Source organism: Flavobacterium sp. GNP002 (genome assembly GCF_054343795.1).
Window position 1 is genome coordinate 288358 of the sequence record NZ_JBTGUW010000001.1, and the last position, 57671, is coordinate 346028.

The 57671-nt window shown below is 33.9% G+C and carries 44 protein-coding genes (2 of these 44 only partly in view); 23 read left to right on the top strand and 21 right to left on the bottom strand.

The window, feature by feature from the left end; translation table 11 throughout:
• The 13 genes from ACXX80_RS01350 to ACXX80_RS01410 form a co-directional block, all read left to right on the top strand.
• A protein-coding gene (locus tag ACXX80_RS01350; RefSeq protein ID WP_458551690.1) for a GNAT family N-acetyltransferase crosses the window boundary here: on the top strand, window positions 1-99 show its end. It extends 423 nt beyond the left edge of the window; only the last 99 of its 522 coding nucleotides appear in the window; its start codon lies beyond the left edge, outside the window; its stop codon occupies window positions 97-99.
• 315 nt (window positions 100-414) lie between these two features.
• Window positions 415-843, top strand: a complete 429-nt coding sequence (locus ACXX80_RS01355; RefSeq protein ID WP_458551691.1) for a hypothetical protein — start codon at window positions 415-417, stop codon at window positions 841-843.
• Window positions 844-1083: 240 nt separating this feature from the next.
• The gene (locus ACXX80_RS01360) at window positions 1084-1668 is read left to right on the top strand and encodes a fasciclin domain-containing protein (protein ID WP_417950303.1); all 585 of its coding nucleotides are present in this window, start codon (window positions 1084-1086) and stop codon (window positions 1666-1668) included.
• 234 nt (window positions 1669-1902) lie between these two features.
• Window positions 1903-2553 (top strand): DUF1801 domain-containing protein, encoded by a 651-nt coding sequence (locus ACXX80_RS01365; RefSeq protein WP_458551692.1) that lies wholly within the window; start codon window positions 1903-1905, stop codon window positions 2551-2553.
• 243 nt (window positions 2554-2796) lie between these two features.
• Entirely contained in the window at window positions 2797-5088 is a 2292-nt protein-coding gene (locus ACXX80_RS01370) for a DNA topoisomerase 3 (RefSeq protein ID WP_458551693.1), read from the top strand.
• Window positions 5089-5338: 250 nt separating this feature from the next.
• The gene (locus ACXX80_RS01375) at window positions 5339-5818 is read left to right on the top strand and encodes a DUF6265 family protein (RefSeq protein ID WP_458551694.1); all 480 of its coding nucleotides are present in this window, start codon (window positions 5339-5341) and stop codon (window positions 5816-5818) included.
• 537 nt (window positions 5819-6355) lie between these two features.
• A complete protein-coding gene (locus ACXX80_RS01380) occupies window positions 6356-7852 on the top strand; it encodes an ankyrin repeat domain-containing protein (protein WP_458551695.1) in 1497 nt (498 codons plus the stop codon).
• An 87-nt stretch (window positions 7853-7939) separates the two neighbouring features.
• Complete coding sequence (locus ACXX80_RS01385; protein WP_458551696.1) at window positions 7940-8422, top strand: DUF2271 domain-containing protein; 483 nt, start codon at window positions 7940-7942, stop codon at window positions 8420-8422.
• A 244-nt stretch (window positions 8423-8666) separates the two neighbouring features.
• Window positions 8667-10865 carry a PepSY domain-containing protein gene (locus ACXX80_RS01390; RefSeq protein ID WP_458551697.1) on the top strand — a complete coding sequence of 733 codons (2199 nt, stop codon included), beginning with the start codon at window positions 8667-8669 and terminating at the stop codon, window positions 10863-10865.
• A 186-nt stretch (window positions 10866-11051) separates the two neighbouring features.
• A complete protein-coding gene (locus ACXX80_RS01395) occupies window positions 11052-12038 on the top strand; it encodes an FAD:protein FMN transferase (RefSeq protein ID WP_458551698.1) in 987 nt (328 codons plus the stop codon).
• A gap of 562 nt (window positions 12039-12600) precedes the next feature.
• Entirely contained in the window at window positions 12601-14817 is a 2217-nt protein-coding gene (locus tag ACXX80_RS01400) for a TonB-dependent siderophore receptor (protein ID WP_458551699.1), read from the top strand.
• Between the two features lie 122 nt (window positions 14818-14939).
• A complete protein-coding gene (locus ACXX80_RS01405) occupies window positions 14940-15488 on the top strand; it encodes a PepSY-associated TM helix domain-containing protein (RefSeq protein WP_458551700.1) in 549 nt (182 codons plus the stop codon).
• A 174-nt stretch (window positions 15489-15662) separates the two neighbouring features.
• Complete coding sequence (locus tag ACXX80_RS01410) at window positions 15663-17528, top strand: S9 family peptidase (protein ID WP_458551701.1); 1866 nt, start codon at window positions 15663-15665, stop codon at window positions 17526-17528.
• A gap of 167 nt (window positions 17529-17695) precedes the next feature.
• Here ACXX80_RS01410 and ACXX80_RS01415 read toward each other — a convergent pair whose 3' ends face one another.
• Window positions 17696-18073 (bottom strand): hypothetical protein, encoded by a 378-nt coding sequence (locus ACXX80_RS01415; protein WP_315207064.1) that lies wholly within the window; start codon window positions 18071-18073, stop codon window positions 17696-17698.
• Window positions 18074-18332: 259 nt separating this feature from the next.
• Window positions 18333-20966 carry a valine--tRNA ligase gene (locus ACXX80_RS01420; protein WP_458551702.1) on the bottom strand — a complete coding sequence of 878 codons (2634 nt, stop codon included), beginning with the start codon at window positions 20964-20966 and terminating at the stop codon, window positions 18333-18335.
• 160 nt (window positions 20967-21126) lie between these two features.
• Between ACXX80_RS01420 and ACXX80_RS01425 the strand changes: the two genes are divergently transcribed.
• Window positions 21127-21513: a DUF1573 domain-containing protein gene (locus ACXX80_RS01425; RefSeq protein WP_099714653.1), complete on the top strand. Its 387-nt coding sequence runs from the start codon at window positions 21127-21129 to the stop codon at window positions 21511-21513.
• A 61-nt stretch (window positions 21514-21574) separates the two neighbouring features.
• Here the strand turns inward: ACXX80_RS01425 and ACXX80_RS01430 are convergent, their stop codons facing one another.
• A complete protein-coding gene (locus ACXX80_RS01430; protein WP_458551703.1) occupies window positions 21575-22906 on the bottom strand; it encodes a PDZ domain-containing protein in 1332 nt (443 codons plus the stop codon).
• A 127-nt stretch (window positions 22907-23033) separates the two neighbouring features.
• On the opposite strand from ACXX80_RS01430, the gene ACXX80_RS01435 reads away from it, so the two are divergent.
• The 5 genes from ACXX80_RS01435 to lgt all read left to right on the top strand — a co-directional run bounded on the left by ACXX80_RS01435 (window position 23034) and on the right by lgt (window position 28066).
• Entirely contained in the window at window positions 23034-24239 is a 1206-nt protein-coding gene (locus ACXX80_RS01435) for a pyridoxal phosphate-dependent aminotransferase (protein ID WP_458551704.1), read from the top strand.
• Between the two features lie 226 nt (window positions 24240-24465).
• The gene (gene folE, locus ACXX80_RS01440) at window positions 24466-25137 is read left to right on the top strand and encodes a GTP cyclohydrolase I FolE (RefSeq protein ID WP_121364652.1); all 672 of its coding nucleotides are present in this window, start codon (window positions 24466-24468) and stop codon (window positions 25135-25137) included.
• 124 nt (window positions 25138-25261) lie between these two features.
• Window positions 25262-26740, top strand: coding sequence for a cysteine--tRNA ligase (gene cysS, locus ACXX80_RS01445; protein ID WP_458551705.1), 1479 nt, complete (start codon window positions 25262-25264; stop codon window positions 26738-26740).
• Window positions 26741-26822: 82 nt separating this feature from the next.
• Window positions 26823-27071 carry a membrane protein insertion efficiency factor YidD gene (gene yidD / locus ACXX80_RS01450; RefSeq protein ID WP_417950320.1) on the top strand — a complete coding sequence of 83 codons (249 nt, stop codon included), beginning with the start codon at window positions 26823-26825 and terminating at the stop codon, window positions 27069-27071.
• A gap of 68 nt (window positions 27072-27139) precedes the next feature.
• The gene (gene lgt / locus ACXX80_RS01455; protein ID WP_458551706.1) at window positions 27140-28066 is read left to right on the top strand and encodes a prolipoprotein diacylglyceryl transferase; all 927 of its coding nucleotides are present in this window, start codon (window positions 27140-27142) and stop codon (window positions 28064-28066) included.
• 795 nt (window positions 28067-28861) lie between these two features.
• Here the strand turns inward: lgt and secDF are convergent.
• From secDF to ACXX80_RS01505, 10 genes are all read right to left on the bottom strand, one after another.
• The gene (gene secDF / locus ACXX80_RS01460; RefSeq protein ID WP_458551707.1) at window positions 28862-31834 is read right to left on the bottom strand and encodes a protein translocase subunit SecDF; all 2973 of its coding nucleotides are present in this window, start codon (window positions 31832-31834) and stop codon (window positions 28862-28864) included.
• Between the two features lie 226 nt (window positions 31835-32060).
• Entirely contained in the window at window positions 32061-32996 is a 936-nt protein-coding gene (mdh, locus tag ACXX80_RS01465) for a malate dehydrogenase (protein ID WP_315207099.1), read from the bottom strand.
• 56 nt (window positions 32997-33052) lie between these two features.
• Window positions 33053-34996 (bottom strand): DNA topoisomerase (ATP-hydrolyzing) subunit B, encoded by a 1944-nt coding sequence (gene gyrB / locus ACXX80_RS01470; protein WP_417950325.1) that lies wholly within the window; start codon window positions 34994-34996, stop codon window positions 33053-33055.
• 182 nt (window positions 34997-35178) lie between these two features.
• Window positions 35179-36795, bottom strand: coding sequence for an asparagine synthase B (asnB, locus tag ACXX80_RS01475; RefSeq protein WP_458551708.1), 1617 nt, complete (start codon window positions 36793-36795; stop codon window positions 35179-35181).
• Window positions 36796-36990: 195 nt separating this feature from the next.
• Window positions 36991-38616, bottom strand: a complete 1626-nt coding sequence (locus tag ACXX80_RS01480) for an amidohydrolase (protein WP_458551709.1) — start codon at window positions 38614-38616, stop codon at window positions 36991-36993.
• 171 nt (window positions 38617-38787) lie between these two features.
• Window positions 38788-40464, bottom strand: a complete 1677-nt coding sequence (asnB, locus tag ACXX80_RS01485) for an asparagine synthase B (RefSeq protein WP_113633546.1) — start codon at window positions 40462-40464, stop codon at window positions 38788-38790.
• 232 nt (window positions 40465-40696) lie between these two features.
• On the bottom strand, window positions 40697-41146 hold the full coding sequence (locus ACXX80_RS01490) for a hypothetical protein (protein ID WP_458551710.1): 450 nt from the start codon (window positions 41144-41146) through the stop codon (window positions 40697-40699).
• 123 nt (window positions 41147-41269) lie between these two features.
• Window positions 41270-43078: a porin family protein gene (locus ACXX80_RS01495; protein ID WP_458551711.1), complete on the bottom strand. Its 1809-nt coding sequence runs from the start codon at window positions 43076-43078 to the stop codon at window positions 41270-41272.
• A gap of 44 nt (window positions 43079-43122) precedes the next feature.
• Entirely contained in the window at window positions 43123-43986 is an 864-nt protein-coding gene (locus tag ACXX80_RS01500; RefSeq protein WP_458551712.1) for a PhzF family phenazine biosynthesis protein, read from the bottom strand.
• A gap of 81 nt (window positions 43987-44067) precedes the next feature.
• Window positions 44068-47082 (bottom strand): tetratricopeptide repeat protein, encoded by a 3015-nt coding sequence (locus tag ACXX80_RS01505; RefSeq protein WP_458551713.1) that lies wholly within the window; start codon window positions 47080-47082, stop codon window positions 44068-44070.
• 248 nt (window positions 47083-47330) lie between these two features.
• Here ACXX80_RS01505 and ACXX80_RS01510 point away from each other — a divergent pair, with 248 nt between their 5' ends.
• Complete coding sequence (locus ACXX80_RS01510) at window positions 47331-48014, top strand: cell division ATP-binding protein FtsE (RefSeq protein ID WP_315207127.1); 684 nt, start codon at window positions 47331-47333, stop codon at window positions 48012-48014.
• On the top strand, window positions 48014-48904 hold the full coding sequence (locus ACXX80_RS01515) for a glycosyltransferase family 2 protein (protein ID WP_458551714.1): 891 nt from the start codon (window positions 48014-48016) through the stop codon (window positions 48902-48904). The genes ACXX80_RS01510 and ACXX80_RS01515 overlap by 1 nt, the downstream gene beginning before the upstream one ends.
• Here the strand turns inward: ACXX80_RS01515 and ACXX80_RS01520 are convergent.
• The 3 genes from ACXX80_RS01520 to ACXX80_RS01530 are packed head-to-tail and all read right to left on the bottom strand — an operon-like array spanning window position 48901 to window position 51507.
• A complete protein-coding gene (locus ACXX80_RS01520; protein WP_458551715.1) occupies window positions 48901-50001 on the bottom strand; it encodes a glycosyltransferase family 4 protein in 1101 nt (366 codons plus the stop codon). The genes ACXX80_RS01515 and ACXX80_RS01520 overlap by 4 nt on opposite strands.
• On the bottom strand, window positions 49998-50402 hold the full coding sequence (locus ACXX80_RS01525) for a sugar 3,4-ketoisomerase (RefSeq protein ID WP_458551716.1): 405 nt from the start codon (window positions 50400-50402) through the stop codon (window positions 49998-50000). Before ACXX80_RS01525 ends, ACXX80_RS01520 begins: the two co-directional genes overlap by 4 nt.
• Window positions 50403-50409: 7 nt before the next feature.
• Window positions 50410-51507: a glycosyltransferase gene (locus tag ACXX80_RS01530; protein ID WP_458551717.1), complete on the bottom strand. Its 1098-nt coding sequence runs from the start codon at window positions 51505-51507 to the stop codon at window positions 50410-50412.
• Window positions 51508-51559: 52 nt separating this feature from the next.
• On the opposite strand from ACXX80_RS01530, the gene ACXX80_RS01535 reads away from it, so the two are divergent.
• Window positions 51560-52450, top strand: coding sequence for a glycosyltransferase (locus ACXX80_RS01535; protein WP_458551718.1), 891 nt, complete (start codon window positions 51560-51562; stop codon window positions 52448-52450).
• 9 nt (window positions 52451-52459) lie between these two features.
• Here ACXX80_RS01535 and ACXX80_RS01540 read toward each other — a convergent pair whose 3' ends face one another.
• Genes ACXX80_RS01540 through ACXX80_RS01560 form a run of 5 tightly spaced genes read right to left on the bottom strand, consistent with a single transcriptional unit; the run spans window position 52460 to window position 57423 of the window.
• Window positions 52460-53215, bottom strand: coding sequence for an acyltransferase (locus ACXX80_RS01540; protein ID WP_458551719.1), 756 nt, complete (start codon window positions 53213-53215; stop codon window positions 52460-52462).
• On the bottom strand, window positions 53208-54695 hold the full coding sequence (locus ACXX80_RS01545) for an oligosaccharide flippase family protein (RefSeq protein WP_458551720.1): 1488 nt from the start codon (window positions 54693-54695) through the stop codon (window positions 53208-53210). The genes ACXX80_RS01540 and ACXX80_RS01545 overlap by 8 nt, the downstream gene beginning before the upstream one ends.
• 3 nt (window positions 54696-54698) lie before the next feature.
• Complete coding sequence (locus ACXX80_RS01550) at window positions 54699-55838, bottom strand: DegT/DnrJ/EryC1/StrS family aminotransferase (protein ID WP_458551721.1); 1140 nt, start codon at window positions 55836-55838, stop codon at window positions 54699-54701.
• The gene (locus ACXX80_RS01555) at window positions 55835-56785 is read right to left on the bottom strand and encodes a GNAT family N-acetyltransferase (RefSeq protein WP_458551722.1); all 951 of its coding nucleotides are present in this window, start codon (window positions 56783-56785) and stop codon (window positions 55835-55837) included. The genes ACXX80_RS01550 and ACXX80_RS01555 overlap by 4 nt, the downstream gene beginning before the upstream one ends.
• A gap of 35 nt (window positions 56786-56820) precedes the next feature.
• A complete protein-coding gene (locus tag ACXX80_RS01560; RefSeq protein ID WP_417950342.1) occupies window positions 56821-57423 on the bottom strand; it encodes a trimeric intracellular cation channel family protein in 603 nt (200 codons plus the stop codon).
• 209 nt (window positions 57424-57632) lie between these two features.
• Between ACXX80_RS01560 and ACXX80_RS01565 the strand changes: the two genes are divergently transcribed.
• Window positions 57633-57671 carry the 5' portion of a TrmH family RNA methyltransferase gene (locus ACXX80_RS01565; protein ID WP_458551723.1) on the top strand. Its footprint extends 747 nt past the window's final position, so 39 of the gene's 786 nt are visible here — the first part of the coding sequence; it begins with the start codon at window positions 57633-57635; its stop codon lies off the right edge, out of view.

Here is a 57671-nt window from a genome sequence, read left to right on the forward strand (position 1 = left end):
TTTTTAGGTTTATTAAAACTTAAAAATACTGAAGGACTTCCTGCACACTATGACAACGCAACAGTAAGTTTATTTCAAATTGACCTAAACTCAAAATGAGAAAATAACTTCTCAGTTTTTTGTTTATAGTTGTTTATAGTTGTACTCAAGCCTTCTTGACAATTGAAAATATTAAAACACTTTTTAAACACATTGACAATTACGAAAAGACGACGAGACCAAAATAAAAACTGCCCAATCGCTTGAATATCCACAATCGTTAGCGCAGAATTGCAAACTGTGCACACAACAATGGGCAAGTAAAATTGACAAACTGGATGAGATTGCTTCGTTCCTCGCAATGACGTAAGCCTATCGCTAACAAATAAACCAAAAGCAGCAAATAAGTACGACCCCATTAAACAAACCAAACCAATGAAATTACTACTGACCACGTTACTTGTATTGTTCAGCTTTACAACATTCGGGCAATGGAATGGATTTTCAGGTGATTACAATCGTACTTTGGGCAAGGAAGGTGATCATTTAATTGAATACAAATTGACCTTACATCAAGATGGGACATTCGTATTTCATTCGTATTCTAAAATCAAAAACGGATTTCCTCCTGAAGTAAATAAATACGAAAAAGGGAGATGGACTGCGAAAGACAATGTGATTACTTTCTCTTCGAACAAACAAGAAGACTTTGATGAAAAATACACGTTGGATTTTAATAATTCCAAGGCGAGATTTGTAACTAAAAATCCCAGAGATAGAAGTGACCGCATCATTAAGACCAAACTTACTTTCGTTGAATCAGAAATTTTCTGGATGCAACGACTGGATGTCTTTAAAATATAGGTACATATTACCAATCCCCTACTAGCGTTCATTTGCAAAGACTTCCAATTATATTTTTTTTGATCTTTAAATAATTTGCAAAATTTGGTTGCAGCGCTCCATATTTATAAAACTAGAACCCATCTCTATTAATAATACTATTATTTTATTTTTTGTTTAATTATTTGTTAAAAAGATTAAACAACAGTTTTTAATCTGTATATTTGAAATATAAATAATTTTAAACTTAAAACATTGACTATGAAATTAGTAAAAACAATTAGCGCATTTGTATTATTAGGAGTAATAACTACTTCTTGTGGAGAAAAAAAGCAAGCAGAATCTACTGAAATGACTGATTCTACTGCAGTTGCTATGGATACTACAGTTGTAGTGGCGCCATCAACAATTGTTGATGTAGCGGCAGGAAATGCAGATTTCTCAACATTAGTTACTGCAGTAAAAGCAGCAGGATTAGTAGAAACGTTAAGTAGCGAAGGTCCTTTTACGGTTTTTGCACCAAATAACGCAGCATTTGCAAAACTTCCGGCAGGAACTGTTGATGGTTTGTTGAAACCAGAAAGTTTAGACAAATTGAAAGCAGTATTGACGTATCATGTTGTTTCAGGAAAATTTGATGCCGCTACAGTAATTGATGCAATAAATAAAAATAACGGAAAATATACCGTTACAACTGTTCAAGGTGGGACTATTGTTTTGAGCTTGAAAGATGGAAAAGTGATGTTGACTGACGCAAATGGAGGAACTGCAACCGTTGTTCTTGCTGATGTGGCCGCTTCTAACGGAGTGATTCATGCAATTGATACTGTTGTTATGCCTAAATAAGGTTTTACTTTATTAATTCAGGAACCGTTACAATTTTGTATTTGCAACGGTTTTTTTTTATGGATTAAAACCAACAGATAGCAACTGCATTTTTGCAACACTGCCTTTAGCTAATTCCTCAGATTTCATTTGCATCGATTGCCAATTTTAATTTACAGCATCATAGTGTTTACTACGGATTTATTTTAATACTTTTATAAAACCAAACTTCGTTTATTTTTAAAATCCACTAAAATGAATCCCAAAGTTGATGAGTTTATCAGTAGTGCAACAAAATGGCAGCCAGAAATAAAGCAATTACGATTATTGTTACTCGATTGCGGGCTAACCGAAGAATTCAAGTGGCGTATGCCTTGTTACTGTTTTCAGGGAAATAATGTTGTACTTATTGGCAGTTTTAAGGAATTTTGTACACTTAGTTTTTTTAAAGGAATTTTACTCCAAGACAGTAATGGAATTCTTAGTAAACCAGGAGAAAACAGTCAGTCCATGCGTTTTTTTAAATTTACTAATCCGGAAGAAATCACCGAAAATCAATCAATAATCAAAGCTTACATTTATGAAGCCATTGAAATTGAAAAAGCGGGGCTAAAAGTTATTTTTAAAAGTACTACGGAACTTGAACTGGTGGAAGAATTGCAAATTGCTTTTGACAAAAATCCGGATTTAAAAACCGCTTTCAATGCCTTAACACCCGGCCGACAACGCGCGTACAATCTCCATTTTTCCGAGGCTAAACAATCCAAAACCCGCGGAACCCGAATAGAAAAATACACGCAACGTATTCTGAACGGAAAAGGAATCAACGATTGCATTTGTGGAATGTCTAAAAAAATGCCCAGCTGTGACGGTTCACACAAATACATTCGAGAAGAAAACAAATAGCAAGCTACAAAAAGTTTTTGCTTTTGTAATTATGAAAATAAAACGAAATCAATAGCCCTGATGGAAGCGGCATCCCACGCTTTTTCGCGTGGATACAGCGGACAGCAGGACGGTTCGTTATTGAAAATCCGTTCGTTCTGCTCCTAAAAAATAGCACAGCAAAGCCGTTCATAACTCCTACCGATTTCTTTTTAATACCAATTTCTAAATTCCTAATTTGCGCCCTCAAAATAAGTAGTAAAAATGAAGGTCTGTATTGCCGAGAAACCAAGTGTAGCCCGTGAAATCGCATCCGTTTTGGGAGCCAATACCAAGCACGATGGCTATTTTGAAGGCAATGGTTATCAGGTAACGTACACTTTTGGGCATTTATGTACCTTGAAAGAACCGAACGATTACAAACCGCACTGGAAAAGTTGGGACCTCAACAATTTACCGATGCTACCTGAAAAATTTGAGACTAAAGTGGTGGAGAATTCAGGAATCCAAAAGCAATTCAGAATCATAAAAAGCTTGTTTGACAAAGCCGATTTGGTCATCAACTGCGGGGATGCCGGGCAAGAAGGAGAACTCATTCAGCGCTGGGTCATGAACGAAGCACAGTACAAAGGCGAGGTAAAACGCTTGTGGATTTCGTCCCTGACCACCGAAGCCATCAAAGAAGGTTTTGAGAACTTAAAACCATCTGCCAACTACGATAATTTATACTACGCCGGATTTTCCAGAGCCATTGGCGACTGGTTACTCGGTATGAATGCCACGCGATTGTACACTGTAAAACATGGCGGATACAAACAAGTTTTGTCTATTGGAAGGGTGCAAACCCCAACATTGGCGATGGTCGTGGACCGATTCAAAGAAATTGAGAATTTCAAACCGCAACCGTATTGGGAATTACAAACCTTGTATCGAGAGACACTTTTCAGCTATGAAGAAGGACGTTTTTTGAAAAAGGAAGATGGAGAACTTCTCGCCAATAAAGTCAAGGAAAGCGAATTCGAAATTGTTTCTGTCGAAAAAAAGAACGGTAATGAGTTTGCACCAAAACTATTCGATTTAACAGGTCTTCAGGTGTACTGCAATACCAAATTTGGTTTTACGGCAGACGAAACGCTTAAAATTGTACAGACTTTGTACGAACAAAAAGTAGTCACGTACCCCAGAGTCGATACCACATTTTTACCCAATGATATTTATCCAAAAGTTCCAGGGATTCTGAAAAACTTGACGAATTATGCTGCGTTGACGCAACCACTTTTGGAAAAAAAGATAAAAAAATCACCCAAGGTTTTCAACGATAAAAAAGTAACGGATCACCACGCGATTATTCCAACGGGGATTCAAAGTAATTTGCAATACAACCAACAGCAAGTATATGATATTATTACAAAGCGATTTATTGCAGTGTTTTATGACGATTGTTTGGTTGCCAATACTACCGTAGTCGGTAAAGCTGCCGATGTTTTATTCAAAACTACGGGAAAAGAAATCTTGAAAAAGGGATTTCGTGTAGTGTTTGAAGACCCAAACGCCAAAGAAAAAGAAGCCGATATTTTGCCGAGTTTTGTTGTAGGCGAAAAAGGGCCGCATCAACCTTCGTTTTTGGAAAAGGAAACTAAACCACCAAATCAATTTACGGAAGCGACTTTATTGCGTGCCATGGAAACCGCCGGCAAACAAGTCGATGATGAAGATTTACGCGAATTGATGAAAGAAAACGGTATTGGTCGTCCATCCACGCGAGCCAATATTATTGAAACGCTCTTTAGACGCCAATACATTGTAAGAAACAAAAAACAGGTTTTGCCAACACCAACAGGAATTCAACTGATTGATACGATTCAAAATGATTTGGTGAAGTCGGCAGAATTGACCGGCTCTTGGGAAAAACAATTGAAAGATATTGAAAAAGGAACATTTACCGCGGGTTCGTTTATCAAGAACATGAAACACATGGTCGAAACTTTGGTGTACGAAGTACGCAGCGAAACGAGACGCGCCAATATTTCGCATGCAGGAAGTGTTCAACAAGAAGTGGCGAAAGTCGAGAAAAAGAAAGCAGCCGGAATTTTGGCTGAAGCCTGTCCGAAATGTAAAAAAGGAACACTTATCAAAGGGAAATCTTCGTTTGGGTGTTCTGATTATAAAACGGGTTGCACGTTTCTATTGCCTTACACTTTTGCAGAGAAAAAAATATCCGAGAATCAATACTTACGTTTGCTTCAAAAAGGATCTACGGTAAACTTGAAAGACTTTAAAACTAATGCCGGCACTGTGGAAGGTTTACTCCGCTTTGACGAAAATTTCCAACTCATTTTAGAACCTAAGAAAACTTTGGCGAAAGTCATTCCAGACGAATTAACCTGTCCGAAATGCCAGAAAGGAACCGTGCTAAAAGGAAAAACAGCTTATGGTTGCAGCGATTATAAATTGGGTTGTGATTTTAAAGTGACTTTTGATGTAGTTAGAGCGAATTTAAAAGATCAAAAACCCACTAAGGAATTGGTTTATACTATTTTAAAACAAAGTATTTAAGACTGTAGACTAAATTTAATTTTCCGCCATATAAGTCATACAAGAGCTTTAAAGTTAGCTGCTAAACAATCGCTTAAATTTCCTTACAGGACTTATATAGTTAAATTTTTTATAGCGGTTTCATTTTAATTATTTGTTTGAAAAGTATTCAAAATTCTAGTCTTTTTTGAAAATTTAAAACTATAAAAAGAACACTATTTTATTTTTTCATACTTTAGCTTAATCAAAATAAAACTTAATATTTAGACCAATGCTTCAAAAAACAACTCTTATACTGCTTTTGCTTGCCATAGTTTCCTGTAAAGATTCTGATGCAAATGAAAAAGATAAAATTAAAGCTGCCAATTGGCTTTTGGGAAATTGGGAAAACAAAGCCGTTGATGGTACTCTAACCGAATATTGGGAAAAAGTAAACGACAGCACCTTTCAAGCGCAATCCTATTTCATAAAAGAGAAAGATACAGTGCATTTTGAATCTATCGTATTACAACAAAAAGGAGAAAATTTGACCTATACAGCAACCGTAAAGGGACAAAATAATGACAAACCTGTTGCTTTCAAATTGACAACCGCAACCGATAAACAAGTATCGTTTGAGAATTTGAAACATGATTACCCTCAAAAAATCAGTTATACCCAAATTACTTCAGACAGTTTAGTGGCTAAAATTTCGGGAATCCAACAAGGAAAACCAAGTTCCGAACAGTTTTCGATGAAAAAAATAAAATAAAATTTAACATTGCTCTTATAATCAAAACCTTGCTCTAAATAAGCAAGGTTTTTTTATAAATTTTTATGACGACCACCACTCAAAAAAAAAGAGCAAGAAAAAGATGCTGTTAAAACCAACAAATACAAGTATAAAAAGAGAAAAAAGCACTACAGTTTATAAAATGCTTTAGAACATTATTGGAAACTCTCAAGTATACAATACCGTTACCATTAAATTATTGAAAGAGCAAGTGGTGACTAAAAATAATACTCAATATTTAGTGAGGATGAAATAAAAAAAATAAAAACACAACAACGTTTTCTGCATAAATGAATACAAGGAAGGAAATTGAATAATTTAAGGCAATTACATTAAACCTTTCAATTCTTTTTATATCTAAATAATACAAACAAGCAAAAAAAAATTATTTAAAAGCATGAATAATAATTGGTTTTATGCAATTTATTTTTACATTTGCGTTATTTTTATTTATTCTAAATAAGTAAATTAAACAAACACACATCCTCTATTAATAAGAACCTTGATAAAAAATTTATGAAAAAGAATCTTTTCATCTCTTTTGCCTTAGTCGCCACCTTATTTGTTAGTGCGCAGCAAAAAAACACCCTTTTGGAGCAGTCATTCTGGAAAACAACACCAGATGTTAACACCGTAAAAGCAGAAATAGCAAAAGGTAACAGTCCATCAGCATCAACCCCAAATGCTTTTGATGTGACAGTTATGGCAATTAATAATGATGCGCCTACAGCAACAATACAATTCTTACTAGAACAACCCGGGAATGAAGTCAATAAATTGACACACGACAATCGTATTTATTTACACTGGGCCGCAAATAAAGGAAATGTAGCAATTGTAGAATACCTTATCAGCAAAGGCTCAGACCTTAATCTAGAAGACAGCAAAGGAGAAACTCCGCTAACTTTTGCGGCAGTTGGAGGTCAAAGCAATACCGCATTGTATGAGGCTTTTTTTAAAGCTGGAACTGATCCAAAGAAAAAATATAAAGACGGTGTCAACCTATTATTAATGGCGATCGCATCCGATAAAAACCTGGCGCTTTCAAACTATTTCACCACCAAAGGAATGTCAATTAAGGATACTGATAGTTATGGAAATACCGCTTTTGATTACGCTGCAAAATCAGGCAACCTACCATTATTGAAATCCCTGTTAGAAAAAGGAGTAAAAGCTACTGACAATGCATTGCTATTTGCAGCACAAGGTTCCCGTAGAGATGTAACTCCTCTTGAAACCTACAAATACTTAGTCGAAGATTTAAAAATCAAGCCAACTGCTACTAGCAAATCGGGTGAAACGGTGCTCCATTTATTGGCAAGCAAAGCCAACCAAACCGAAATTATTACTTACTTTTTATCCAAAGGAGTCGATGCTAATAAAGCCAATAACGAGGGAAATACGGCATTAATGGCAGCAGCTTCGGCTAGAGATATTGCAGTATTAGAACTGTTATTACCAATAGTAAAAAACAACAATGTTCAAAATCTAAAAGGAGAATCTGCATTAACAATGGCTGTAAAAGCAGGAGTTCCAGAGGCAGTAACAGTACTTTTAAACAAAGGAGCTGATGTAAAAGTATTGGACAAAGATGGAAACAATTTAGGATATTACTTGATTCAATCCTACAGACCATCAGGTCGCGGACCGGAGGCAACGACTCAAGATCCTTTTGAAGCCAAAATAAAATTACTTCAGGATAAAGGTTTAAACTTGGCCACTCCTCAAAAAGATGGGAATACATTATATCATTTCGCTGTAATTAAAAACGATTTGGCTTTATTGAAAAAAATAGCCGCTTTAAACATCGATATCAATGCCAAAAACAAAGATGGTTTAACAGCGTTGCACAAAGCAGCTATGATTTCTAAAGACGATGCTATCTTGAAATACCTTATTTCTATGGGTGCCAAAAAAGAAATTACCACTGATTTTGATGAAAGTGCGTATGCTTTAGCCAAAGAAAACGAGTCGTTGACAACTAACAAAATAGCTCTAGAATTTTTAAAATAACACTATGAAATCGCCGTGATACAAAATCACAAACAATAATAAACAATGGCGCCACCATATTCCTTTAAAAAACAAATATTATCTCATATGAAATCAATACTAAAAATTAGTTTATCTATAGCGTTCTTATTCCTTTTGTCCTTTCAATCGACAGCACAAACCAGTAAATATAAATGCATGCTCCAAATGTCAAACTACATGGGAGAAGGCGCTTATATTGTAGTTTCACTTGTAAACGCTAAAGGCGAATACGTAAAAACATTATACGTAATGGGTGACGATAAAAAATGGTACAAAACCCTTAAAGAATGGCATAAATTCTATTCTAAAAAACCTGAAAATATCAGTGCAAAAACGGGAGCTTCCGTAACCGGTGGAGACCGAAGCATCACCACAATAGAAATTGAAGATGCTAAAATCAACAAAGGATTTAAATTGCGCTTTGAAACTGCAGTAGAAGATCATAAATACCACACCACTGATTTAGAAATTCCACTGACAACCGAAGGAATTGCTGCAAAAACAGAAGGTAAAAACTACATTCGCTACGTAAGATTGAACAAAATATAAAATAAACAGCTATTATTGCTAAAGGGATTTTGGGCGTGACCCTCTCTAAAAAAAGTCGGGTCGGGTCTTCCGTTCCCGCTTTTTTTATAAAGGCAAAAAAGCCTTTATAAATAAGAGCTCCACTTCAACCCCTCACGCAAAAGCAGTTATACAACAAACAAAAATATTTAAACAACATTTTTATCCAGTTTCAACTCCTTCCCCTTCGGGGAGGGTTGGGGTGGTGAAACATATAACTTTACAAATGACTCTTTCTTTTTGGCGTTACTCACACTTGGCTTTGGCACTATTTTCTGCTGCATTTTTAGTATTGGCATCCGTAACTGGTGTCATCCTTGCAGTCGATGCCATACAAGAGAAAGCACCGCCCTACAAAGTAGAGAATTTCGAAAAAATAACCCTTGGTGAAACTTTTCCAATAGTACGCAAAACCTATCCTGAAATAACGGAATTGAGTGTTGACCACAATCAATTTGTAACCCTGCAAGGTATCGACCAGGAAGACAATGATGTCAATGCCTATATTGATGCAAGAACTGGAAAAATACTAGGAACACCAATCAAAAAAAGTGAGTTTATCCAATGGACCACAGCGCTCCATCGCTCTTTATTCCTCAAAGAAACCGGGCGTTTTATTGTGGGCTTTGTTTCCTTTTTGTTGGTATTGATTTCCATTTCGGGTTTTGCTTTGATAATAAACCGTCAAAGGAGTCTTCGCAGTTTGTTTTCTAAAATTGTAAAAGAAAATTTCGCTCAATATTACCATATTTTTTTAGGACGATTATCGCTGATTCCGATTCTGATTATTGCACTTTCGGGAACGTATTTGACATTGGAAAAGTTTAATTTTTTCCTTGAAAAAACAGATTCAGAAGAAAAAACCGAAATGGTTACAACTTCTCCTACTTCAAAAAAAGAGACTACTACTTCTGTTTTTAAAAACACACTTCTTACCGATGTTCAAAAAATTGAATTCCCATTTTCAGATGATCCTGAGGAATATTATATCATTACATTAAAAGACCGAGAAATCGAAGTCAACCAAATTACCGGAGCAATTGTGAGTGAAACTCCTTTTCCACTGCAAACTTTAGCATCAAATTTGAGTCTTGATTTACATACCGGGAGAGCAAGTATTTTATGGGCGATAATTTTAGGAATTGCGAGTTTGAATATTCTATTTTTTATTTACTCGGGTTTTGCCATGACGTTAAAACGAAGAGCGAGTCGTATTAAAAACAAATATAAACCTGAAGAAAGCACCTTCATATTGTTAGTTGGTTCCGAAAATGGAAGCACGCTCCTTTTTGCCAATGCGATTCAAAAACAATTGCTTGCGCACGGAGAAAAAGTCTTCCTTACTGAACTGAATAATTATTCGGTTTATCCAAAAGCAAAACATGTAATAGTATTTACATCAACCCACGGATTAGGCGATGCGCCATCTAATGCAAGCAAATTTATTTCGCTCATCAACAAAACGGAACAACAGCAAAAAATCAATGTTTCGGTGGTAGGATTTGGTTCTCAAGCCTATCCTGATTTTTGCGGTTATGCACAGGAAATTGATGTGTTGTTAGCAAAGCAAAATTGGGCGGAACGTTTTTTAGAATTACAAACCGTAAACGACAAATCCGCAGAAGAATTTGTAGGATGGGTAAAATTATGGAGTGCCAAAACTGGAATTCCACTTTCAGCCACTCCATCACTTTACAATGAAGTTCCGAAAGATTTGGAAAAAATGACAGTACTTGATAAAACTGCAATATCTGATACGGAACATACTTTTTTAATGACCTTACGCACTAACAGAAACACTAGATTTACTTCGGGTGACCTATTGGCTATTTATCCAGCAAACGACAATCAAGAGCGCCTCTACTCCATCGGAAACCATAACGGCAACATACAATTAGTGGTAAAATTACATCCTTCAGGGTTAGGTTCCGGCTATTTATATACTTTAGAACCGGGTTCTTTTTTTAAAGCACGAATTATTAAAAACCAGACTTTTCATTTTCCGAAAAAAGCCTCTAAAGTAGCGCTGATTTCAAATGGCACCGGAATTGCTCCTTTCCTTGGAATGATGGAACAAAACAAGAAAAAAATCGAAATTCATTTGTATTGCGGTTTTCGTAAAGCAACTGAAACTGTTTTAGGATATGAAAAATTTGCTACTGAAATGATTCATAAAAAGCAACTACAAAGTTTTCATTTGGCTTTATCCCGTGAAGAAAACCATAATTATGTGATGGATTTGATTAAACGTGATGCTGATGTTTTCATAGATTTACTAACACAAGGAGGCGTTATAATGATTTGCGGTTCGCTTGCGATGCAAAAAGATGTAGAAGCTATTCTTGATGCACTTTGTCTTGACAAAACTGGGAAAGGAATTGCTGACTATAAAGCTAATGAACAAGTGCTGACGGATTGTTATTAAGTCCTCTCCCCTCCCGACCCCGAAGTGTCGGGACGGGACTATCCAAAGGAGAGGGAGCCGAAACTAGATTGAAAAATTTAGGATTAATCGATTTTCCTGCAAGGTCTTTTTTGACCTTGTAGGTATTTAGATAAAAACGACACCTACAAGGTTTTGGAAACCTTGTAGGATTTAAAATCAAACGCTATGTTAACCAAATACCAAATCATTTTCCTTTTTTTTATTGTCTGCAACTTCACAAGTAGTTCACAAACACTACGAAAAAGAACTACCTTACTTATGGGCGGTCGATTTGACATTTCCATCGTTGACAAAGATTCATTATCGGCAGAACAAAACATAGATGCTGTTATTGAAGAAATTACCCGAATAGAAAATTTAATTTCCGACTGGAAACCGGATTCGCAGGTATCAGAAGTGAACCAAAATGCGGGCATTCGTCCAGTGAAAGTGGATAAAGAAGTTTTTGAATTAACGCAAAGAGCGATTCGGTTTTCTGAGGTGACGAATGGCGGTTTTGATATCAGCTTTGCGGCAATGGATAAAATCTGGAAATTTGACGGCTCCATGACAGCGGTGCCTTCGGCGGAATCCATTAAAAAATCGATTGAAAAAGTGGGCTACAAAAATATAGTCTTGGATAGCGTTCAATCCACTGTTTTTCTGAAACTAAAAGGGATGAAAATTGGTTTTGGCGCTTTAGGAGAAGGATATGCTACCGATAAATGCCGAGATATGATGCTTGCAAAAGGCGTTAAAGCCGGAATTATAAACGGATCTGGCGACATGAGCACTTGGGGGAAACAGCCCAATGGAAAAACTTGGAATATTGGAATTACTAATCCCTTTAATCCTGAAAAACTCGTTGCTGTTGTTCCTATAAATAACGGAGCGGTAACTACTTCTGGCAGCTATGAGAAATTTGTTGTTTTTGATGGCAAACGGTATTCGCATATTATTAATCCGGCAACAGGGTATCCCGCAACAGGCTTGTGTAGCGTGACGGTTTTTGGACCGAATGCTGAAACGGCAAACGGATTGAGTACCTCCTTAATGGTTTTAGGAAAAACAGCTGGACTTCTTTTACTCAATAAATACCCTGATTACAGCTGCATCATGATTACGGATAATGGAAAAGTTGTGAAATCAAAAAATTTTCGAAAAAAGAAATAAAAGGCAAGGTTTCCACACAGAAATTAGATAACATAATACAAAACGTAGCTACCGAATCTATTGGTGACTGAAAAATGATTTTTTATAAAATGCATTCCCGACTCTCTGCCAAGATTTAAATTTAAAAAAAATAGTTCACTTGCAAATCGATTTTTGGTTGCTGCCTCCCTTTATTTTTACCCATCTCTCCTATTAGATTACATCTTCAAATAACCTAATCTCCATACTAGCTTTACGTTTTTATCACTTTATAAGTTTATTAAAAAAGATCACTTCTAATTCTTATAGACATTAACAGAAATTAACAGAACACACCTTTAGCAATTTTCAAGGCTAGGAATAGAAATTATAAAAGCTAAAACGACACTTTATCCTCGAAAAAGGCATTGAAAACTATATTTCTTGAAAAAACGAAGATTTTTATTAAACCATAATAAACTACTAAACAACAACTTATAATTAAATAAAAATATTATTAATATTTAATCTAAATAAGTTTTGTCAAACCAAACTTGGGTTTTATATTTGCATCGTTATTTTTAATTATTCCAAATAAACAATCATGAAATATATTTTACTTCCAACTTTAACACTTTTATTCAGTATTTCTAGTTTCTCACAAGAATCAGCAATTACCTCTGATGATAAAAATTATGATGAAACTATTTCTTCAGAATTTGATACTATAAAAAACAAAAAAGGAGGAATACTTAAAGAAGTTATTATTACAGCCAATAAAGAGAAAAAGCCAGTTTCTGCATTGAGATCAGGTTTAAAACCAATGGATACTCCACAAAGTGTTCAAGTTATTGGAGCTGAGATTATAGCGCAACAACAAAGTATTCGTTTGAGTGAGGTTCTGAAAAATGCAAATGGTGTATATGTAGGTTCCGCACGTGGTGGCGCTCAGGAATCCTTTTACTCAAGAGGATATGATATGTCAGCCAATAACATGTTTAAAAATGGTTTTCGTTATAATGGAGGATCTATGCCTGAAGTTTCCTCTTTAGATAAAGTAGAATTCTTAAAAGGAAGTGCTGCTTTATTATTTGGAAATGTAGCTCCAGGAGGAATCTTAAATTTGGTTACCAAAACACCTTCTTTTAAAAGTGGTGGAGAAATCACCATGCAAGCAGGAAGTTTTGCTTACTTTAAACCATCGGTTGACTTTTATGGCCCTTTGAATAAACATATTGCATATCGTTTTACAGGTTCTTATGAAAACGCAGAAAGTTTTAGAGATGTAGTCAAAAATGAGCGTCTTTATGTAAATCCTTCTTTTCTTTTTAATGTAAGTGATAAAACTCAAATTACAGTACAAGGAGATTATTTGAAAAGCAATTGGACACCAGATTTTGGAACTGGAGTAATTGGAAAAGAAATTGTAGATGTACCTCGTAGTAACTATTATGGTGCGCTTTGGTCAAATGGAAAAACAATATCAGCAAGTGCTTCAGCATTACTTAACCACAGTTTTAATGACAATTGGAAATTAAATTTCAATGCTTCTTTTCAAAATTTCGATAGAGAATCAAAAGCTACAGAACGTATTGTAATATCACCAACAGCTAATCCTTATGGAAATTTCAATAGACCATTAGGACAAAACAAGGGTACTGAACAAATTTTTGGAGATCAATTAAGCCTACAAGGAAACTTCAAGACCGGAAAAATAAAACACCAATTATTTACAGGGGTAGATTTTGAAAACTCTTTCGCACAAGCGTATACGTTTGCCTTTAGTTCCGCCAATTATGATACAGTAAATATATTTACTTTCGACCCTACAACGCAGAGAATGGACGAACCAAACTCTACACTTACTCGAGTAGTAAATACTGATACAAACCGTTTTGGAGTTTATGCACAAGATTTAATTTCATTCACAGAGCAAATTAAGCTTTTAGCAGGTATTCGTTGGTCTTGGCAAGAATCAGAAGTAATCAACAACAGCTTGACAACTCAAGTTCCAATTCGTAAAGATGAGGCATTCTCTCCAAAATTTGGATTAGTATACCAACCTACAAAAGAGATGTCTTTGTTTGCAAGCTACTCAAACTCATTTACACCAAATACGGGAACAACAGTTGATTTAAAACCAATAAAACCTTCGATTATTGACCAATATGAAGCAGGTATTAAAAAAGATTTCTGGAGAGGTATTTTGAGTACAAATATTACTGCGTACCAAATCACAAACAGCAATTTGGCACAAACAGCAGAATTTAAAGCGGATGGATCAAACAATACTGATACGACTATAAAAGTCTTGAACGGAGAAACTACAAGCAAAGGAATTGAAATTGACATTACAGCCAGACCAACTGAAGGCTTAAACATCATCGCTGGTTATAGTTACAACGATATGCGTTATACCAAAACATCCGGATTAAACGGAAGCACTATAGAAGGAGATCGTGTGGTAAGAACTCCTGCTAATACTGCTAATTTAAGCTTTTTCTATACCTTGCCTACAGGAGCTTTAAAAGGTGTTTCTTTTGGAGCAATAGGAAATTATATTGGTGACCGTCTTGGAGGTTGGAACAATCTAGTTGTAATTAATCCCACTACTGGTGTTCAAACCATTAATGACAGAGAAATTCCAATGAGTGGTTATACTACAATCGATGTATCGGCAGGTTACACTTGGAAAAAAATCTCAATCTTATGTAGGTTGTCAAACATTACAAATGAGTTGAATTATACGGTACACGAAAACTACAGTATCAATCCTATTGCACCACGTCAAATATTGACCAGTTTAAAATATAAATTCTAAAACCTACATTTGGTTTTATTTCATCTAAATCTTTTTCTGCCAATTTCATTTTTTTGAAAAGCAGAAAAAGTTTTTGCTATTTTAACGACCTAAAAAAGAGTATTTTGCAAAAAATAAAAATTATGAAAAAAATCAAATTCAGAAATTTACACCGCGATCTAGGCTATTTTTATATTGGACTCATTGTATCATTTGCCTTCTCTGGGCTTTTGATGAACCACAGAGATGCTTGGCATCCTGAAAAATATACTACTGAAACAAAAGCAATTGTAGTAAAATTGCCTGAAGAAGATAAAATCAATGAAAAATTTTCTGAAGATTTAGGAAAACAATTGGGCATTGATGATAAAATAAGGCGTTACACGGTGAAGAAAGAAGAGTTTAAAATTTCTTTTGAAAACCACGATGTCGAAATTGATATGAAAACCGGAAAAGGAGAAATTATATCTTTTGTAAAAACACCAATCATCAGCCAAGCGATGAAATTGCATAAAAACACTTCAAATTTCTGGATTTATTATTCTGATATTTTTGCAATAAGTTTAATCATCATCGCTTTGACAGGAACAATAATGATCAAAGCCGGAAAATTCAGTTGGAAAAACAGAGGTTGGAAGCTGGCAGTTGCCGGAGTTCTATTCCCTTTAATTTTCTTATTTTTATTGGGATAAAATCCAATTCAAAACATAAAATTCAAAAACCTCGTTTAGAAATAAACGGGGTTTTCTACTTTTTACAAAATCGCCATTTTTTCCCTATATTTGATACTATTAATTGATACATAATGACTTAACAAATTTTAAATTATAAAAAAAACATCTATTTTATTTGGAGCTTTATTAATCATGGTATTTTCATCATGTAAAAATGAGAAAAAAAAGGAAGAAGCACGTTTACCTGAACAGTATGATTTGGAAGATTTTTACAATACTAAATCGATAAGTGCATCAGGGTTTAATAACGATGAAACTAAAATTCTAATAAACAATAATACAACTGGAATCTACAATGCGTATGAGTTATCCATCGCTGATACTACTGCTATAGCATTGACAAAATCTACTAAAGAAAGCATTTACACTGTCGATTATTTACCTGGAAGTTCTAAATTCATTTATTCGGCTGATGAAGGAGGAAATGAAAATTCTCATTTATTCCTGATGGATCGTAAAAGTAATAATCCAAAAGATATTACTCCTTGGGCAAATAGCGCCAATAGTTTCAATGGCTGGAGCCAAGACAAAAAAAGTATGTATATAAATAGTAACAAGCGAGACGTAAAGTATTTTGATATTTTAAAATTAGACACTCTAACTTGGAAACCTACAATTTTATACCAAAACGAATCCGGTTTAACCCCATCTGTAATTAGTAAAACGGAACGCTATATAGCACTTACCAAAGAAATTACTACAGATAAAAACGAAATGTATTTATACGATAGTAAAACCAAAACAACTAAACGTCTCAGTAACGACAAAGAAGCCAACTGGAGTCCGATGGCTTTTGAAAAAAATGACAGCATTTTTTATTATACCAGTAATGAAGATAAAGAATTTAGTTCGTTACTCAAATACAATATCAATACCGGAAAATCAGAAGAAATATTCAAAGATAAATGGGATATAATGTATATGTCTTTAAGCGAAAAGGAAAAATATCATATTATTTTTGTGAACAGTGACGGAAAAAACAAAGTACTCCTTTTTGACCACGCTACCGGAAAACCGCTAAAATTACCTAACTTTGACGATGGTGATGTCATAAATGTAATCATTTCCAATAGTGAAAATAAATTATTGCTGACAGTAGGAAGCAGTACGAGCTCGCCAAACTTATATCTTTATGATATTCCTACCAAAAAACTAAAACAACTGACTTCCACTCTGAGTAAAAAAATTAATCAGGACGACCTTGCAAAAGCTGAAGTGATTCGTTTCAAATCTTTTGATGGGAAAGAAATTCCGGCTATTTATTATAAGCCTTTACAAGCTTCTAAAAACAATAAAGTTCCTGCATTAATCTGGGTACACGGAGGACCTGGTGGACAAAGCCGCATTGGATATTCAAACACCATACAATATCTTGTTAATAAAGGATATGCAGTTCTAGCAGTAAACAATCGTGGTAGTAGTGGCTATGGAAAAACATTTTACAAAATGGACAATAAAGATCATAGTAACGGAGATCTAAAAGACTGTATTTGGGGCAAAAAATGGCTAACTGAACAGGATTATATAGATCCAAATGCTATTGGTATTTATGGTGGAAGCTATGGTGGATGTATGGTTTTAGGCGCATTAGCATTTCATCCCGAAGAATTTAAAGTAGGTATAGATTTATTTGGCGTTGCAAATTGGCCCAGAACATTAAAGAGTATTCCTCCTTATTGGGAATCATTCCGTAAAGCATTATATGACGAAATGGGAGATCCTTATACTGCTGATAGTGTTCGATTGAAGAAAATATCACCATTATACAATTACAATAAAATAAACAAGCCGTTACTTGTTTTCCAAGGAGCCAATGATGTAAGGGTATTGCCTATAGAAAGTGATGAAATTGTGGAAGGAGTAAAGAAAAATGGAGTCCCTGTTCAATATGTAGTATATCCAGATGAAGGACATGGATTTCAAAAAAAGGAAAACCAAATTGCCACAACAAAAACAACCTTACTATTCTTGGATAAATACCTAAAATCAAAGAAATAGAAATAATTAAATTAAAAAAAATCCATCTCATTTATAACGAGATGGATTTTTTTTAATACAAACCTTTGAGTTTATCATTATAAAGTTCAATATTAAACGGAAACTTAGTGAATTATAACCCATTTCATTAAGTCAATATTGAAGCTGCGAGACATTGTATAAAAAGCTTACTTTATTTGAATTCCGTTTTTTTCAAGTAATTCAAAAAGAGCAATACTATGATTTGGTTCATATTTCTCTACACCACTTTGATACCATTTTTCTATCAAATTCATCTGATGCGAAGTATAACCCTCCGTATCAATGCTTAAACCCAGTAAACCCGACAGAAGAAAATCTTCCAGAACTTTATTATTAACAATGCATTGTGGAATTCCATCACTAATGCATCCGTTCATCCTTTCATAATCTGATCTTCCAGAATCAAATCCAGCAATAAAAGCTTCATTCCTTTTTGCATAATTAAATTCCAGAAATGGATTCAAACCAATTGAGTATCCTTCAAAATAATGTTGTCTATAAGCCGGACTAAATATTTTTTTCATTTCTTTATCGATGTGGTATTTGATAATTATTCAGCAAACATATTAACAATATATCAGTAAATCCATAAAAATCGTTTAAAGGAAGAAATACCCTTTAAATCACAATACAAGTGACGTTTATCGATTAAAAATTGTCAAATTACAATGAAACACAACTATTCTATTTTTCACCAAAAACAAATTATGTATTTCATTTTTCAACAAAAAAATCCCATTCACCGCGGCGAATGGGATTTCAAATTTTATAAATGTCTAATCCTTATTTCAATCCGGCCAAACTATGCTCGATAGTTTCAATTTTAGATAAGGCATCGGCTTCTTTTTGTCTTTCGTTTGCCAAAACTTTCTCTGGCGCACCAGCCACAAATTTCTCATTTGCCAGTTTATTTTGAACCGATTTTAAGAAACCTTGTGTATACACTAACTCAGCGGTTAGTTTAGCAATTTCCTCTTCTACATTGATATTTCCTGTTATTGGGATGAAATACTCATTCGATTTTACACGGAAAGACAATGCTCCTTCTACTTTATCCGTAACATATTCTAACGACGTGATATTCCCTAATTTGGTCACAACCGTATCAAAATAAGTTGAAACTTTATCATTGTTTACCACTTTCAATTCGATTGTGTCTTTAAACGGAATATTCTTGTCTTTACGAATCGTTCTAATTCCAGAAATCACTTCAATTGTATTTTCAAAATCAGCAATTAAAGCTGAGTTAAAAGGTTTCATTTCAGGCCAAGTCGAAACGATTAATGCTTCTTCTGTAGTTCTTTCAGCAAGAATTTGCCAAATTTCCTCGGTCAAGAACGGCATAAACGGATGCAATAATTTCAGGTTGTTTTCCAGCATTTCTATGGCTTTCGCCAAAGTTACGCTGTCAATTGGCTGTTGGTATGCCGGTTTTATCATTTCGAGAAACCAAGAACAGAAATCATCCCAAACCAATTTGTAAATTGCCATCAACGCATCGGAAATTCTGTATTTCTCGAAATTATCTTCGATTTCTAGAAGTGTTTGTTGCAATTTGGCTTCATACCATTCAATCGCCACTTTAGATGATTCAGGTTGCGGAATGGCATCCGAAACTTCCCAACCTTTTATCAGTTTGAATGCATTCCAAATTTTATTAGTAAACGCTTTTCCTTGATTACACAACTCTTCATCAAACATGATATCATTTCCTGCAGATGCGCTCAAAAGCAATCCCACGCGAACTCCATCAGCACCAAATTTTTCAATCAAGTCCAAAGGATCTGGAGAATTCCCTAATGATTTAGACATTTTGCGTCTTTGTTTATCACGAACCAAACCAGTCAAATACACGTTTGTAAACGGTTTTTTATCAGTGTATTCATAACCTGCAATAATCATTCTCGCTACCCAGAAAAATAAAATATCCGGACCCGTTACTAAATCATTCGTAGGATAATAGTATTTGAAATCTTCGCTTTCTGGATCCATAATTCCTCCAAAAACAGACATTGGCCACAGCCAAGAAGAAAACCAAGTATCTAAGGCATCAACATCTTGCTTTAAATCTTTTGTTTCAAGTTTAAGGTTTAAAGTTTTCTCTTTCGCTAACTTTAAGGCGTCTTCAATGTTTTCAGCAACTACAAAATCTTCTTTCCCATCACCATAGAAATACGCAGGAATTTGTTGTCCCCACCACAATTGACGCGAAATATTCCAATCGCGGATATTATTTAACCAATGCGCGTACGTATTATTAAAACGTGCTGGATGCAATTTGATTTCTCCGTCTTCCAAAACCGATTTAATAGCTGGTTTTACCAAATCTTCCATTTTCAAGAACCATTGGTCTGATAAACGAGGTTCGATTACGGCTTTTGTTCTTTCAGAAGTACCTACTTTATTCAAGTGTGTTTCTGTTTTAGCTAAAGCACCAATTGTTTCTAATTCTTTGGCAATTGCCTCGCGAACCACAAAACGATCTTGTCCTTGGAAGTGCAATCCAAAACTATTTAAAGTTGCATCTTCGTTGAAAATATCAATAATCTCCAAATTGTGCTTTTCTCCCAATGCCTTGTCATTCATATCGTGCGCCGGAGTCACTTTTAAACAACCTGTTCCAAATTCGATATCTACATATTCATCTTCGATTATTGGAATTACTCTTCCGCAAATAGGTACAATTGCTTTTTTGCCTTTCAAATGAGCAAAACGTTCATCATTTGGATTAATACAAATAGCTGTATCACCAAAAATAGTTTCCGGACGCGTTGTTGCAATCGTCAGAAAGTCTTCACTCCCATCAATTTTATATTTTAGGAAATATAACTTTCCTTGTTGTTCTTCATAAATTACTTCTTCATCAGAAAGAGTCGTTTTAGCCTCCGGATCCCAGTTTACCATACGGTATCCTCTATAAATCAATCCTTTGTTGTACAAATCTACAAAAGAACGAATTACCGAAGCTGACATATCAGGATCCATTGTAAACTTGGTTCTTTCCCAATCGCAAGAAGCGCCCAACTTTTTCAATTGGTCTAGAATTACGCCTCCGTATTTATCAGTCCATTCCCAAGCATGAGCCAAAAATTCTTCGCGTGTTAAATCATTTTTATTGATTCCTTCGGCTTTTAATTTCGCAACTACCTTAGCTTCAGTAGCAATAGAAGCGTGATCTGTTCCTGGAACCCAACAAGCATTGAATCCTTTAAGACGCGCTCTTCTGATTAATACATCCTGAATAGTATTATTCAACATATGTCCCATGTGCAAAACTCCAGTAACATTAGGTGGAGGAATTACTATGGTATATGGTGTTCTATGATCTGGTTCTGAGTGAAAATAATTATTCTTCATCCAGTAGTCATACCACTTATTTTCAATGGTTTTAGCGTCAAATTGTGCAGGAATTGTCATAAAAAGCAACTGTTAAAACCAAAATTAAACTTTGGTCTGATATTTGTAATTCTAATTGGGAACAAAAGTAAATAATTAAGTACACTATAAAAAGAGAAATAAAAATTTGTACGTTAATTAAAAGAAAGTAAATTTACTAAATGAATTTAAATATAAGAAAATGAAAAAAACAATAGCTTTATTCGCATTCGCATTAATCAGCAGTATCGGTTTTGCTCAGAATGGTCCAAAAATTGAATTTGCAGCTAAAGACAATACAATTGATTATGGAAAGGTTACTAAGAATGAAAATGGCTCTCGTGATTTTATCTTTACAAATACAGGTAATGCTCCATTAATTATCACTAATGTATTGTCTACTTGTGGCTGCACGGTTCCTACAAAACCCGATGAACCAATTATGCCAGGGAAAACAGGGAAAATAACTGTGAAATATAACATGGCTCCAGGACCAATCCGAAAAACGATAACTGTTGAGTCAAATGCAGTAAACTATGAAGGTGGAAGAGTTGCTCTGAAAATTAAAGGAGAAGTTATTTCTAATTAATTTAAGAATCAAAAATAAATTGAAAACGCTTTTGGATACTATTTCCAAAAGCGTTTTTTGTTTATAAAATATTGTACAATTGAAATCTGAATTTTAAGATTTCGCTTTTACGTTCTATTTCTAGAGTAATCCATTTTTCTTCTTCCTCCTTAAAAAGAGCATTAATTTCTTGCAATGAAAGTTTATGAAGGGGATTATTATTAATCAAAATGATTATATCCCCTTTTTGTAATCCTGCGTTAGCTGCGGGAGAATTTTGCCTAACATAGGCAATCTCATAAATAGGTTTTAATTGGAATTTATATTTAAAGTCATCCATAAATACTTTTACATCACCGGACTCATTAAATTTTTTAGATAACGGAACCGTTTCCATTCGTACAGTTTCCTGAACCCACTGTAATCCTTTCTGTTGTATTTCGACTCCACTCTTATTGTAGCTAAAAGGAGCACTATAATCACTATTCTTTTTTAAATATATTTGGTTATTTTGGTAATCAAAAACAACTGCAAACCGCTTCATAATCTCCCCTCCTACAGATCCTTTCCTATCTGGCACCATATTTACATTCCTAATTGATATAGAATCTGGAAAGGCCACCACAGGATTATTAAATTCAAAATCTCCCATCTCAAATTTTTTAATTATGGCTCTTTTACCTTTTACATCACCACTAAAACCTCTTCCCAAGAAATCTTCAAAATTTTTAGCTGGAACTTTAATCAATTCTGATTGATCTTGAAACAACCATATTGCATCGCTGTTTCCTATATCTATCAATAATTTTACAGGAATTTCTTTATTATCCTGAACCACTGTGCTTTTCAAATAGGGCTTGGATTTTTCTACGGAAATAGGAATTGTTTTGTAACTTTTTTCAATTTTTTTTCGATTTTTATCATTGTCTTTGTAAACTATAACTCTCTTTTTCCTGTAATTAACTTCTACTAAATTATTTCGAAAAAAATGATATCCAATAATTCCGTTAACCGGAATCCCAACATGTGACGATAAATTAAATTCAGGGTCCAAAATAATATAAAGTATATGATTACTATACTTCATACTATTAAATTCTAAAATATTATTTGTGGATTTTAATCCTTCAACAGCCTCTTGACTTCCTAATCCTTTAAGTAATATTTTTTCGGCATTAAAAAAACGAACTTCTTTTTTATCTTCTAAACTAAATAATATAGTTTCGGCAACACCTGTATCCAATAAAAAATTTAATTCTATTCCATTTACTTTGATAGGCACAAAAACTAAATTATTAATCAATTTAAAAGGGACGGTAATTTTATTCACTTTTTTTTCAAACTGAAATCCTTGTTGTGCAACAACAGGGCAAATAAACAGGTAAATGAGAATAATAACTATTATTTTTTTCATTGTTAATCTTTTACATAAAAATACTAAATAAATCATATCAAAAATGCAGATTTAACAATATATACGCACATTGATTATGATAAATTCGAAAAAAAAATTGCAAATTTGCAATTCAATAATTAAGACTATGCCAAAAATATCAAACAAAGGCAAACAAATGCCGGAATCGCCAATACGAAAATTAGTTCCATACTCAGAAATAGCGAAGAAAAAAGGACATAAAGTATTCCATTTAAACATTGGTCAACCGGATATTAAAACTCCTGAAGTTGCCATGAATGCAGTTAAAAATATTGATTTAACTATCCTGGAATACAGTCATTCTGCTGGAAATGAAAGCTATAGAAAAAAACTTTCTGCCTATTATATCAATCAAGGGATTTCAGTAAATATTGAAGACATCATTATTACAACTGGTGGATCAGAAGCGCTTATGTTTGCGATGGGAAGCACTATGGACCAAGGAGATGAAATCATTATCCCAGAACCATTTTATGCTAATTACAATGGTTTTTCAACAGCGTCAGGCGTTACTGTTGTTCCTGTAATTTCGACTATTGAAACTGGTTTTGCTTTACCAGCTGTAGAAGATTTTGAAAAACTGATTACTCCAAAAACGAAAGCTATCCTTATTTGCAACCCCGGAAATCCAACGGGATATTTATATTCGAAAGAAGAAATTATGCAACTGGCAGCTTTAGTCAAAAAACATGATTTGTTCTTGATTTCTGATGAAGTATATCGTGAGTTTACGTATGATGGTGACATCCATTATTCAGTAATGAATGTTCCGGAACTTGAAGAACACGCTATAATGATTGATTCGGTTTCTAAGAGATACAGTATGTGTGGCGCAAGAATAGGATGTATTGTTTCTAAAAACAAGGAAGTGATGGCTACCGCTATGAAATTTGCACAAGCTAGATTAAGTCCTCCTACTATTGAACAGATTGCAAGTGAAGCAGCTCTTGATACTCCAAAAAGTTATTTTGATGAAGTAATTTCAGAATATAGAGAACGTAGAGATACTTTAATAAATGAGTTGAATAAAATTGAAGGTGTTATAGTATCAAAACCAAAAGGTGCTTTTTATTGTATTGCACAACTTCCTGTTGAAAATGCTGATAATTTTGCACAATGGCTTTTAGAAAGCTATGATTTAAATGGTGAAACTGTAATGGTAGCACCCGCAGCAGGCTTTTATTCTACTCCAGGAATGGGATTAAATCAGGTTCGAATCGCTTATGTTTTGAAGAAAGCTGACTTAATTAGCGCAGTGAGAATCTTAAAAGCAGCAATTCCTGTTTATAATGCATCCTTAACAAAATCATAATTAAACAAGAAATTTTACATTTACCACTAAAGTAAATTGACTTCTATATATAAAGGCAATAACGAACTCGTTATTGCCTTTCTTTTTACTTCTAAAAAAAGAAATGATAAAGGCTTATAGAAACCGATAAAGTAGTCTTAAATAGTGGGAACGATAGAAATTCTTAAATTTTTATTATTTATCTTTACCGCTTAAATATTTATACCAACAATAATAGTTGCTTTTAATGATAAAAAACGAAGAATTTCAAGACGAAATAGGAGATAATCATGTTAGTTTATCCGCAAAAAATCCAGTAAGAGATGATGCTTTTGACATTTCTGATGATGATAAAATTGAAAAAATAAAAAAAGATGTTGAGAGCATTCTAATTACACTTGGAATGGACTTAACGGATGATAGTTTGAAAGGCACACCCAATCGTGTTGCAAAAATGTTTGTGAAGGAAATTTTTGGAGGTTTAAATCCGGCTAAAAAACCAAAAGCATCTACATTTGATAATAATTATAAATACGGTGAAATGTTAGTTGAAAAAAACATCATCGTATATTCTACCTGCGAACATCACTTATTACCCATTATAGGAAGAGCACATGTGGCTTATATTTCTAATGGAACCGTAATTGGATTATCTAAAATGAATCGTATTGTTGAATATTATGCCAAAAGACCCCAGGTTCAAGAGCGTTTGACTATGCAAATTGTTCAGGAATTACAAATCGCATTGGGTACAGAAGATGTAGCTTGCGTGATTGATGCTAAGCATCTTTGCGTTAATTCAAGAGGAATCAGTGATATAGAAAGCAGTACTGTCACATCTGAATTTGGCGGGAAATTTAAAGATGCAGTAACTCGCAGAGAGTTTTTGGATTATATTAAATTAGAGACAAAGTTCTAAAATAGAAATAAATTTCATAGTACCGACAAGCCCTAGCCCTGATGGAAGCGATATCCTTTTTATGGCTTTTTTCGCCATAAAAAGATTAAGCGTACAGCAGGAATAAGCTCCTAAAAAATAGAAAATGCCATTATATAGTAGCCAAAATCTAAAAATATACAATTCTCTTTCGGGAGAAAAAGAAGCATTCACACCCATTCACGAAGGAAATGTAGGAATGTACGTTTGTGGACCTACGGTTTACAGCAATGTGCATCTTGGAAACGTGCGTACTTTTATGTCTTTTGACGTAATTTTCAGGTATTTTTTACATTTGGATTACAAAGTGCGTTACGTTAGAAACATTACGGATGTTGGGCATATTGTAGATGATGTGGACGAAGGTGAAGATAAAATTGCCAAAAAAGCACGTCTGGAGCAATTGGAACCAATGGAAGTTGTACAGCGTTACACTGTAGATTTTCATGATATATTGAATGAATTTAACTTTTTGCCACCAAGTATTGAACCAACGGCAACGGGCCATATTATTGAGCAAATTGAAATAATCAAAACTATTATTGACAAAGGAATTGGCTATGAAGCGAATGGATCCGTTTATTTTGATGTGGTAAAATTCAATGAAACCAATCATTACGGACGATTAAGTGGTCGTAACATTGAGGATATGCTTGCCAATACCCGTGATCTAGACGGACAAAGTGACAAGAGAAATCCACAGGATTTTGCACTTTGGAAAAAAGCAGAAGCCCAACATATCATGCGTTGGCCTTCACCATGGAGTGATGGATTCCCAGGATGGCATCTTGAATGCACTGCAATGAGCACCAAATACTTGGGCAATCATTTTGATATTCACGGCGGCGGAATGGATTTAAAATTCCCGCATCATGAGTGTGAAATTGCTCAAAACGAAGCTTGTACCGGTCAAACTCCTGTTAATTATTGGTTACATGCCAATATGCTGACTTTGAACGGTAAAAAAATGGCTAAATCTACGGGAAATAACATTTTACCGCGAGAAATATTGACTGGTGACAACACCATTTTGAGTAAAGCCTTTTCAGCATCGGTAGCACGATTTTTTATGTTACAAGCGCATTACAGAAGTATTCTTGATTTTTCTGACGATGCTATTGTAGCTGCAGAAAAAGGGTACAAACGATTAATGGAAGCTATGAATACGTTTAAGGATATCACTGCTGACACAAAAAGCACTATTGCTATTCCGGCATGGAAACAATTATGTTACGATGCCATGAATGATGATTTTAATACGCCAATTTTAATTGCTCAGTTATTTGAAGGTGTCCGTTTTATCAATCTATTGAAAGACGGAAAAGAAACCTTGAATGCTGAGGACTTGAAATCTTTTGAAAAAGCAATGAACAGTTTTGTTTTTGAAGTACTAGGATTGGAAGATGAAAAAGTTTCGGATAGCAGTAATGACAAATTAGAAGGAACTGTAAACATGCTTATTGAAATGAGAAAACAAGCTCGTGACAATAAGAATTTTGCATTATCAGACCAAATTAGGGATCAATTGATTGCATTGGGAATTCAGTTGAAAGACGGAAAAGAAGGAACTACTTTTAGCATTTAGTTTTCCATATCAAGTTGCAGATTAATACCGTGAAATAATTTTGATTAACAAAAATGAAGTTTTAAATTTTAATACTAAAGTCATGTTGTCAAAAATAATTGTTTACCCTTTTTTGCTATTGGTTCGGTTTTATCAAGTTGCTATTTCCCCTTTTACACCTGCAGCTTGTAGATTTGAACCTACTTGCTCTTCGTATATGATTGAAGCATTACAAACCCATGGCTTATTTTATGGTGGATTTTTAGGAATGAAACGTATTTTGAGTTGTAATCCTTGGGGGAAAACGGGTTACGATCCTGTTCCCAAAAAAGTATGTAATCATAAACATTAACTTTTTTTAAATACGAAATTTTACTTTAAATCTTTATTTTTACGACTAATAAACAAATTTAACACTAAATGACACACGCTTTAAACATCGTTTGGAATCCATCAGAAGGAATCGATTTAGGCTTTTTTATCATTAGATATTACAGCTTAATGTTTGTAATTGCTTTTGGATTAGGCTGGTACATCATGAAACATATATTTGAACGTGAAGGAGAATCTATAGAAAAATTAGATTCTTTGTTTATCTGGACTGTACTTGCCACTTTGATAGGTGCTCGTTTAGGACACGTTTTCTTTTATGATTGGGAATATTACCGCAATCATTTATTGGAAATCATTTTGCCTTTCCGTTTTTCTCCAAATTTTGAATTTACCGGTTACCAAGGTTTAGCGAGTCATGGCGCAGCTATTTCTATAATAATTGCCATGTATTTTTACAGTAAAAACATCTTGAAAAGACCACAAATGTGGATTTTAGACCGAGTGGTAATTCCTGTAGCCAGTGGAGCTATTTTTGTTAGATTAGGAAATTTTTTCAATTCGGAAATTATAGGTCATGAGACCACCTCTTCATTTGGAATAAAATTCATCAAAGATCATTTCAGCCCAATGGATGCCGTAAACGCAACACAAAAAGCGAATCCTAAAGATGCCTATACAGCAATAGCAACCGACCCAAAATTTGCCTCATTGCTGGAGCAAGTTCCAGTAAAACACCCTACTCAATTGTACGAAGCATTTTGCTACGTTTTTGTTTTTGCAATTTTATTTTTCTTGTATTGGAAAACTGAAAAAAGAAAACATACCGGATTTATTTTTGGAGCATTCCTAGTTCTCTTGTTCACAGTTCGTTTTATTGTAGAATCAGTTAAAGAAAGTCAAGGAGGATTTGAAAGTGCTTTAGGTTTGTTTTCAACTGGACAATGGCTTAGTATTCCATTTATTCTGATAGGATTGTATTTCATTTTTACAGCCGATAAAGAATTAACGAATTAAAACAAAATTCTCACTTATACAAAAAGCGTTACCTACATCCAGTAGTTAACGCTTTTTTTACAGCGGTATTGAAATCCCAAACTCAATATTTTTAGTATTGTAACCCGAACTAGTTTTTTGCAATCCTGCATTTGATATTTGGTCTTATATCGAAAGTCACCTTGTATACTTTAATAGTAAATCCTATCGCTAAAACACCCACAAAAGCAAAACCTTTGGATAAAAGTTCTGTTTCGGTGTCGGTAATCATTGGTCCAACGCTCCCAAAAAATTATATACTGGATGATTTAAGCACACGTTTCCTGACCAGAAAACCAGCATTTAACACACATTCACTAATATTCTTTAACTTTGTAAATTGTTTCCGTTTAGCCAAATAATCTGGATCATCAGGTACAAAAAATACAAATTTGTCAATTGATGTGTGGCGAAATTAAGTTCCGGCTGAAGTAAAAACTCATAACTAAAATTCCTTGTTGCTTTTACTTTATAAAATAGTTGCACCTTGAAATACTCATTTGTATAGGTGTAATTTCTATTCTTAAATTCATTTCTCAATCCGTATGCAAAGCCAAATTCAAATTTACCGTGTCTGTCTTGCGCATAGAATAGAATTGAACTACAAATAAGAATTGCAATAAGAAGTCATTTCTTATAGATACATTTAGATTTAAAACTCCTCTACTCTTTGTTACCAATTGTTAAATTACAAATAAAAATCAATATTGGATTATAGCAGAAAAAAAAGAGATTCAACTTTCGTTGAATCTCTTTTAAAATATCATGGAAAAGAGTTTACTCTTCTAAATGAGATTTTTCTACCTTATTTTTATCTTCTTTAGATATTGTATCCACAAGTACTGGAGTTGCAATAAACAATGAAGAATAAGTTCCTACGATAATACCTACTAACATAGCGAAAATAAATCCTCTGATAGATTCCCCACCAAAAACGAACATGATTAATAAAACCACAATCATAGTTAATGAAGTATTGATTGTTCTGGACATTGTTGTATTAATTGACTGATTTACAATGTCTGAGAAGGACCCTTTAGTTTTACCTGCTAAAAACTCTCTCACCCTATCAAATACAATAACGGTATCATTCATCGAATATCCAATAACAGTAAGAATCGCAGCGATAAAATGCTGATCGATTTCCATACCAAAAGGCATGAATTTGTAGCATAAAGAGTAAATACCTAATACAAATATAACATCATGTGCAATTGCTGCAATAGCTCCTAAACTGTATTGCCATTTTCTGTAACTGATCATTAAATATAAAAATACAATAGCCATCGCTCCAAGAACCGCCCAATATGCATTAGTCTTAATGTCCTCTGCTACGGTTGGACCAACTTTAGAAGCTTGTAAAACTCCTAATTTTTTTCCATCATAAGAATTTACAAACTTATCATAAGTCATGTCTGCTGAAAAATGCTGTTTTAAAGTAGCAAACAACAATTTATTTACTTCTTCATCTGCTTTAATTCCTGGCTCTTGAACTTTGTATTTTGTTGTTATCTTTAATTGATTATCATTCCCAAAAACTTTTACTTCAGCACTTCCATCAAAAACTTTAGCTAATTCCGCTTTTACAGTTTCTGTTTCAATTGGTTTTTCAAAACGTACTTGGAATGTTCTTCCTCCTACAAAATCAACTCCTTCATCCAGACCATTTGTTGCTAATGAAATAACACTAATAATAACAACTATACTAGAGAACAGATAAGTCCATTTTTTCACTCCTAAGAAATCAAAATGAAAGTTATTAAACATATTCTTAGAGAAATTTGTAACAAACGTCAAATCATTCTTTTTGCTTATGTTCCAATCAATGAAGATTCGTGCAATAAAGATTGAAGTAAATAATGACGTTACGATACCAATTAATAAGGTAGTAGCAAAACCTTTGATTGGTCCTGAACCAAAAATAAACAATACTGCTCCAGTTAAAATATGTGTAACATTCGCATCAGTGATAGATGACATTGCACCTCTCCAACTGTATGAAGTTTTAACAGCTTCTTCCAGTGTTTTACCCGCACGCAATTCTTCTTTTGCTCTTTCGTAAATAATGATATTCGCATCAACTGCTGTTCCCATTGTTAAAACGATACCGGCAATACCTGGCAATGTAAGAACTGCTCCTATACTTGCTAAAATTCCGAATAAGAAAAGTAAGTTAACCGCTAATGCAACATTAGCATACCAACCTGCTTTACCATAATAAATCATCATCCAAAGTGATACTAAAAGTAATCCTATCAAAGCAGAGTTAGTACCGTTATCAATTGCTTCTTGACCTAAGGATGGACCTACCACTTCTGATTGAACAATATCTGCAGCAGCAGGAAGTTTACCTGCTCTTAACACATTCGCTAAATCTTTAGTTTCTGTAATATCAAAAGCTCCAGAAATTTCAGATCTACCACCTGAAATAGGACCTGTAGAAACTCCCGGTGCAGAATAAACCACATCATCAAGAACTATAGCTATATTACTTTTTTGAGTATACGCTCTACCTGTTAATTCTTCCCAAGCTTTTGCACCTTGACCGTTCATTTGCATAGAAACTGCCGGTTTACCTGATTGGTCAAATGTATCGCTAGCATCTGTAACCACACCACCACTCATTGAAGGTACATTGTCTCTGTTTCCTTTTAAAGCATATAATTCTACAGCATCAATATCTTTTGCTTTAGCATCTTTAATTATCATTGGCTTACCCCAAACGAATTTTGCATAACGTTGGTCTCCTGACAATAACACTCTAATATCAGCTCTTTTCAAATATCCATTTACTACAGCAGTATCTTTTGGAGAGAAAAGCCCTAAAACTGGACCTCCACCTTGACCAATAATTTTATCAAACAAAGGATTTTCTCCTTTTTTAGTAGCCGTTGAATCTTTAGTATCCGTAAGCAAAGCACTTAAAGAATCTTTTACAACTGGTTTTACTTCAGTAATTTTGATTTCAGTTTTTTTCAATGACTCATTAGCAGCCATTAAAAAGTTACCAATTTCGTCAATTTTATAAGTTTCCCAAAACTGCAATTGAGCTGTACTTGATAATAATTTTTTAGCACGATCCACATCTTTTGCACCAGGAAGTTCAACAAGAATTTGACCTGAATTTCCTAATTTTTGAATATTAGGTTGTGTTACACCAAATTGATCGATACGTTTTCTTAAAACGCCAAAAGCACTTTCTACAGATTCATCAACTTTTCTTTTGATTACTTTTTTAACTTCTGAATCTGTCATTTGGAAATCAACACCACCTTCACCTTGCAAACTTCTGTTTGCGAAAATATCAGGAGACGCTAATTTTACAGTTCCTTTTGAATTTGCTTCAAAAGCATCAAAAAACTTATCTAAATACGATTTATTCCCTTGTACATCTGCAGTGGCATCAGCCAAAGACTTATTGAAAACTGGGTTTTTAGAATTATTCGATAATCCTTTTAAAATGTCTTTTACAGATATTTGAAGTATAACATTGATACCACCTTCTAAGTCAAGACCTTTATTGATTTGTTTGTCACTAACTTCATTGAATGTAAAATCGGTAAAACCAAGATTAAATACTTTTTCTTTACCAATAGAATCTAAATATTTTACTTCTTTTTCAGGATTTCCACCTGCAAAAGATTTTGCATCACTTTTTACTTTGCTTGCGACAAAAGTGAAAGAAAGTTGGTAAATACTTACCAATGCAAATAGAATTGCGAAAAATTTAATAAGTCCTTTATTCTGCATTATTACTAAAAATTAATTATTTTTTATTTATTTATTTTTGCTTTAAACCTTATAGAATAAGACTTGACATCGATTTTTTAAATTCAAAAAAGAATATCTCGAACTACATCATTTTTTTAAACCGAGCAAATATATAATTAACGTTAAGATTAACCAATTTATTTATTAATTAATCTCAAGAAAAAGACTGCATATTAGCAGTCTTCCTTATTATATATGTAATTTTTTATGCTAAAATCGATTTTAAAGCATCATTCATTTGTCTAACAGCATCTGCACTTTTAGCAAACAAGGCTTTTTCTTGTTCATTGAGGTTAATATCAAGAATTTCTTCCACTCCATTTTTACCAATAATACAAGGAACTCCAATACAGATATCATCTTGACCGTATTCTCCTTCAACAAAAACAGAACAAGCAATCATTTTCTTTTGATCATTCAAAATACTATCAACCAAGAAAGCAACTGAAGCTCCTGGAGCATACCAAGCTGATGTTCCTAAAAGCCCCGTAAGTGTAGCTCCACCAACCATAGTATCTGCAGCTACTTTTTGCAATTCTTCTTCCGATAGAAATTGAGAAACCGGAATTCCATTATAAGAAGCCAATCTTGTTAAAGGAATCATAGTAGTATCACCATGCCCACCGATAACCATCGCTGAAATATCATTAGCCGGTTTGTCTAAAGCTAAAGACAAATACGTTCTGAAACGTGAGCTGTCTAATGCTCCTCCCATACCTATTATTCTGTTTTTTGGTAATCCAGTAGATTTCAATGCTAAATAAGTCATTGTATCCATAGGATTAGAAACTACAACTATTATAGTATCCGGAGAATGTTTCAATACATTTTCAGCAACCGTTTTCACAATTCCCGCATTAATACCTATTAATTCTTCACGAGTCATTCCTGGTTTTCTTGGAATCCCTGATGTAATAACAACTACATCACTTCCAGCGGTTTTAGAATAATCATTGGTAACGCCTGATACTTTGGTATTAAAACCCGTATTAGTAGCGCATTGCATAATATCCAAAGCTTTACCTTCAGCAAAACCTTCTCTGATATCTAACAACACTACTTCGCTGGCAATTCCTCTATAAGAAATCACATCTGCACAAGTTGCACCTACATTTCCTGCTCCTACAATTGTAACTTTCATATTTTAAAGTTTATTCGGTTATTAGTTAATTTCTGTGGTTAATCGTTTATTTGTTATTAAGCATCAATATTTGCATAGACTGCATTTTTCTCAATAAATTCTCTTCGTGGTGGTACTTCGTCACCCATTAACATAGAGAATACTCTATCGGCTTCCGCCAAACTGTCAATAGTTACCTGACGCAAAGTTCTGAAACTTGGATCCATTGTGGTTTCCCATAATTGCTCCGCGTTCATCTCTCCAAGACCTTTATAACGTTGAATTCCTGCGCTTCCGCCCATTCTTTCATTCGCTTGATCACGTTGTACGTCATTCCAAGCGTATTCTTTCTTGTTTCCTTTTTTAACTAAATATAAAGGTGGTGCTGCAATATATACGTGACCTTCTTCGATTAATTCTTTCATAAATCTAAAGAAGAATGTTAAGATTAAAGTAGAAATGTGACTACCATCGACATCGGCATCACACATAATAATTACTTTATGGTAGCGTAATTTTTCAATATTTAAGGCTTTACTATCTTCGGCAGTTCCTATTGTAACTCCAAGAGCAGTAAATATATTTCGAATCTCTTCGTTTTCAAAAACCTTGTGATGCATTGCTTTTTCTACGTTCAAAATCTTACCACGTAATGGCAAAATAGCTTGAAAAGCACGATCACGACCTTGTTTTGCAGTTCCACCTGCCGAATCTCCCTCGACAAGATACACTTCACATTTTGCAGGATCTTGTTCAGAACAATCTGATAATTTTCCTGGCAATCCACCGCCACCCATTACGGTTTTGCGCTGAACCATTTCACGTGCTTTTTTGGCTGCGTGACGCGCTTGTGCTGCTAGAATTACTTTTTGAACAATGATACGGGCATCATTTGGATTTTCTTCCAAATAATTCTCAATCATCTCACTCACCGCTTGACTTACCGGAGAAACAACTTCTCTGTTTCCAAGTTTCGTTTTAGTTTGTCCTTCAAATTGTGGTTCAGCAACTTTTACCGAAATAATAGCTGTTAACCCTTCACGGAAGTCATCACCAGAAATATCAAATTTCAGTTTATCTAACATTCCCGAAGCATCTGCATATTTCTTTAACGATCTCGTAAGACCTGTTCTGAAACCTTGCAAGTGCGTTCCTCCTTCGTGTGTATTTATATTATTTACGTAAGAGAAAATATTCTCTGTATAACTTGTATTGTAAATTAATGCAACCTCAACCGGAATTTCTCCTTTTTCATGATCCATAGAAATAACGTGCGCAATAATTGGCTCACGATTTCCATCTAAATAACGGATGTATTCTTTTAAACCTTCATCAGAATGAAAAATTTCAGAAACAAAATTACCGTCTTTATCTAATTCTCTTTTGTCTGTAAAAGTAATTGTGATTCCTTTATTCAAATAAGACAATTCACGCATACGAGCAGATAAAGTATCATAAGAATACTCTATTGTTTGCGTAAATATGCTTGGATCCGGGTAAAAAGTAACGATTGTTCCTCTTTTAGACGTTTCTCCAATTTGTTTAACCGGATACAACGCTTTTCCTTTTTCATACTCTTGTTCATACACTTTTCCATCACTACTGTGAACGGTAGCTCTCAAATGATTCGACAAAGCATTTACTACAGAAACCCCAACACCGTGAAGTCCTCCAGAAACTTTATAAGAATCTTTATCAAACTTACCTCCGGCACCAATCTTAGTCATTACAACTTCCAATGCCGAAACACCTTCTTTTTTATGAATACCAACTGGAATACCACGTCCATTATCTTCAACAGAAATAGACCCATCTTCATTTATATCGACTCTGATGGTATCACAATGGCCTCCCATTGCCTCATCAATAGAGTTATCTACAACCTCATAAACTAAGTGGTGTAGTCCTCGAACACCTACATCTCCAATATACATCGATGGACGCATTCTTACGTGCTCCATTCCCTCTAATGCCTGAATACTATCCGCTGAATAATTGTCCTTCTTGATTTCTTCGCTCATATATTTTATTCTAAAAAAATGTAATTTTTGTCTAACACGCAAATATATAAAAACGCAAATTATATAACCGTTAAAATCCCTTTTTAAGCTCTTAAGTTATTAACATTTGTTCATATAACCACAAAAAAAAACGCTCTCAAAATCGAGAGCGTTTTCTATTTATGCAAAATCAAATTAATATTTTAAACTGTAACTCCTGTTTTAGCAATTTCAGTATCTGCCTGAACATGCGCTGCATTAGCTCTTCCGCTTGGATCTAGGTTTTCTTGCCATTTTGGAATCCATTTCCTAACTGTTTGCGCGGCACTTACTTGCGGATAATATTTATTAAATATAGATCTGTAAAAATAAGCTTCTTTAGTTGCAGGAGAATTGTATGGGAATTCTCCTGCTGCTCCGGCTAATTGCTCATCCGTAACTTGCGTTGCACAATATTCAATCAATTGATCAATCCAGTTGTATCCTACTCCATCAGAAAATTGTTCTTTTTGTCTCCATAAAACTTCCTCCGGAAGATATGGATTGCCTGGAGTATCAAATGCCTTTCTTAGAATGTATTTTTCCTTTCCATCGTACGTTTTAGGCATCTTCTCTTCTGCTTTGATGCGAACGGCTATATCTAAGAAAGCTTTGTCTAAAAACGGAACTCTAGTCTCTAAACCATGTGCCATAGTCGATTTATCTGCTCTTAATAAATCGGCAGTAAATAATTTCTGCACTCTTTCGATAGTTTCCTTTTGAAAATCCTCTGCCGAAGGTGCATTTCTAAAATACAAATATCCACCAAAGATTTCATCAGCTCCTTCGCCTGAAAGCACCACCTTTACACCCAAATCCGTAATCGCTTTCGACAAGAAATACATAGGTGTACTTGCTCGTACCGAAGTCACATCATAGGTTTCTAAATGCCAGATTAGTTTGTCTAAAATTTTAATTCCTTCTTCGACAGTAAAATGAATTTCATGATGCTCTGTTCCTAAATACTCAGCAACTTTTCTGGCAGCGACCGCATCAGGTGCATCAGCGTTCAAACCAATTGAAAATGATTTTAATTTCTGGCCACTTTCTGCCAATAAACGAGAAGCAATTGCTGAAGTCAATGAGGAATCTAATCCTCCAGAAAGTAACACACCAATGGGCACATCGCTCATTAATCGTTTACGAGTCGCTTCAGTTAACGTTTCTCTGATTAACTCCAAATCTAATTCTTGATCGGCTTTTAAATAATCTTCATATTCCGGTTTGTAATATTTTACAAAACCTGTTTTTTGAGTATAAAAATGTCCCGGAGGAAAAGTAGAAAATGTTTTGCATTGATCTGCAATAGGTTTCATTTCAGAGGAGAAATAGATTCTTCCTCTTTCGTCCAAACCATAATACAACGGCTTTACTCCCATTGGGTCTCTACCAGCAATAAAATCATCACCATCCACCACCACAAAAGCCCAATCTCCATCAAGCATATTGCAAAAATCGTAACCAAACTCTTCATACAAATGCACAATAACCTCTGAATCAGATTTCGTTCTAAAAGTATGATCTTTCAAAACACCATCCCTCAATTCCTGATGATTGTATATTTCGCCATTATGAACCATGTAGGCCGTTTTTGTGCCTTGTATTGGTTGTTTTCCGGAATGCAAATCGATTATCGATAAACGTTCGTGACTTAAAATATGCCCTTTTTCCGTAACATGTAAATCACTTTCATCCGGACCACGATGAGACATTCTCTTTGAAAGTTCTCCAACTAATTGTTCATCTTTTGCTCTTCCTATAATGGCTAATATTCCGCACATAAAACTATATTTTTATTTTTTTACCAATTCAATCCGACAAATATGCGATAGCAGTTACAAATACAAAACACAAACACACTATTTAGTTTACATTTAAAACAAAAAAATTAATTTTACATTTAAAATGTAATTAAAATACTCCATTAATAAATTTATGCTATTACAATAGCAAATCATCAAAGAAGGGCCGCAAACTTATTTCACTTTCTGACCTTTTAAATACGTGCCCATTGGTTTCATTTTCACTATTTTATTTTCTTCCACTTTCATTAAATCCTGATCATACATAACAAAATCAGCCCATTTCCCCACTTCAAGACTTCCTTTTTCTTTTTCTTCGAAATTTGAATAAGCAGCCCAAATGGTCATTCCTCTTAACGTTTCGGCTCTGGTCAATGCATTCTCCATTTGGAAACCACCTTTTGGATATTCCTTACTGTCTTTTCTCGCAACTGCAGCATGAAAAGTCAGCATGGGATTCACTTCCTCCACAGGAAAATCAGTCCCAAGGGCTACCATTCCCGCTTTTTGAAGTAATTTTTTATAAGCATAGGCATTTTTCAGCCTTTCTTTCCCTAATCTATCTTCCGCCCAATACATATCGGATGTGGCATGCGTAGGTTGAACCGAAGGAATAATTCCAAATTTGAAATAATCAAAATCTTGTTCACGCAAAACTTGTGCGTGCTCAATTTTCCATCTTCTATCTTTGGTTCCAGCCAAAACATCTCCGTAAATTTTCAAAATCACCGTATTTGCCGAATCGCCAATAGCATGCGTATTCAACTGAAACTTTGAAACCGCAATTTGTTTAGCTACATCTTTTAATCCAGAAATTGGTGCCAGCAAAGCGCCATATTGACCTGGCATGTCAGAATACGGTTTGTGCATGCAAGCACCACGAGAACCCAAAGCGCCATCACCGTACATTTTAAAGGATCGTACATTTAGATTATCCGTTTTATAAATTCCTTTTTTTAGATATAAATCAATATTTTTCTGATTTGCAGTAATCATTGCATACACATTAAGCTTCATCACTTTTGCTTTTTGCAAACTATCCATCAAATGAATAATGTCCGGATCTAATCCTGCATCATTTACGGTTGTCAATCCATAATCAAACATTACTTTTTCGGCATCCAGCAAAGCGGCTATTTGTATTTTACGAGTTGGTTTAGGAATTATTTTAAACACTAATTCCATCGGATTATCTACTAAAATTCCTGTTGGTTCTCCATTAGCAATTTCAATCTGACCGCCATCTGCTTTCGTATCTTTAGTGATTCCTGCTAATTTTAATACCTTACTATTAACGATAATCGCATGACCGTCAACTCTGTTTAAAACTACAGGAATATCAGGAAATGCAGCGTCTAAATCAGCTTTTGTAGGATACTTTTTTATTTTCCAGTCGTTTTGATCCCAACCATTACCCACAATAAACGTTGGATTTTTATCTTTTTGAAAAGCCTTTAAACGAGTAATTATTTCGTCCATACTTTTGGTACCGCGTAAATCAGCTTCCTGCAAGCTTAAACCATAGCTATAAAAATGGCAGTGCGCATCAATCAAGCCCGGGTAAATAAATTTTCCTTCCCCGTCTATTGTATTCTTGGATTCATATTGTTTTGAAATTTCGCTATTTGTGCCAATAGCGACAATTTTTCCCTTATCAATTGCCATAGCCGAAGCCTCAGCAAAAGAGTTATTCACCGAGTAAATAGTTGCATCAGTAATAATAGTATCAACGGTAACTTTATTCTTTTGATCACAGGAAATCAACAAAAACAAAGCAAGAAATAAAGTAATAGATCTCATAATAAACATTTTAGTTGTGCTAATATAAAAAAACTGAACCGAATTATTTTAAACAAACAGAATTAAAAGAATTTTTCGAATTCTTAACTTGACCATTCTGATTATTTCCATAAAAAAACGCTCTCGAAAAGGAGAGCGTTTATCTATTTGTAAAATCTTACTTAACTGTGTTTATGCTTTTGCATACGCATCATCATGCACGCTAGCAACTGCTCTTCCTGAAGGATCATTCATGTTCTTGAATGCTTCATCCCATTCTAATGCAATTTTTGTACTACACGCAACGCTTGCTTCTTGCGGAACACACAAAGCAGCTGCATCACTTGGAAAATGTTCATGAAAAATAGAACGATAATAATATTCCTCTTTTGAAGTTGGCGTTTGTAAAGGAAACTTGTATTTAGCATTTGCTAATTGCTCATCCGAAATTTCAACCGCTACCACTTCTTTCAAAGTATCAATCCAACCGTATCCTACACCATCACTAAATTGTTCTTTTTGTCTCCAAGCAACACTTGGCGGCAACATCTCTTCAAAAGCTTTACGAACTACCCACTTTTCCATTGGATGTTCTGCATTAATCATTTTATCCTGAGGATTAACGCGCATAGCCACATCCATAAATTCTTTATCTAAAAACGGCACACGTCCTTCAATTCCCCATGCTGCTAAACTTTTGTTCGCACGCAAACAGTCATACATGTGCAATTTACCTAATTTACGTACGTTTTCTTCGTGGAATTCTCTTGCGTTTGGAGCTTTGTGGAAATACAAATATCCTCCAAAAAGTTCATCTGCTCCTTCGCCTGACAATACCATTTTGATTCCCATAGATTTAATAACTCTCGCCATTAACCACATAGGTGTCGATGCTCTAATAGTAGTCACATCATAGGTTTCCAGGTTGTAAATTACATCTTTAACCGCATCCAAACCTTCTTGGATAGTGAATTTAATTTCGTGGTGAATCGTTCCAATATGATCCGCCACGATTTGAGCTGCCGCTAAATCTGGAGAACCTTCTAATCCTACTGAGAAAGAATGTAATTGCGGATACCAAGCATCAGCAACATCTCCAGATTCAATACGTTTTTGCGCATATTTTTTGGCTACAGCCGAAGTAATAGAAGAATCTAACCCGCCGGAAAGTAATACTCCATAAGGCACATCACTCATCAATTGTCTGTGAACCGCAGCTTCTAAAGCCACTTTAATTTCATCAATGCTGGTTACGTTGTCTTTTACGGCATCGTAATCTGTCCATTCTCTTTTATACCATTGTACAAATTCGCCGTCTTTACTAGACATATAATGTCCCGGAGGAAACAATTGTATTTTGGTACAATATCCTTCTAGCGCTTTCAATTCTGAAGCTACATAAAAAGTTCCGTGCTCATCCCAACCAATGTATAATGGAATAATTCCCATGTGATCACGAGCAACAAAATACTCGTCTTTTTCTACATCATAAATAGCAAATCCAAAAATTCCATTCATTTCATCTATAAAATGAGGTCCTTTTTCTTTGTAAAGTGCTAGAATTACTTCGCAGTCACTTTCTGTTTGGAAGTTGTATTTTCCTTCAAATTGTTTACGCAATTCTCTGTGGTTATAGATTTCACCATTTGCAGCTAAAACAAGTTGTTTATCTTCACTGAACAACGGTTGTTTCCCTGACGCAGGATCGACAATTGCCAAACGTTCGTGAGACAAAATGGCTTTTTCATTACTAAAAATTCCACTCCAGTCCGGTCCACGATGACGGATAATTTTAGACATTTCTAATACTTGCGGTCTTAAAACTTCCGCTTTTTGTTTTAAATCAAAGGCACATACTATTCCGCACATAACTATATATTTTTAATGTTTTGTTTATTTTGATAAGGCAAAGATGGAGTTATAGTTCTAATTGAAAAACACAAATGCTATTTTTAGTTATAAATTATAACCAAAAATTAGCATTTGTATTTAAAATGTAATTAAAAAAGAATAAAAAAGGAATAGAAGTTGAGAATTGTAAAAAGGGATGCAAATGAGACGGATGCAACTTCCGAAGTTTCGGGACGCATTATAACGGATTTTATTCAATAGTCTCTACCAAATACTTCGTACTGTTAATCTCAAAAGTAAAACCTTCTTGATTTCCCATGAGTTTATTTCCCAAAGGAGATTGTGGTGATAATGCGATAATATTGATTCCCTCGACATTGATTTTTGGAAGCGCCACACTCAGATACAAATAGATTCCGTTCGCTTTTACCAAGCTCCCCAAAATAATTGTTTCGGCAATAGTAGCAGCATCAATTTTATCCAAAACTGTTTTTTGATCCAGTACTTCTCTCAATTTACGATTGAGTTTTTCCTGTTCAATGTGCATCATTGACAAAGCGGTTTCATGTTTGTCTCCAGCAGAACCTTTGGCATCGTTCTTAGAATCTTCGGTAAGCGCCACAATCATGTCTTTGAAAACATCGATTCGATCCTGAACTAATTGTAAATAATGGGTATGTATTTTTTGTTTGAAAGTCATAATTAGAATTACAAGCCTGACATAGTTTTGAACCCTCTCAGGCTTTCATTTTTTTTAATAAAAAAAGCGAAGATTGTTTTCCGTTTCGGCTCCCTCTCCTTTGGGGAGAGCTGGGGTGGGGATTTAAAAATCAAATTTATAATTTACTCCTAAAATCACTTGAAATCCCTGAACTGGGTAATTCAACCATTTTTGGTAGGCATTATTAGTGATATTATTGGCACTTGCAAAAGCAGTCAATCGGTCGCTGTATTTGAATCCAACATTTGCATTTACATCAAAATAAGATTTTAAAGTTACAGGAGCAGCATTTGCCGAAAAGGCCGTATTTATCTGAAAATCTTTTCGCTCGCCCACGTAGAACACATTTGCACCAGCGAACCATTTCTCTGTTATATTAAAATCAAGATTTGAATTCAATTTAATTGTTGGCAAATTCCAAGCCTCTTGTTGAAAATCATTAGTATAACTACTGAAAGTTCCGTTGATCCCAAAAGTTACATCTTCAGAAAAATCAGCTTTTAATTCTCCGTAAAAACTCAATGTTTTCATATCGTCATACACTACTTGAAAAGAGTTTCCATACGCATAATCATCATTACTCGTATTTTCATTATAATCATTGCTTCTAAACAAGGCTTTATTTCTTTCGTTTGCATACGAAGCTTTAACATTATAACTCACATTATTAGTCAATTTCCCTTTTAATCCGGCAAAAATATCATACTGCTTGTCTGTTGGTGCAATATTTAATGTTGGTGATAAAAACGGATTTTCATTCACAAAATCCATATAGGAGTTTTGTTCCAAATTTCCTTCGGCACCAGCATAGAAAATCATCAAATCGCCAACCACTTTATACGAAGCATTGAATTGCGGATACACTAAAAATTTATTATTGCTGTTTACATTATCCAAGCTATAAAACAATCCAGCTCCGATATTCAACGTCCAATCATCTTCTTGCATTACAAAACTAGGAGCAATTCCAAAATTTGTAAAACCATATTTCACACGCTCAGTATTCGTATTTGAATAATTTTTCTTAAAACTACCACCAACATAATCGACAATTATATTTGTTTTTACAGCACTTTCCATTACATCAAATTCAACTGTTGGCTTTGCATAAAATCGATTTTCAGAAGATCCGGAAGCATCCGAAAAATGATTGTATTTAAGACTTGCTTTGTTTAAAATACTTTCATTAAATGCTACATTTCCGCCTAATGATATCGTACCGTAAGTTTGCTGTGGATTAATTCCGTTAATTAAAGTCACTCTGTCTTGAGGTGTCAAAGTACTTCCAAAATTTTCTGGCAATCCGTACCAATTATAAATTTGGTTTTGATACCCTAAATCAAGATTCCAAGACACGTCTTTTTGATTGGAACCATACATCAAGTCCAGCGATGTATCGTAAAAACCATCTTCTAATGCTACATTTTGAATTCCGCCTTCAGACGAATGATGACGGAACATTCCACCAACATAATCTGTGTTATTAATATCATGATTTACGAATAACTCACCAATAAAGGTTCCGTAATTACCAACACCAAAAGTGGCGTAATTTTTAAATAAATGTGCTTGTTTTTCTTTTTCTACACCTTCAACTTTTCCTTTGGATGGTGTAAAAGTAGATGCTACAGGAAAAGAGAAAATCGTGTATTTTATGTTTTCTTTTTTAGCATTTCCTTCGTCATCCAGTTCTGGAATTTCTTTTACTTTAAAAGCATCGGAAATTTTTGGCGTATAAGGTTTAACAACATTTACCGTTTCGGTTCCTATTTGCTCTTTCTTTTGTGCAAACGAAGATTGGAATACAAAGAAGAATAAAACCCCCAACCCAACTCTCCCCGAAAGGAAAGGAGCCGAAAACGTTGCTGCCCTATTTGTAAATGATTTTATGTTTAATTGTTTAAATGTCATGTTTTATTTTTTTACTTCTTATTTCTAATGCTTCTACTCTTATTTTAAACTTCCCATTCGCCTTTTGCAATGAATTGCGTTTCTCCTCCTATTTTTATATCAAAATGATTTTCAGTTAATTTTCCATCAAAGTAAATCTGGGAAGCTCTGTTTATAAAATCTCCTTGATGATTGACAATTTTAATTTCTGGTGAATAATATTTTAAAAGAAAAGCCTGTAAACAAGTGCTGGCACTTCCCGTAGCGGCATCTTCAATAAGTTGATTGTTTTCAACACATAGCATTCTGCTAATGAGTTTTGCATCTTCTAAACAATAAAAATATAATGCTCTATGATTGGTTTTACAGTTTACCTGCAACCATTCGTTCATTTTATCCTTGTCAAGAATTAAATTCTCTAATGCTTTTTTGTTTTTGAGGGGAACAATTACAAACGCGCTTCCTGTGGTCACTTCCTGAATGGAAAATTCATCATCAAAATCAGCACTGCTTAGATTACTGAAGGATAAAAAACCCTCTGCAGAAAAAGTATCCAAAAACTGGGGTTGAGCAGCCTGTAACCATACTAAATCGCCTGATTGATTAACGGGAATTTCACCTATTGGGACGTTTAAAGTTATATTTCGCGGTTGATTTCCAAATATTTTATTCATCAAAACCCAAGATGTACCAATAATAGGATGACCCGCAAACTTCATTTCGTGCTCAGGTGTAAAAATTCTGATTTCTGCTGTATTACTTTCAGGGCTAAGCTTCGTAATGAATGTACTTTCCGCAAAGTTAATTTCACGGGCAATTTTTTGCATCTCTTCGGCACTTAAGGCTTCAGCCTCTAAAAAAACAGCCAATTGATTGCCTGCATATTTTTTCTCTGTAAAAACATCAACTATATAAAAAGGTAGATTCATTCTCTTTGTTTTTTGGCTTTCAATTATTTTAAAAATTTTACGCTTGATTTAAGCTATTTTCCAACTTTCAAACCTTGATTTTTATTTTGTTATCGATGAGTTAGTTTTAGATTCTTCGGCTTTAATAGCGTTCAATTCTGTTTGTGCATCTGAAACCACATCTGGAAAATCAGTGAAATTTTGAATTACATTTTCTAAAATATAGGTTGCCTGATAACTGTCTTTCAGTCCGTAAAAGTTTTTGGCCATTAGCACTAATCCTTTGGCTCCAAAATATTTATAGCTAGAATAATTCTTCGCTAATTTTTGAACTGCAACATTTGAAGCTTCAAACTTTTCCTCTTTGTTTTTGAAATAAGCATCATAATACAAGGCTTCGGCTGCTAATTCTCCTTTGGCAATCGTCATTAATTTTGTGTAAGCAACTTTTGCTTTCTCTTCATCACCGGTTTCAATTGCCGCACGTGCAATGATGATTTGCGCATCACTTTTTACATTATCATCCGTTTTAGGATTCATTAAAACCTTCTCAGCATATATAACCGAATTTGGATAATCTTTTTTGTCATAGTACGATTTCATCAAATTAGATTGTGCAAAAGTTTTATTCTGAGAAATATCCGCTTCGTTCTCTAAACGAGATAAAACCGGAATTGCTTTCTCGTACTCTTTGTTTTTAAGGAAAATTTGAGCCAATCGCGACAACGATTGTTCAGTAAATTCACTTCTGGATTGCGCAATTACATACTCGTAATTAGGAATAGATTTGCTCTCTGATCCTTCAGAATAATACAATTGAGCCAGATAATAATTAGCCTGCAAAGCATGAATTCCTCTAGGAAACTGACTTACATAGCCGCTAAATCCTGCTATTGCCTGCTTGGTGTTATTTTGTTGAAATTGTTTTTCAGCAGCTTCATAGGTATCATTATCCAATTCCGCATCCGTAACAGCTACAAAATCCAATGTACGAACCCAAGTTGCATATTCGTCTACTCTTCCATTGTCCACATAAATCAATCGAGCGGTTGCTACCGCTTCTAAAGCCTCCGGAGTTCGAGGAAAATCTGCAGCTACTTTTTTAAATTTCAACAATGCCTGATCATCTTTGTCCGTATTGTAATAAACCAATCCCTGACGTAAAATAGATCTGGAAGTGAAAGAACTTTTTTTGAATTCAGTATTTAATCGGTCATAGGTTTTTACGGCAAGGTCATTTTTATTCTCAGCAACGTAAGTATTTGCCAATTCAAAAAGCGCATCGTCTCTATATTCTGATTTTGGATACAATTGTAAAAAAGCATTTAGCTCATCAATTTTCTTGTCGTTTTTAGCCATAAATCCATAAGAAATTGCTTTTTGGAAATAGGCATAATCCGCATCAACACTTTTAGATTCGATCACTTTAGTGTACGCATCCATTGCGGGGCCGTATTTTGAAGTCACAAAACGACAATCTGCTAAACGTAAATACGAATCATTCAAACGCACTTTATCAGTAGGCGCTTTTTCAATTTGTTTTTGGAAATAATCTCCTGCTTGATCGTATTCTTTCAATTTGAAATACGTGTACGCAATATTATAATTACTGTTTTTAAATTCCGGTGTTGCCGCTGCTTGGTTTGAACCAATGAACTGCTTGAAACTTAATAAAGCGTCTTTAAAATCATTCAAAACATATTCAGTTTCTCCTTGCCAGAACATAGCACGAGCCGTAAAAGCAGGGTCTTTTTGTTCCCCTATTGATTTCGTAAACATTTTCAGTGCTTCCGGATGATTCCCATCGGTATACAATTCTAAACCTCTATAAAAAAGCACTTTTTGGTACGCTAATTTATTTTCTGGCGATTTATTTTTTTCCAATAAAACTAAGGCTTCTTTGTAGTTTTTAGAAGAAATATAAGAATCTATTAGTAATTTCTCCACCTCAGAACGGCTTGCATTATCTGGATATTTTTTCAAGAAAGCTTGTAAAACTGCTGGTACACTTTGATACGAATTCCCTAATTCATAACTTAGTTTCGCATAATTTAAACTCGCATCTTCTTGAATTGCTACATCAAACTCCATTTCCGAAGCATTTTTGAAAGCGTTCAAAGCCTGTTGCTTTTTATCCGTATTCAGGTAACTTTCTCCCAAATGATAATAGGCATTTTGCGCTACGAAATCTTTCCCGCCAATGATTTTATTGAACTGAGAAATCGCGTTTTCGTAGTCTTTTTGTTTGTAATACGCATATCCTAATTGGTAAAAATCCGTATTATTCCATTTTCCTTTTTTTCCTTTATAATCTACTAAAAATGGAATTGCTTTATCATATTGTTTTAAATTGAAGTAGCTTTCGCCAATGATTTTATTCAGTTCTGATTTTTCCAAAGGAGTTGATTTAGCCATTGCTTTCTGACCTAAATCAATTGCTTTTTGGAAATTTCCAAGTTTAAAATTCATATCAGCCTGATAATACGAAAGCTTTTCTTTGTACTTTTCTTCCCCAGAAACTTCATCAAAATACTTTGTAGCTTGCTTGTAATCATCGCCTTCATACGCCATAAACCCTAAATAATATTTGGCTTGAGAACCATACTCAGCTGAGTTTACCACTTTATTCAAATAGACTGTAGCTTCCTTTTTCTTTTTGGCATTAAAAAAACTATAGCCTTTCTGGAAGTTAAATTTATCTTGATCGCTTCTGCTTAAGCTGCTTTCGTCTACTTTATCAAACCATTGTAACGCTTGTGGATAATTCCCTTGGTTAAAATGATAATGTGCTACTTCGATGTACGCTTGGTTTTGTTTTACGCTGGTAGGAAAATCCGAAACAAATTGCTCCATCAATTCATCCGCATTGGATTGATTGGTTCGAATGGCGCAATTAGCCGCATAATATGCACAATCAGATTTTAGCTCTTCAGTAGTGGCTGTTTCCTTTACTTTATTAAAAATTAGTTGCGCCGATGCATATTGCGCATCTTTAAATAAAGAAACCGCTTTATTGAAATCTTTCGAATCGTGCGTGTATATGGATGATTTTTGTGCCGAAACAGTGGCCGTTATAATGAAAATTGGAATAAAGAAGAGCCAAGAAATTTTACGCATTGTGATTTTATTTTAATAATTCAAATGTATCATATTCTGAAGTCTATAACGAATCGTTATTGGCTTTTATTATGAACATTTTTTTTAACACTGCAGAATTTAACTTTCATTGCTGTACTATTCATCCCTGTAAACTCCGCTACTTTCGCATATTATTTATAATTATCACAATTCTATCTAATTGAATAGAATTTATTTTGAATAGAACCGTTATCTTATTACTTTTACCCAATAAACAAATGCAAATTATGTCACAATCCGTACTGTCTCTAAAAAATGTAAACATTTATCAAGAAGGTAAATCTATTTTATCCCAAGTAGACTTGGAGGTAAAACACGGTGAATTCCTTTATATTATTGGAAAAACAGGTTCCGGAAAAAGTAGTTTAATGAAAACTTTATATGCTGATTTACCTTTAACGGAAGGTGAAGGTCATATAGTAGATTTTGATTTAGCCACTTTAAAAGAAGATGACATTCCGTTTTTGAGAAGAAAGATTGGAATCGTTTTTCAAGATTTCAAATTACTACCGGACCGTACTGTATATGACAATATGTTGTTTGTACTTAAAGCAACTGGCTGGACAGACAACGTAGAAATGCAAAATAAGATTGACGAAGTTTTGAATAAAGTGGGAATGAGGGATTTTGGCAAAAAAATGCCACATCAACTTTCTGGAGGAGAACAGCAGCGTGTGGCTATCGCCAGAGCTTTGCTTAACGACCCGGAATTAATCCTTGCTGATGAACCAACAGGAAATTTAGATCCACAAACGAGCGCCGAAGTTTTAGAAGTCTTAAAGAAAATCAATGCTAACGGAAAAACCATTATTATGGCAACACACGATTATGCGTTGCTAATGAAATTCCCTTCAAAAACATTGAAATGCGAAGATGCAAAAATCTTTGAAGTGGTTCAGAGAACGGCATAATGCTTTCCATTCTAGTTCCTATATACAATTACAATGTTTATCCGCTTGTTTTAGAGCTGCACAAACAATGTATAGATTGCGGAATACATTTTGAAATTCTATGTCAAGACGACGCTTCTCAATCTAGTTTGAATGCATCAAATGAAAATGTGAATGCAGTATCAAATTGCAGTTTTGTCTCTTTAAAAGAAAATCTGGCACATCGTGAAAACAGAAATTCTCTTGCCGAACAAGCAAAATTTGATTACTTGCTTTTCATCGACGGCGACTCTATTATTATTCATGACAATTTTATAAAAAAATACATTGACAATCTTCAGGATTTTGATGTTGTTTATGGCGGAAGGTTGCATCCTGAAAAATGTCCTTCCGAAAATCAAAAACTACGTTGGAAATACGGACGATTTATTGAGGACAAATCTGCAGCAAACCGAAAGAAAAAGCCATATCAATCATTACTTTTTAATAATACTGTAATCAAAAAGGGCTGTTTCAACAAAGTAAAATTTGACACCAACAGAAAGAAATACGGTCATGATGACACCCAACTTTCGTATGAGTTAAGTCTTTTAAAATCTAACGTTAATCACATTGAAAACCCTGTTGAACATGGTGACATTGATACCAATTTGGTTTATTTGAACAAAACCAAAGAGTCTTTAGAAAATTTGATTTCGCTATACGAACAAGAAAAAATTGATGTTGAATTTGTAAGACTGATTCAATTGTATCATTTTTTAAAAAGAACAAAATCTACTTTTATCATTTCAAAAATACATTCTGTTTTTGAGAAATATCTACTACAAAATTTGACTGGGAAGAATCCTAATTTATTTCTTTTTAATTGGTTTCGAGTTGGGTATTTATGCTCGATAAATCATAAAAATTAATTCTTTTTCATTCCAATAAATAATTGATTCCAAGTTTCCATAATAGCATCGATATGGTATTTTTCGCTCGACAATTTTGCCTTTTTCCCCATCTCTCTTCTTAATTTTACATTTTCGATTAAAGTCACGACTGCTTTCACATAATCTGATTCGTTTCCATTTTCAATCAAAAAACCATCTTCTTTTTGAGACAAAATACCTCTTGGTCCGCACGGGCAATCATAAGCAATACATGGCAATCCGGAAGCCATCGCCTCAATCAAAACCATTCCAAAACCTTCAAATCGAGACGTCATCAGATAAAACGAAGCGTCTAAATATTTTTTATCAATATCTTGAACCGGCTTATGAAAAACAACATTATTCGAAACATTTAGATTTTCGGCTAGCAATTTTAAATCGAGATTTCCTGATGCTTTTCCGTAAATTTCCAATATCCAATCCGGATGTTTTGTAACTACTTTTTTCCAGATTTGTAACATTCTGTCAAAACCTTTTTCATACGTATGTCGTCCTACAGCAATGACTTTTTTACTTTCTAAAGCACTCGGTTTTCCGGAAGTAAACCATAAAGGGTTTGGGATAACAATAGTGTTATTTACATTCCATTCTGGAATGCTTTCGCTGGTTTCCACAACAAACCGATCGTATTTCTTTATTCCTATTTTTTTTAACGCATGAAAACAATTAAATGCAACTTTCGTCAAAATATTTTTATCAGATTCTCTCTCCTCGACAAACTTAGAACTGTGCATTTCTAGCACAAGAGGGACTTTATTTTTTAAAATAAAAGTAATTAAATACGCTTTTAGTCCATTATCACAAACAACAATAATATCAGGTTGAATTGCTTTAATTTTACTTTTTAACCCTTTGGAAAAAGAATTAAAAAACTGAAAAAAATTACCTTTCAATAGTATATCGTGAAAAATAATATTGGAATTGAAATAATAAAATAAAGGAGAAAAACCCTTGTTTTGAGTCAGAATATGAACTTCATATCCCAATTTTTCGACCAGATAATTAGCTTTTATAGAAAGGACTCTGGCTACACCGCCTTCGTTATTTATATTGGGAACAATGTATAAAAGTTTCATTTTTTAGAAATCAAAAATTCATCAAAATCCCGAATATAATCTTCTTCATCGAACACATCAGATGCCAAAACCAAACAAACCGATCCGGAAGAAAAATTTTGCAATTCTCTCCAAATGCCTGTTGGTATCAATAATCCAAGATTTGGTTTGTTCAATATAAATGATTTTTTGTCTAATCCATCCTGAAGAACAACCTCAAAACTTCCGCTCAAAGCAATTAACACTTCGCTTTGACTAATGTGAGAATGACCACCTCTAAAGGAATTACTGGGCACATCAAAAAGATAATACACACGTTTGAATTCAAATGGCAAAACATCCTCTTGAATAAATGCCAAATTCCCACGCTGGTCTTCTACAACGGGTAATTTAAGTAATTGTATATCTTTTAATGTTGTCATAATTGTGTTATAAACTAATTTTCATCAAGTTCAACCATTGCTGCCCAATAGCTAAAACCGAAAAAGACTGTACGCTTTGTGGTGCATTTTGTTTGCAATATCGATATAAATTCTCGTCTTCTATAAATAAATTCATGGCCTCCGTAAGTTTATCAACATTTTGATTTTCGACTAGCAATCCATTTTCCTGATGCTGAATCATTTCACTTGGTCCTGACAAACAATCAAACGCAACAACTGGAGTTCCGCAAGCCAGTGATTCTAAAATAACGTTGGGCAAGCCTTCATTTAAACTACTCAAAACGAAAAATTTAGCTTTTTTTATATACTTGAACGGATTATTTTGATATCCTAAAAAATGTACTTTATCATCAATATTGCTCTGTTTGGCTAACTTTTGAAGTCTGATTTTTCGTTCTCCTTCTCCTAATAAGACTAAATGAATATTACTTTTTGGTAAAATAGATTTAGAATACGCCTCTATTAATTTGTCGAATTGTTTGATGTTTGTTTCCATTTGTCCTACGCCAATAATATAATCATAAGGAAGTTCATTAAACTCCACACTCTTTTCTGCAATAGCATCAATATCTATTGGATTATAAATTCTGACAACGTTCTTAAGATGGTGTTTTCTTTCTATTAATGCTTTGGATTCATTTGTAATACTTACTAATTTATAACAATCTCCATACATAAAACGGGTAAGAAAAGAGCAATTAGGCATATAGTGATCGATTAAATAACTATGAACCATGAAAATAGATTTAGTTCTATAGAGCCATTTTGCTATTATTAATTCCTGAATAGGTTTTATTCGAAATCGGAAATCAATTATAAAATCAAAATTATTTTCGTCGAGATATCTTTTAAGAAATACCAAGCGATTCCATTTATTAAAAAGTCCATTGGTACCATTTTTCATTTTCCCCAAATTGACTAATTTCCCTGAATAGGAATAGGAAACCTCATCAAGAACAATAATATTGTGAATTTCTATTCCTTTTTTTTCAAAAAACTGAGACAAGAGAGCCATCACTTTTTCGGCTCCACCATGACTTAATCGATAACCAATTAAAGCAATTTTAATTTTTTTGTTAGGCAAAATCATTATCGATTTGTTATTTTCGTATCAAATATAACTCTTTTAAAAAAATATGCAACACAATCCATTGGTTACCATTATTTGCTTGTGTTACAATCAGGAAAAGTATGTCTTAGAGAGTTTGTTTTCAGTAATTAATCAAGATTATCCTTCTGTAGAGCTAATTATTGTTGACGATTGCAGTACTGACAATTCTAAATCAGTGATTGAAAAATGGGGTGTTGATTTCCCTAAAATTCAATTTATGGCAAATAAAACTAATTTAGGAAGTACAAAATCGTTCAATAAAGCACTCAAAAAAGCCAAAGGAGAATATATTATTGACTTGGCTGCGGATGATGTGTTACTTCCCAACTGTGTTGCTTCACAAATACATGCTTTCAAAAACACAACTTACAAAAACCTTGGAATTGTATATGGAAATGTTGAATTAATCACTAAAAAAGGCGAATTTGAATCTTATTATTTCCCTGTGGATAGTTTTAAAAAAGTAATTACCCCGAGAACAACAGGTGATATTTATAAATCAGTTCTTTCTGGCGGAGATAGCATTTGTTCAGTGTCGGCGATGGTAAAAAAAACGGTATTTGACCATTTAAATGGCTATGATGAAACGCTGGTTTACGAAGATTTGGATTTTTGGATTCGTGCTTCCCGAATTTATGATTTTGATTTTATCGACGAAATCCTAATGCAGAAAAGGATTGTACCGAACTCTTTAGGAACCGATTTTTTCAAGAAGAAAGATTCAAGAGCAAAAAAAATAAATCACTCCACCTATTTAATTTTAAAAAAAGCAATTGATCTCAATAAAACAAAAGAAGAAAATAAAGCCCTTTTAAAACGAATCCATTTTGAGATGATTTTGGCTTATAAAACATCTAATTTCGCATTAGTATTAAAGTATATTTTATTGGAAGTTAAGTTGAGAATAATTTCGTGACTTAATAAACTAGACGATTAAATAAGCATCTAAGGAATCTTTTTCCCCTTCCCAATCTCGGGAAATAGAATCTTTTATAAATTTTGCAGGAATACCGCCTATCAAAATATTCGAACCCGAAGTAGTATAATCACTATTACACAAGCTATTAGAGGCAACGGTACAGTAATCCGGAGTTTTGGTCTTTTGCATGACAGAAACTCTACTGCCTACATAATTATAGTTCCCAATCACTATTGGAGCGGTCATTTCAAACTTTTCTCCCGTTTGGGTATCCATCATCTGATGAAAATTAGTATCCATGATTTGGGATTCCGAACCAAAACGGGCATAATTACCAAATACAATTCGTTCTATACAAATCAATTTAGCATAAGAACCCAAAGATGACATGTGACCAAATTCACAATAACCATTCTCACCGACATAGATAAAATAATCTTTACCAAATTGAACATGTCCTTTGAATACTATTTTTCCTAAAATATTAATTTCGGCTATCCCCTTATGGAGCGTATTCATTTCATAAGGCTGTCCAAAACCAATCATGCCTTTTTTAATTTTCCCTTCAATTTCTATTTTACCGGCTATTGAGGCAAATTTTACCGTTCCATAAAAAAACACAGGTAGTTTTTTGGCGGTACTGAAAGGAAATTTTTTGAAATTAAAATAGAGTGTTTTAGTCCAATTTACAGCATAATACAATTGCAATTTTTTATAACCTGATTTTGCTTTTCTATAATTATTTTTTAAAATTTCAATCATTGTTCTTTTTAATTATAGCATTAAACAAACCTTTCAGTTCCATTTTTTTATTCATTTGAAACAATACAAAAACTATTGAAATCACTACCATTACTGACATCAAACTATATTTTATAATCGTATATGGAATATATCGAAATAAAAAAGTAGCCATGCACATCAAAAAACAAATACCATAAATATTATAAAAATCGGAGTCAAAATAAAAACCATATCTTTTTTTAGTAATTATTTTTAATCCAAAAAAATGAATCAAATAAAAGACAAAAAAACTAATTCCAAGCCCTTCTAATCCATAAAAATGATATCCTAAAACATTTAAAAATAACGAAATAAGGTTAAAACCAAAAGCCGTTTTGATAAACATTTTTGAGTCTCCTTTGGCAATCAAAATATAACCCATCGACCAGGAAACTGCTCTGAATAACATGGCTAATATCCCGAAACAAACCATTGGAATAATCGAAATGAATTTTGGCGTGTAAATAATTTTTACAATGAGTGGAATTAGTGTTAAAAACAAGATAATTATAGGTGTTATAATCAATATTGAGATGAAAGATTGCTGTACCACACTTGTTCTGACTTTTTCGTTTTCATCACTTATTGAAGCCAGTCTTGGAAAATAATCGGTACTCATTGCCGTAAAAATTATTCCAACATAAGAATTCAACAACGTAAAACCTGCATTATAAAATCCTACTTGTTCTAAACCTCCTTGTTTCCCAACATAAATTTGGATAAAATAGGTTGAAAGTAAAGTAAACAAACCACTTAGTGTCAAAAGAATTCCCAGTTTAATGATACTTTTTCCTTCGCTGGTCAATTGTTTATTAGAAATGACAATTTTATTCAATTTTATCTTTTTCGAATAAAAGAAAGAAAACAACATTGACGAAAGTGAGACAATAATAATTGTAGGGACAATAGCGTCTATCCGGTAGTAATAATACAATGGAATTGAGAATAGCAATCCAAACAAATTTCCGTAAAAATTGGCTTTCGCCAAAAGTCTCATTCTCCTTAAACCTTGTAAAACCACAAATTCCCCGATCATTAATTGTCTAAACAACAACGTAATTGAAATAAAAACAAACAAAAAAGTATGATTTGAATTCCCAAAAGTTAACTGACTCAGCCAACTGGAAAGAAAAACAGTAACAAGACATCCTAAAATCCCCGTTAATAATGCCAGCCTTTTTACTATTGCTACAATAGTCGCTATACTACTTAAATCATCATTTTTGTAATTGCTTGAAACATGTTTAATCCCACTAGTTTCAATCCCTAAACTCGTAACACCACCTATAACACTTATAGCTGAATTCAATAAAGTCACAATTCCCATTCCTGTTGGACCAATGAAAACAGCAATTAATTTGGTCCGAATTATAGAAATAAGAATAGTGAAAAATTGTACACCACCAAAAAGCGAAGTGGTTTTAACAATTTGATAATATGACGTTTTGCTATCAGACACTATTTAATACTTGTTTAAAATTGAAACAATGAAACCCACTTCATCCATTGTCAAAACAGGACTTATAGGCAAACTCAATACTTCGTCATGAATTTTTTGGGTAATCGGAAAAGACAAATAATTCCAGTCAGATAATGCTTTTTGATTATGCGGCGGAATTGGATAATGTATTACAGTTTGAATACCATTTTGATGTAAATAGTCTTGCAAATCGATTCTGTTTTGTGTTCGAATGACAAACAAATGAAAAACATGATTAGATTGCTTCGTTCCTCTCAATGACACTATTGGAAGTATTATTTTTTCATTTTTTATTTCGGACAAATAGCGTTTGGCAATTGTTTTCCGCTTTTCATTATCAGCATTTAAAAACGGTAATTTCACATTTAAGAAAGCCGCTTGCAGTTCATCTAATCTTGAATTTACTCCTATATAATCATTATAATATTTTGCTTCCGAACCATAATTGCGAAGTGATTGAATGACTTTGGCTAACTCCGAATCATTTGTTGTAACAGCACCGGCGTCTCCTAAAGCGCCAAGATTTTTTCCGGGATAAAAACTATAGGCTTGGGTTTTAGGAATTATATTCTGCGTGTCTAAACTTTCGACTTTTGACTTTTGACTTTTGACTTCTAAAATTGCACCGTGAGCCTGAGCCGCATCTTCAACAACTAATAAATTATTTGCAAAAGCTATCTGATTTATCTCTTCCATTTCAGCCAATTGACCATAAAGATGAACGACTAAAATTGCTTTGGTTTTCGAAGTAATTTTTTCTAAAATTAAATCGGGATTGATGTTGTAGGTTTCTAATTTTGGCTCAACCAAAACAGGAATTAAATCTGCTTGTAAAATAGCCAGAATACTCGCAATATAAGTATTTGCAGGTACAATAACTTCATCCCCTTTTTGCAATTTTCCTAACTGAATATAACCTTTGAAAATCAAAACTAAAGCATCAAAACCGTTTCCTGTCCCGATGCAATATTTGGCACCGCAATACTTGGCAAAACTAGATTCAAATTCCTTGACTTCATTCCCTAAAATATACCAGCCATTATCTAAAACCGCTTTCATTTTCTCCTGAAATGCAGTTTCATATGGTTCGTTTATTTTTTTTAAATCAAGAAATAGTATCATATAAGATTCATTTTATAAAAATCCTGACTGTAAACAGAACATCCTAATTCTTCTTTTTGTTTTAAAAGTCCTGCGTGATATCCTTTTTCATTGTCATCATTAACGATACCCATATCAAAAAAAAGCTTTCCTTCGCTTTTGTATTTTTGTATCAATCGAATGAATAAAAAATCCAACGCGCGCAACTCCTCTCCTTTCTTAGTAGTAGCTCCATATTGCGATTTTACTATAGTTTCCGTTTCGAATACTGTAATCCCAGCAATAATAACGCCCTCATAATATACTGAAAACTGTTTGATATTATTAGGGAACATTTCCTTTAACTTTGTAATTTCCTGTAGGGTATGAACCGGTTTTGCATTATGTTTCTCGAATAATCTCGGCTCTAAAACCAATTCCCAAAAAGATTCCAATTGCTGTTCTTCGACCATTTCTAAATCGAGTTCTTCAATTTTTCTGAAATGCTTTAATTTACTTTTTGAAATCGTTAAAGGCATCACTAAATTAATAGCCAGATTCATTTCTTTTTTATCCAAAAACGCTCCTTTTTTAAGTAAAAAAAAGTCGGATTCATGATTCCCGCCAGAAGAATAGAAAAAGGGAATTGGTTTATAATAAAAAAATTGTAACCCATTTTCTTTAAAAAAAGACAAAAGGGAATCCAAAATTATTTCTACTTTTTCTCCCTTTATTTTAGCGGAATATACTAATCCACCATACGTCAAACCTTGATGGGAAAAAACTATTGCTCCAGCTTTATTTGCCGGTAAAACAGCAATCAGTTTTTCATCCTCAAAAACCATCAAGGAGAAATCCTCGAATCGCTCTTTATGATATTCCATAAAATCACGGTGAAATAAAAAGGTAGCGTTTTTGGCTTGACCAATAAAGGCATTCCAATTTATATAATCGCTTTCGTGGTATTGTTTGACGGAATAATTTTTCACTATTTGATTTTAGACTTCGTGAAATTAAGCATTTTTTATTTATGTTCTAAAGTAGGCAAATACCATTTAAATTTCACGGCCATCAATCGAACCGAAATGATAACTAGAGAGGTTGTTAAATATAAAACATCCTTTTCTAAATTAAATTCTCGTAGGATGAAGAAAATAATTCCGCCTAGAATACAAATCGTTGCATAAATTTCTCTTCTGAAAATAACGGGGATTTCAGTACACAAAATATCTCGAATAACGCCTCCAAAACAAGCTGTCATAGTTCCTAAAGCCACACAAATGACTGGATGAAGTCCAATGTTTATTCCTTTTTCAAGACCTATTAAAGTAAAAACTCCCAACCCAATGGTGTCAAATAAAAACAAAGAAGTTCGCAATCTGTCGAATTTTTTTCTAAAAATAATGGCTAGTATAAATCCGATGATTATCACATAAACATATTTTAAATCCAACATCCATCCTACTGGCGTCCTGCCAATCATGATGTCTCGCAAGGTTCCGCCGCCCACGGCAGTTACAAATGCAATAATAAATACACCAAAAGGATCCATTTTTTTATTCATTGCCGTCAAAGCGCCAGACATGGCAAAAGCCATCGTACCGATGATGTCTAATAAATGGAACATGCTGTTTTTTTGGATTTAAAAATGGATAAAAAGAATGCTATCAATTGCATATGATTCAGGCAAAATTAAAGAAAATACTCTTGTAACCAACTCATATTATCTACATTTAATCAAGGTTCATTACAGCAGATAAATATTCGAATCCAAATATAGAAAACTGAATTTTCTCTGTGTATCTTTGTTTCCTATAAATTAAATAGTTGTACCTCTTGAAACAAATCACTTCGATACAAAATCCATACATAAAA

Bases quoted from the DNA above. Each gene is read 5' to 3' on its own strand.
- ACXX80_RS01355 (WP_458551691.1), top strand. From the start codon at position 415: ATGAAATTACTACTGACCACGTTACTTGTATTGTTCAGCTTTACAACA.
- ACXX80_RS01360 (WP_417950303.1), top strand. From the start codon at position 1,084: ATGAAATTAGTAAAAACAATTAGCGCATTTGTATTATTAGGAGTAATA.
- ACXX80_RS01365 (WP_458551692.1), top strand. From the start codon at position 1,903: ATGAATCCCAAAGTTGATGAGTTTATCAGTAGTGCAACAAAATGGCAG.
- ACXX80_RS01370 (WP_458551693.1), top strand. From the start codon at position 2,797: ATGAAGGTCTGTATTGCCGAGAAACCAAGTGTAGCCCGTGAAATCGCA.
- ACXX80_RS01375 (WP_458551694.1), top strand. From the start codon at position 5,339: ATGCTTCAAAAAACAACTCTTATACTGCTTTTGCTTGCCATAGTTTCC.
- ACXX80_RS01380 (WP_458551695.1), top strand. From the start codon at position 6,356: ATGAAAAAGAATCTTTTCATCTCTTTTGCCTTAGTCGCCACCTTATTT.
- ACXX80_RS01385 (WP_458551696.1), top strand. From the start codon at position 7,940: ATGAAATCAATACTAAAAATTAGTTTATCTATAGCGTTCTTATTCCTT.
- ACXX80_RS01390 (WP_458551697.1), top strand. From the start codon at position 8,667: ATGACTCTTTCTTTTTGGCGTTACTCACACTTGGCTTTGGCACTATTT.
- ACXX80_RS01395 (WP_458551698.1), top strand. From the start codon at position 11,052: ATGTTAACCAAATACCAAATCATTTTCCTTTTTTTTATTGTCTGCAAC.
- ACXX80_RS01400 (WP_458551699.1), top strand. From the start codon at position 12,601: ATGAAATATATTTTACTTCCAACTTTAACACTTTTATTCAGTATTTCT.
- ACXX80_RS01405 (WP_458551700.1), top strand. From the start codon at position 14,940: ATGAAAAAAATCAAATTCAGAAATTTACACCGCGATCTAGGCTATTTT.
- ACXX80_RS01410 (WP_458551701.1), top strand. From the start codon at position 15,663: ATGGTATTTTCATCATGTAAAAATGAGAAAAAAAAGGAAGAAGCACGT.
- ACXX80_RS01415 (WP_315207064.1), bottom strand. From the start codon at position 18,073: ATGAAAAAAATATTTAGTCCGGCTTATAGACAACATTATTTTGAAGGA.
- ACXX80_RS01420 (WP_458551702.1), bottom strand. From the start codon at position 20,966: ATGACAATTCCTGCACAATTTGACGCTAAAACCATTGAAAATAAGTGG.
- ACXX80_RS01425 (WP_099714653.1), top strand. From the start codon at position 21,127: ATGAAAAAAACAATAGCTTTATTCGCATTCGCATTAATCAGCAGTATC.
- ACXX80_RS01430 (WP_458551703.1), bottom strand. From the start codon at position 22,906: ATGAAAAAAATAATAGTTATTATTCTCATTTACCTGTTTATTTGCCCT.
- ACXX80_RS01435 (WP_458551704.1), top strand. From the start codon at position 23,034: ATGCCAAAAATATCAAACAAAGGCAAACAAATGCCGGAATCGCCAATA.
- folE (WP_121364652.1), top strand. From the start codon at position 24,466: ATGATAAAAAACGAAGAATTTCAAGACGAAATAGGAGATAATCATGTT.
- cysS (WP_458551705.1), top strand. From the start codon at position 25,262: ATGCCATTATATAGTAGCCAAAATCTAAAAATATACAATTCTCTTTCG.
- yidD (WP_417950320.1), top strand. From the start codon at position 26,823: ATGTTGTCAAAAATAATTGTTTACCCTTTTTTGCTATTGGTTCGGTTT.
- lgt (WP_458551706.1), top strand. From the start codon at position 27,140: ATGACACACGCTTTAAACATCGTTTGGAATCCATCAGAAGGAATCGAT.
- secDF (WP_458551707.1), bottom strand. From the start codon at position 31,834: ATGCAGAATAAAGGACTTATTAAATTTTTCGCAATTCTATTTGCATTG.
- mdh (WP_315207099.1), bottom strand. From the start codon at position 32,996: ATGAAAGTTACAATTGTAGGAGCAGGAAATGTAGGTGCAACTTGTGCA.
- gyrB (WP_417950325.1), bottom strand. From the start codon at position 34,996: ATGAGCGAAGAAATCAAGAAGGACAATTATTCAGCGGATAGTATTCAG.
- asnB (WP_458551708.1), bottom strand. From the start codon at position 36,795: ATGTGCGGAATATTAGCCATTATAGGAAGAGCAAAAGATGAACAATTA.
- ACXX80_RS01480 (WP_458551709.1), bottom strand. From the start codon at position 38,616: ATGAGATCTATTACTTTATTTCTTGCTTTGTTTTTGTTGATTTCCTGT.
- asnB (WP_113633546.1), bottom strand. From the start codon at position 40,464: ATGTGCGGAATAGTATGTGCCTTTGATTTAAAACAAAAAGCGGAAGTT.
- ACXX80_RS01490 (WP_458551710.1), bottom strand. From the start codon at position 41,146: ATGACTTTCAAACAAAAAATACATACCCATTATTTACAATTAGTTCAG.
- ACXX80_RS01495 (WP_458551711.1), bottom strand. From the start codon at position 43,078: ATGACATTTAAACAATTAAACATAAAATCATTTACAAATAGGGCAGCA.
- ACXX80_RS01500 (WP_458551712.1), bottom strand. From the start codon at position 43,986: ATGAATCTACCTTTTTATATAGTTGATGTTTTTACAGAGAAAAAATAT.
- ACXX80_RS01505 (WP_458551713.1), bottom strand. From the start codon at position 47,082: ATGCGTAAAATTTCTTGGCTCTTCTTTATTCCAATTTTCATTATAACG.
- ACXX80_RS01510 (WP_315207127.1), top strand. From the start codon at position 47,331: ATGTCACAATCCGTACTGTCTCTAAAAAATGTAAACATTTATCAAGAA.
- ACXX80_RS01515 (WP_458551714.1), top strand. From the start codon at position 48,014: ATGCTTTCCATTCTAGTTCCTATATACAATTACAATGTTTATCCGCTT.
- ACXX80_RS01520 (WP_458551715.1), bottom strand. From the start codon at position 50,001: ATGAAACTTTTATACATTGTTCCCAATATAAATAACGAAGGCGGTGTA.
- ACXX80_RS01525 (WP_458551716.1), bottom strand. From the start codon at position 50,402: ATGACAACATTAAAAGATATACAATTACTTAAATTACCCGTTGTAGAA.
- ACXX80_RS01535 (WP_458551718.1), top strand. From the start codon at position 51,560: ATGCAACACAATCCATTGGTTACCATTATTTGCTTGTGTTACAATCAG.
- ACXX80_RS01540 (WP_458551719.1), bottom strand. From the start codon at position 53,215: ATGATTGAAATTTTAAAAAATAATTATAGAAAAGCAAAATCAGGTTAT.
- ACXX80_RS01550 (WP_458551721.1), bottom strand. From the start codon at position 55,838: ATGATACTATTTCTTGATTTAAAAAAAATAAACGAACCATATGAAACT.
- ACXX80_RS01560 (WP_417950342.1), bottom strand. From the start codon at position 57,423: ATGTTCCATTTATTAGACATCATCGGTACGATGGCTTTTGCCATGTCT.